Here is a 57,671-nt window from a genome sequence, read left to right as displayed (position 1 = left end):
AGACGCCGAACGCGAACACCGCGATCCCGAGGTCGCGGTGCGCGGGGAACTCGCGCCACAGCAGCGCGAGTACCGTCGTCGCCACCAGCCCGTTCCCGCAACTCTGCACGCACCGGGCCACGGCCAGCGGGTCGGTGCCGGGGGCCAGGGAGGCCGCGGCGCTCCCGGCCGTGTACAGCAGCAGTCCGAGCAGGTAGCTGCGCCGCAGCCCGATGTGACTGGCCAGCCACCCCACGCCGGCGATACCGATAACGCCGCCCACCAGCGTCGCCCCGGTGACCCACTGGAACCGGTAGCGGTCGGACGCCAGTTCGCTGACGACGAAGATGCGGGGCAGTTCGGTGAGGGTGGCGGTGATCCCGGCCAGGAGCATGGCCGGGACGATGGCCAGCACCACACCGACGTGGCCCAGGAAGTCGCGCTCGGGCGAGCGGGGCGGGGTCACGGTCCGCCCCCCGCTCCCACCGCCGGCAGCGGCCCCTGCCCGCGCTCGCCCCGCGCCCGCAGCCGTTCTGCCTGCGCTGCCGCCCACTCCCGGTCGCCCGGCCCGTGGTCGATGACTACGGATACGGACAGCCCCGGTCGGAGGTCGCCCCAGCGTTCGTCCCGGTCGGGGAGGATGCGGACCGGCACCCGTTGCGGCACCTTGGTGAATTCCCCGGAGCTCACGTCCCGGGGCACGAGCGCGAAGTTGGCCCCGGTCGCCTGTCCGACCCAGACCACCCGGCCGGCGAGCGGCTGCCGGAAGGCGTCCAGCTTCAGCACCGCCGCATTGCCCGGAGACACGCCGGCCAGCCGGTCTTCTTCCAGGTACGCGGTGACGTACACGAGGTCCGGGTCGTAGAGGCTGAGCACCGGGGAGCCGAGCGGGGCGTGGTCGCCGGGGTTGCGGTACCGCTTCACGACGATCCCGTCGAACGGGGCGACGATGCGGCAGTACTCGAGCTGGGTCCGCACCGACGCTTCGTTGCGCTTGGCCTGATCAACCTCGCGCTCCAGCACCTTCACCTTGAGCCCGGCTTCCTCCACGGTCAGCCGACCCAACTCTGTGAGCCGCAGCTCTTCGGCCGCCTTGTCCCGGCGGCTGCTCGCAACCGCCACCGCCTGTTCGGCGATCGCCACCTTGCGGCGGTTCGAGGTGGCGCGGTCGAGTTTGGCTTCGGCCGTTTGCACGTCGGCGTCGGCGGCCGCGCGGGCTTTGACCGCGTCCTCCCATTTCACCTTCGGAACCGACGCCTCCTTGAACAGCCGCTCGTACCGGGTCGCATCCTCGTCCGCCTTGACCAGCGACGCCTTGGCGGACGCGACCGCCGCCTCGGCCTCCCGAACGGCCTTGTCCACATCGACCCGGACCACTTCCAGTTCCGTCTTCGCCTGGGACACCCCGGCCTCGGCGAACGCGAGATCGGCCTTGGCCGCCGCGACGCGGCGCGGGTGCTCTTTCTCGAGCCGCTCCCAGGTGGACCGCTCGAGCGTCAGTTCGCCCTCCGCTTTGGCGCGTTTGGCGGCCGCCAGATCGACCGCCCGCCGGTGCGGTTCGGGGTCGATTTCGGCGAGCAGCTGGCCGGCCTTCACCGCGTCCCGCTCCTCGACCAGAACCCGGGTGATGAGCCCCGGGGTCTGTGCCCCGAGGTGCGTGAGGTGGGACTCGACGAAGGCGTCGTCGGTGAGGGAGTGGGTCAGACGGTAGTGAACGTAGGGGGCCACCCCGAGCGCAGCGACCAGCGCCGCGGCGATCACCAGGGCGGTCGTCCACGTGGCCCGCGACCGCCAGCGCCGGGGCGGATCAGGTAAGGCGGGAGGAACTGGCGGGGGCATGTTCGTATCCAGTCGTGATACAAAATGGATACACGACGACGCGCCACGCATTACACGCGCCGCGACTCAGCCGGCGCTGGTGGCGACCGTGTCGAGATGTTCCACGAAACCGGCTCCGCATTTCAAGGCCTCTGATGCCTGGGCGGGAGGACGCCGCTCCCTTCGATTTGAAGACGAACCAGGGGTGGTTCTTCGGACCGTGCCGGTCTTGCGATCCGGCATCGATGGCCGCGCGGCTGTGGCTCTTCGCTGTGGTTCTTCATCGCGGTGCGGCTGTGGCGCGGTACGACCGCCCAGATATCTCTTGGCCCGAAGCTCGTCCGCGCCGGTTGCAACGCCCGACATCCGGGCGCGAGCCTCACACGACCGTCACCGCCACCTCCGACCCGAACGCGGCGGCCCACCGGGCTATCAGCTCGAACCGGCCCCGCGCCCCTTCCGCCTGTCGCGGCACCAGGGTCGCGCGAACGCCGTTCGCGTCGCGTGCCCGGTGCGCCAGCTCGAGGCCGCTGCCGCCGAGTTTAGTCTCCTGCTCCGACAGCACGCTCACCAGCGCCGCGAGCCGCGCCTCGGGGGCGCGCACGGCCAGCGCCGGGAGCGGCCCCTCGATCGCGAACTCCTGTTCCGGCCGCTGCCCGACGCCGACCGGCCACGCGCGCTGCTCGTCGGTCAGGTAGCGGCCCACGTCGACCTCGACGATCTCGAAATCCTCGTCGGGGCGCTGCCCCTCGGCCGGTTCGCCGGTCATGCGGTGTCCTCCAGACGAATTTCGTCACACCCGGCGTTGTTCCCGCACCGGATGCGGAACTCGTAAATGCCCGGTTCGGGAAACGGCACGAGGGCCAACCGGTAGCCGCGGTTCAGCACAAAAAAGCGGCCGCGGGTCATGTGGACCGGCGGCAGATCGAACGCCACGACCGGGTCTTCCGTTTCGAGCCGCTGGCGGACCAATTCGAACCGCACCGGGTGGGTGCCTTGACCGTCCGCGTACTGGACGAACAGCCATAACTCCTGCTCCGCATACGGGAACGCCCCGCCCACCGGCGGGCGGATCGTCGTTTCGATGCCGCGCGCCGTGTACGGGAGCCCCAGTGGCCCGCTCGCGGCCTCGACCTTTCGGCATACCGTCACCCGGCGGACCAGGGGGGCGACGCTCATTCGCGGTCCTCTCGGGTTGTTTCATAACTCTAGCAGCGCCGCCGGAGGCGCGGAAGTCACAGCACCCGCCGGACGGTCAGTGCGGCGCCGGGGCGCCAGGTGAAGAGCATCAGGTCCGCCGGGTGCCCGGGTTCGAGTTTCGTCACCGGCAGGCCCAGCAACTCGCGCGGCCGGGCCGAGGCGAGGTCGAGCACAGTTTTTAACCCGAGGTCCGGCATGACATCGAGCAGGTGCGACACGCAGGTGTCGGTGAAGTGCCCGCTGCCGGCGAGGAACGGCGTCCCGGCGACCACGATCTTCCCGGAGGGGAGCACCTCCAGTTCGGTCCCCCACTCGGAGTACGTTCCCGGCGGCAGCCCGGCTAGGCTCCCCGCGTCGCACGTCAGCAGCAGCCGGGCCGTTCCCTTCGCGCGGACGATGCACTTGATGAGGGTGGCCGGCAGGTGGTGGCCGTCGGTGATGATGCTGGCCCGCAGGTCGTCGCACGCGAGCTGCTCCCAGACGTAGTTGTCGTGCCGCGGGAGCGTGGCGTGGCACCCGTTGCCCAGGTGGGTGCTGGTGCGCGCGCCGGCCGCCACCGCGTCGCGGATCTGTTGCCCCGTGGCGGCGGTGTGACCGATCGCGGCGACCACGCCGGCCGCGGTCAGCTCCTCAATAAAGGGCAGGGCGCCGGGCCGCTCCGGGGCGAGCGTTACCATCCGAATGCGCCCGCCGGCGGCGTCCTGGAGCCGCCGGAACTCGTCCGGGTCCGGGTCGCGGGTGTGCTGCCGCGGGTGCGCGCCGCGGGGGCCGTCGTCCCCGGACAGGTACGGCCCTTCCAGGTGGAAGCACGGCACCCGTCGCGCCAGTTCGGCGTCCGAGTCGAGCGCCCGGGCGAGCGTCGCGAACCCGTGACGCAGCGCCCCGAAGCTGTTGGTCACGAGGGTGGCGGCGAACGCGCCGATCCCGTGCGCCGAACACACACCGGCGACGGCACGCACGCCGTCGGGCGTGAGGGCGGTGCCGTTAAAGCTGATGCCGAGGCAGCCGTTGATTTGCGGGTCGAAGAGCGCCGGGGCGATCCACTCTTCGGGCTCCCGGTCCGAGGCCGTCACCGCGGCGATGCGGTCGCCCTCGACCGTCACCGCGACGGGCCGGCCGGTGGCGTAATGGCGTGCGTGGAGGATCATTTGGGTGTTGGTGGCGCGGGCCGGTCTGGTAAGCGGGTGCCGTACACGTCACCACACATTCTGGGCGAATGCCCGTGCTCTGGTCAGCCCCCGTTGCGATCTCGGTCGTCGGCGGCGCCGCCAGCGGTGCGGCAGCCCTTTCGCTCGTGCGGGCGTTTTCGGTATGGCGGCAGCGGGCGGGTGAGCTATACTCCCCCTGCTCGCATCGCGTGCCCCGCGGCGCCCCGTTACCCGCCGCGGCACTGCGACCGACCCTCCAAATGGACCGACCGCGCGCGCATGACCGCGTACGATCAGGCCGAACTCGCCCAGGCCCTCCTCTCGGAAATCGGCGACGCCCTGTTTTTCCTCGACCCGGACACGGACCGGCTGCTCGAGGCGAACCCCGTCGCCCTGCGCCTCACCGGCTTCTCCCGGGCCGAGGTGCTGGAGCTCCCCGCCACCCACCTGTTCCGGTTCGAGTCCAGCGGCGGCGCCCAGCGCCTCAAAGGCGCGTTCACCAAGACGATGGTGTTCCACGGGCAGGACGGGTTCCTGCTCCGCACGAAGGACGACAGCTGGCTCCCGGTCGGCCTGACCGTGTCGCGGCTGCACCTGCCGCCCAAGCCGTTGGGCCTGATCATCGCCCGCGACGACCGCGACCGCCGGGCCGCCCTGGCCCAGGCGCGGCGGGTCGAGGCGGAGCTGCGCACCGTGCTCAGCAGCGCGCCCGGTGCCCTCTGGAGCGCCGAACGGACCCCGGGGCCGGACGTGTTTTCGGGCTGGCAGTTCCGGTACGTGTCGCCCCAGATGGCGGACCTCGCCGGGCGGCCGGGCGAGTTCTTCGACCACCCGTTCAAGTGGGCCGAGGCCGTTCACCCGGCCGAACGGGAGGGGTACCGCGGGGCCGTGCGGCGCCTGCTCGCCTCCGGCGAGGACCTTGAACAGCTGTACCGCGTCCAGCAGCCGGGCGGCGCGGTGCGGTGGGTGCAGGACCGGCTCCGGCTGGTGCGGGACGGGAGCGGCCGGCCGGTCCGGCTCGACGGGTGCCTGACCGACGTGACCGCGCGCCGGGACGCCGAGGAGGCGGTGCGGCAGAGCGAGCAGCGGTTCCGCGCCCTCGTCGAGAAGAGCCGCGACGGGATCCTGCTGCTCGACGCGGGGGCGGCGATCCGGTACGCCACCCCGGCCGCCAAATTCGTCCTCGGGTTCGCCCCGGAGGACGTCCTCGGGGTGGACCTGCTGTCCCTGATCCACCCGGACGACGTGCCCGGCGCCACCCGGCGCCTGGGGGCCAGCATCAGCCGCCCGGGCGAGGACGTCCCGGCCACGCTCCGCATGCTCGGCGCGCAGGGCGGCACCCGGCTCGTCGAGATGAACGCGGTGAACCGGCTCGACGACCCGAGCGTGTGCGCGGTGGTCGTGAACTACCGCGACGTGACCGAGCGCGACGCCGCCGTGCGCGAGGTGGCCAAACAGCACTCGCTGCTGGAGGGGCTGTTCGCGTCGGTGCCGGACGTGGTGTGCTACCAGGACCGCGACGGCCGGCTCCTGGGGTGCAACCCGGCGTTCGAGGCGTTCGCCGGGCGCCCCGCCGCCGCCCTCGTCGGCACGCGGTGCGAGGACGCGTTCGCGGGGGAGTGGGTGCCGCGGGTCGTCGCGGCGCAACAAGTGGTGCTGGCCACGGGGCGCACCGAGCGGGGCAAGGAGTGGGTGACGTACCCGACCGGCCGCAAGGCGCTGCTCGACTTCGCCATCGCCCCGCTCCGCGACGACTCGGGCGCCACGGTCGGGCTGATCGTGCTGGGCCGCGACGTGACCGAGCAGAACCGGCTCGAGGAGGAGCTGCGGCAGTCGCACAAGCTGGAGGCGGTGGGGCGGCTCGCGGGCGGCATCGCCCACGACTTCAACAACCTGCTCACGGTGGTGCTCGGGAACCTGGAGCTGATCCGGTGCGGGGCCGCCACCGGGGCCGACGCCGAGGAGCTGCTCGCGGGCACCGAGCGGGCCGCGAAGCAGGCGGCCGAGCTCACCAAACAGATGCTCGGGTTCGCCCGGCGGCAGCCGCTGCGCACCGCGTCGGTCGACCTGAACCAGTTGGTCCGGGACTCGCTGGTGCTGCTCCGCCGCACGATCGACGCGCGGATCGTGGTGCGGTTCGAGCCGGCGCCGCACCTGCGCCCCGTGGCCGCGGACCCGGTTCAGCTCCAGCAGGTGCTGATGAACCTGTGCCTGAACGCCCGCGACGCGATGCCCGAGGGCGGCACCCTGACCGTCGGCACCGCGGACGCGGACCCGACGGACGGCCCCGAGGGCAAGCGGTTCGTGCGGCTGAGCGTGTCCGACACCGGGGTGGGGATGACCGACGAGGTGCGGGCGAAGATCTTCGACCCGTTCTTCACCACCAAGGGGGTGGGGCAGGGGACCGGCCTGGGGCTGGCCGTGGTGTACGGGGTGGCGACCGCGCACGGCGGGTCGGTCGAGGTGTCGTCGACCCCGGGCGCCGGGAGCCGGTTCGATGTGTACTTGCCCCGCGGGGCCGTGTCCGACGACGACCGGACCCCGACCCGGGCCGAGGGCGCAACCGATTTCCCGCGCGGCCGCGGCGAAACGATACTGGTCGCCGACGACGAGATCGGGGTGCGCGACCTCGCGAAGGTCGCGCTGGAGATGTCCGGGTACACGGTACTGGTCGCGGCCGACGGGGCCGAAGCGCTCGACGTGTTCCACCGGGCCGGGGGGAAGGTGCGGCTCGCGGTGCTCGACGCCAGCATGCCGAAGCTGTCCGGGCGCCAGGTGTTCGAGGCGCTGCGCCGGGTCGATCCGGGGCTGAAGGTGCTGTTCGCGAGCGGCTACCACGGCGGCGGGCTGCTCCCGGCCGACGACCTGCCCGGCACCCGGCGGCTGAACAAGCCCTACGTGCCGACCCAACTGGCCGCCGCCGTTCGCGAGATGCTCGCGGAGTAAAGGCGAAGGCAGGTTGGCCACAAAAAAGCACAAAGGGCACAAAGGAAACCAAAACGAAGACAGAAGAGCGAGTTCAAAACTCTCCTTGGTCTTCGTTTTTGGTTTCCTTTTGTGCCCTTTGTGCTTTTTTGTGGCCAACCTGCCTTCGTGACCGCGCCACACATTTGTGGCCGATCTCTTCGCAACCGCGATCAGATGTTCATGCCGTCGCTGAGCTTCGCCAGCGCTTCGTTCTCGATTTGGCGCACCCGCTCGCGGGTGAGGCCGAGGCACTCGCCGATCTCCTTGAGGGTCCGGGGCTCTTCGTCGTTGAGCCCGAACCGCATCCGCAGCACGGTCGCCTCGCGCTGGTCCATCCGGTCGAGCAGGTGCAGCACCTGCTTGAGGTCGTCCGACTTGCCCAGCTCGGTGTCCGGTGCGTCGCCGCGCGAGTCCATCAGCGTCTCTTCGATGCTCCAGCCGGCGTCCGTTTGGTCGGACTGGGTGCCGGCGTTCGCGACGCGGATGGCCTTCTTGATGATCGCGAGCTTCTTCTTCGACAGCCCCAGGAACTTGGCGATCTCGTCGTGGGTGGGCGGGCGGCCCAGCTCGTCGGAGAGCTGGTTCGTGGCCCGGCGCCACTTGGTGAGCAACTCGGCCATGTAGGCCGGGATGCGGATCGTCTTCGCGGTGTTCACGATCGCCCGCTTGATGCTCTGCTTGATCCAGTAGCTGGCGTAGGTGCTGAACCGCGTGTTCATCGACGGCTCGAACCCCTCCACCGCCCGCAGCAGCCCCATGTTGCCTTCGGACACGAGGTCGTCGAGGGCCAGCCCCTTTCCCGTGTAGCCGCGGGCGATGTTCACCACCAGGCGGAGGTTCGCGCGGACCATCCGGTCGCGGGCCTGCGGGTCACCGGTCAGGACGCGGGCGCCCAGGTCGCGCTCCTCGGCGGCGGACAGCAGCGGCGTGTGGTCGATCTCACTCAGGTACGTCGAAAATGACGTGCGGGCGGGGTGTTCGTTCCTCACGGTGTCTCTCTGCTGAAGCGGGGGGGCGCGAATGTTATCGTCGTTGATGCCGGTTCGGAACCGGGGAGACGCGTTAACTTGCGACAAGAAAGTGAACTGGTCAAATCGGAATATCCGATACAACCGTCACAATCTATGGCTTATTGGGCTGGCCCGATTTTTCAGAAGTGGGTGACCGGCTCGCCGTTCTATATTTGCCTGAAATTTCAGGTGCCGATGGGTGTGTCGGCCGCGCGTTTCCGGCTCTGCTTGTTAGCGCCGGACACGCGCGGTTGGCCGGTGCTTGTGGCGCACCGGTGAGTTGCGAACGGTCGCTTCACAGGCGGCCAGATTTTTCCGGGTTCGCCGTCACGTCCGGCGGTGCGGATCAGTTCGTCCTGGCGGGGATTACGTCCAGTTCCACGCGCGACGGGAACGCGGGCGTGTGGTAGACCTTTTGGGTGGCTTTTTGAAAGTCGGCGTCTTCGGCCTCAAAGATGTTGGGCACGAACTTCTGCGGGTTCCGGTCGATGACCGGGAACCAACTGCTGCTCACCTGCACCATGATCCGGTGTCCTTTCCGGAACCGGTGGTGCCCCTGGACCAAGTCAACGAGGTACTCTTCTACGGCGCCGGGCTTCACGGGCTCGGGCTTCTCCAGACTCTTGCGGAACCGCGCGCGGGCCGGCTCGCCGGCGATCAAGAGCTGGTAGCCGGCCAACTCCGGGGGCTTCTTGTAGTCCTCGGGGTACACGTCGATGAGGCGCACCACCCAGTCGCAGTCGGTGCCCGTGGTCGCGCCGAACAGTTTCACCTTCATGGCGCCGGCGACGGTAACGTCTTCGGCGAGCGGTTCGGTTTCGAACGAGAGCACGTCGGGCCGACCGTGCGTGAACCGCTGGTCCTGCACCATCCACTCGGGCCACTCGGGACCGGGGTAGGTGGGCCTCACCGGCCGGGGGCGGTACGGGACGGGGTTTGCGGGGTCCGATACGTACTCGCTCGCCTCCGCCGCGCGCTCCGGCGGGGGATCGAAACTCAGCTTCCCTTTCGGGTGGAAGTACAGCTTCCGCGCCGTGGCGCCTTTTGGCGGCCAGGAGTCGTAGGTCGCCCAGGTGTTGGCCCCCGTCAGGAACATCCGCGCTTCGGGGGGCGCTTTCCCCGCGTCTTTGAGGTAGTGAGCAAAGAACGGCGCTTGAACTTCTTTCCGGAAGTGTCCTCCGGTGTCGGAATCGAACGGGACACGTCCGAGCCGGTCGGCCTTGCCCGAGGCCCAACCGCCGTGGTTCCACGGGCCGACCGCCAGGAAGTTTTGGCCCTTCTTGTCGTGCTTCTCGAGCAGCTCGTACATCTTCAGCGGGCCGCGGAAGTCCTCCTGATCGTACCACCCGCCCACGGTGAGCGTCGGGACCGTCACGCGCGTCAGGCGCGGTTCGAGCGATTGCGTTTTCCAGAACGTGTCGTAGTTCGGGTGCGCGACGAAGTCGTTCCACGTCGGCAGGGCGTTCTTGAAGTGTTTGCGGTTCACGTTCGAGAGGGCGCCGAGTTTGAGGTACCAGTCGTAGGTGTCGTGGCGGTCGAAGTGGAACGAGAAGTTGGTCTTGTCGGTCTCCATCATCGCGACGTACTCGAACCCGTAACTGAGTCGGAACGCGCCGCTGTGGTGGAAGTCGTCGCCCAGGAACATGTCGATCGGCGAGGCCTGGGGCGAGACCGCCTTGAGCGCGGGGTGCGGGTCGAGCATCGCGACCGCGGCGAGCCAGCCCGGGTAGCTGATGCCGAGCATCCCGACCCGCCCGTTGTTGCCCTTCACCTCCTTCAGCAGCCACTCGATGGTGTCGTAGGTGTCGGACGCTTCATCAACGGCCTTCGGGTCGTTCGGGTCGCGGGCGGGGCGCGTCATCACGAACGTGCCCTCCGACTTGAACCGCCCGCGGATGTCCTGAAGAACGAACGCGTAGCCGTCATCAATCATGTCTTTGAAGTAGTTCCGCAGCAGCCGTTCGGCGCGCCCGTCGATGCCGTAGGGGGTGCGCAGGAGGATGATCGGTACCGGCCCTTTGGGCTCCTTCGGGACGTGCAGCGTCGTGAACAGCTTTTTCCCGTCGCGCATCGGGACCATTGCTTCGGTGCGCTCGAAACGTGAATCGGCGTCGGGCGCCTGGGACGGCGCGTTCGCGACGGTGAGGCAAAGCGCGACCAGCGCGCCGGCCCCGATCCTGAGTTGGTGTCGCATAAGGTACCCGTGGGTGTGCGGAGAGGGTGGGCGTCATTGTTCGTGTTGTGCGGCGCGTGTCAATGGCACGGGCTGTACGCCCGAGACACTTGCCGCGCCGGTTCCTGGAGGGCGGCGGCCGAGCGCGGCGCGCGGAGTGGGTGAGATAATTGTGGGGGAGGCTCCCATGTCCGACGTGCCGTTTCGCCTGTCCGACCGCGCCGCCCGGGTTCGCACGGCGGCGCGCGAACTTTTGAACGCGCACGGGCTGTTGACCTGGGAGTTCGGGTTCAACTCGAACGTGCGCCGGGCCGGCGTGTGCTTCTACCCGTACCGCGGCGAACCCGGGCGGATCGAGCTGTCGGTTCACTTCGCCGAGAGGAACAGCGACGCCGAGGTGTGGGGGACGCTGTTGCACGAACTGGCGCACGCGCTGGTCGGCCCCGGGCACGGGCACGACGCCGTGTGGCGTGCGAAGTGTCGCGAACTGGGCACCTCGACCGACGCTTGTTACGGGGACGAGGTGCAGATGCCGCGAGGGCGGTGGCGGGCGGTGTGCGCCGGCTGTGCGTTCGAGTACGACCGCCACCGGCGGCCGGCGCGGGCCGCCGGGTGGTACTGCCGCCCGTGCGGGTCCGACCGCGGGAAGTTAGAATGGCGCGACGCCACAACGGGGTGAACGTGCCTCCGCAGGGCCTCCCGACGAGGTCGAACATATCTGAAGGACGAGACAACCGGGACCAAACAGACCCGATCCGACGGCCGCGAAAAACCGGCGATCACTTCCTCGCGCCGCGGTCGAAGCACCACGCGAACAACAGATCCCATTCGAGCCGCTGCACGCGCTGGGCGGTTTGCTCGTCGGCGCTGCCGGTGCCGCGCGCCTTCTCGCAGAAGTCCACGAAGTCGAACGGGGTGGTGTACTTGTAGCCCACCGCCGGCGCCTGTTCGGCGAGCTGGGCCAGCACCGGGTGGGCGCCGACCCGGCGCCACCAGTACTTCGAGTTCCAGGCGTCCGGCTCGCGCCGGTGCATGATGGCGTGCCAGAAGTTCCGGTTCGGGCACGACTCGTCCGCCTGACTGATCGTGTGCGACTCGTCGAGGTAATCGAACAGCAGCCACAGCCCCGCGCCGCAAGCGGGCGGCAGTGACGCCACCGCCGTCCGGATTTGTGCGCGTCGCTCGGCCGCCGGTGTTCCCGGCCCCAGATCCGTCGGCGGTGCGGCGGCGATCAGTTCGGTCACGGCGGTCGGGAAGTCGCGCATCAGTCGGCCTCATTATGGACACTGTTGTTGTACTTGGCCCCGCACGTGTCCGCGAGTGCCGGCCCTGTGACAGTGCCCCGGCTAACGCGATACCTCCGATCTACCCGGAAGGGCACCCGGTTACTGACGCCGGGGGCGAGAAGTGACGGTCGGACCCCGGTGTCAGCGGGGTGATTGGTGTGACAGGAGCTGGTTCAGTTGGTTTGTTTGGTACTGGTGCGGTACTGCTCCGTGTCCCACACCCGCACCGTCTTGTCGCCCGACGCCGACACCAGCCGGGTGCCGGTGCGGTCGAACGCGACGGAGTGAACGTACATCTTGTGACCGCTCAACTCGGCGATCTCGCGGTGCGTGTCCACGTGCCACAGGCGAATGAGGTTGTCCGCGGCGCCGGTCGCGAGCAACTTGCCGTCCGGGCTGAACGCCAGCCCGTACACATCGCTCCCGTGCTTCAACTCGCCGAGCAGCTTTTCGGTCGCCACGTCCCAGATTCGCACCGAGCCGTCCGACGAACCCGCCGCGAGCGACTTTCCGTTCGGGTGCCACGCGAGCGCGAGTACGCCGTCACGGAAGTCCGCGCCCGGCTTGAGGACCGCCAGGGGCTTGCCGGTCGCCACGTCCCAGACTCGCACCGAACCATCGCGGTGGTGCCCGGCCGATGCGAGCTGTTTGCCGTCCGGGCTGAACGCCACGTCACAGACCGCGAAGGCGTGCCCCTCCAGAACGGCCGCCGCGCGGCGGGTGGTCACGTCCCAAAGCCGCACCCGACCGTCCGGGGTGCCGGCCGCGAGCAGCGTTCCGTCGGGGCTGAACGTGACCCGGCTGTCGCGGAAGTCGGCGTTCGAGAGCGGCCACACGTGCAGCAGCTTGCCGGTGCCGGCGTCCCAGAGCCGCACCCCGCCCACCGCGCTCGGATCGTTGTGCTTTCGGCCCAGCGTCGCGATCAGTTGGCCTTTCGGGTGTACCGCCACCGACGACACAATGCCGATGTTCCCGTGCTCCAGCTTCAGCACCTCTTTGCCGGTACGTGCGTCCCACACGCGCGCGGTGTCGTCCCAGCCGGCCGACGCGATCCGGTCCCCGTCCGGGAAGAAGGCGGCGCTGTAGACGTAGGACCCGTGCCCGCGCAGCGCGTAATCGTTCTCGGCCGACCACACGTCCCATAACCGCACCGTGTCGTCGCTGGCGTGCGACGCGATCAGCGCCGTGCCCGTGCCCGGGTCAATGTGGAACGCGCCGCTGTTCACCTCCGACGAGTGGCCCCGGAGCACCGCCACGAGTTTTCCCCGTTTCACGTCCCAGTACCGCAGCGTGCGGTCGTCGGACGCCGAGAGCAGCCGGGTGCCGTCCGGGTTGAACGCGACCCGCTGGATCCAGCCGGTGTGCCCCTCGAGCACGTGGACGGCCTCCCGCTTCTCCCCGCGCGCGTCGGGGCCGATGTCCCAGACGCGCACGGTGCGGTCCATCGAGCACGACGCGAGCAACCGGCCGTCCGGGCTGAACGCCGTGTCGCTCACCTGGTTCTCGTGCCCCTCCAGCCGTGCCACCCGCTGCCCGGTGGCCACCTCCCATACGTCCATCGCGGTCTGCGGGTGCCACCCGCTCGACACGATCCGCTTACCGTCTGGACTGAACCGGTACGCGAACATGGGCTCGGCGCGCGGGTCGATCCGGCCCACCGGCCGGCCGGAGCGCACGCCCCAGAAGGTCGGCGGGTCGGAGCTCGCCCAGCGCGCCCCGGCCACCTCACCGTCCGGGCTGAACACCAGCGGCAGTGCGGTCCCGTCGGGCACCCGCAGCCGGTGCGTCTCCCGCCCGGTCTCGACGTTCCAGATGCGCGCGGTTCGGTCTTCCGAACCGGTGACCAGCTCGCTGCCGTTCGCGATGAACTGGATGACGTGGATCTTGGCGGTGTGCCCGCTCAGCACCCGCACCCGCCCGGTGCGCGGGTCGAGCAGGGCGAGGCCGTGGTCGTTGGTCGCGTACGCGACCATCGCGCCGCTGTCCGCGACCAGTGCGTGGTGCGGCGCGGCGGGGCCGGGGAACGGTCCCCGCCGTTCCCGGGTTGTGAGGTCCCAGACGGTCAACTGGCGGTTCGGGTCCGTGGCCAGTAGCCAGCGCCCGTTGGCACTGAACTGGGCGTAACATATCGGGGCGTCGGGGCCTCCGAGCACGTGCCGCGAGCGGTCGAGCTGGGCCACCAGCACGTTCCACACCCAGTCGCGGTGATCGGGCGGGGCCTCGTCCAGCGCCCAGCGGGCCGTCCGCACGTCGTGCAGCCGCAGCCCGCCGGACGCGGCCATCAGGCTGACCCGGTACCGCTCCCAGCGCTCCTTGGCGGCGGCCTCGAGGTTCTTGGCCGCTTCCGCTTGTGCGCGCCGTGCGTGCTCGGCCGCCCACAACTCGTTCGTGCGGGCGATCTCCATGTGGTCCTTGGCCTGTTTCTCGTTCCACCGGGCGTCGTCCCAGCTCCACATGACCCCGGCCAGTGCCGCGACCGCGACCAGCACGGTCACGACCGACAGCGCGGCGAGCGCCGGGTTCCGCCGCCCCCACCGGGCCGTGCGCCCCAGCGGTCCGAGCCGACGGGCGAGGATCGGTCGGCCGTCGAGCCACCGCTCCAGATCGTCGGCCAGGGCCGCGGCCGTCGGGTATCGCTTGTCGGGCTGCTTCTCCAGGCACTTCAGGCAAACGGTCTCGAGGTCCCGGGGCACCCCCGGCTGGAGCCGGCGCGGCAGGACCGGCTCCTGGTGCAGCGCCAGCCGTAGGGTGTCGGCGAACGCGGCCCCCTTGAACGGCACCACACCGGTGAGCAACTGGTACAGGATCACGCCGAGCGCGTAGATGTCCGCCGCCGGCGCCGCTTCGCCCTCGAACTGCTCCGGCGACATGTACTCGGGGGTGCCGAGCACGACCCCAGTCTGGGTGCGTGGCTGCGGGCCGGAGGCGGGGGCGATCTGCTTGGCGATCCCAAAGTCGGCGATTTTCGGCTCGCCGTCGTGCCCGAGCAGCACGTTCGCCGGCTTCAGGTCGCGGTGAATCACCCCGATCTGGTGGGCCGCGTGGACGGCCCGTGCGAGTGTGGTCACCGTGCGCGCCGCGTAGTCCGGCGCCTGAGGGGACCGCGTTTTGCTCGCCAAACTCCCCCCGTCCACGAACTCCAGTGCGATGAACGGGATCGGGTGCAACTCGCCGGCCGCCGGTTCGACGGTGCCCACCTCGAACACCTGGATCACGTTGGGGTGTTGCAGCTTCGCGATGGTCTCGGCCTCGGCCCGGAACCGTTCGCGGAACTCCGGCGCCAGCGACTCGCCCCGGAGCATTTTGATCGCGACCCGGCGGTTCAGCTCGCGGTGCCGGGCCTCGTACACGATGCCCATGCCGCCGGTACCGACGACCGACAGGATGTCGTACCCTCGCACCCGTGGGTGCTCGCCCGCGGGCGGTTCCGGCGGAAGGGGGATGGTGGCGACGCGGGGCGCCTTCGGTGGGCCGCCGGTGGGCTGGTCGCGTGCGATCACGAGGGGCACCGTGCGCTCGGGCGGGTGGGGCAGCGAGGCGGGCGTGCGCACGGAAGCTCCTCCGGACGGTCAACGTGATCCTCGTGCAAAAGATGTGACACCGCGAACCAAATGCAACTCACTCGATTCAGATGCGAAGGGAACTTTGTGCGCGAGTTGAAACGGGCGCGAATGTTCTGTTCAGACCGGAAGATTGGAGTGCAAAAATTGGGCGGCAGTTCGTCAGGCGCCGCACGGTCACGTGACCGCGGCCCGCAAAATCTGCGTCACTTTTTGGGCGGCGCGGTGACGGTGAGCCACAGATCGGCCAACGGCTCGTCGAACTCGGGCGCCGCGAACCGCGCGTATCGCGTGAGCGCCGGCTGATCCTTCACCGTGCCGATCAACCGGAACGGCACCGAGAGAAGTTCGTTCGCGGTGACGGAAAGTGTGACGGCGTTGGGATCGGGTTTCGCGGGTTGTACGATCGCGACCTTTACACCCGGCGGTAGCCCCTCTGCGCTCACTTCGACCGGTTTCGCGAACCCGAGTTTGCGGTTCACTTTCACCGCAATCGTTGTGGGCGTACCGGGCGTGACGGTGAAGCGGTCGGTGGGAACCGTCAGGTCGTAATCCGGTTCGGAGAGGACACGCAGCAGGAATGCGTGACGCGGGCCGGCGCCCGCGTACTGGTCGCCGACGGTGACGGTGTACGCGCCGTCCGCGGGCGGGGTGAAGGCGAGCGCGGTGTCGGCGTTGATCTTCGGTGGCTCGGCGCGAGCGAGCGGCTTCTTCTCGGCGTCGAGTACACGCACGACCGGGTTGACCGCGAGGCCAACCGTTCGGCTCTCCACCTGAATCGTGAGCGGTTGCCCCTTCTTCGCATTCATTACGAAGCTGGTGTCCGTGCCGGCCTTTTCGATGCGGCCGGTGACGGAGAACGGCGGCTTGAGCGGTTCGCTGACCGCCGGCCCGAAGGTCGGGTGCGGTTCGACACGCACGCGGAGGGAATTCGCCCGTCTCGCTGCGCGTGCAAACGAGGCGTCCGGCAAACCATAAGTGAGCGCGAGCGTGCGTGTTTCAGGGGACAGGTTCCACCCTTCGGTTTCAACCGCTGCGGTGCCGTTTTGCACCGCGAGCGGGGTGGTGTGATCTCCAAACGGTCCCGTGGTGAGCGTGAGACGGTACACGCTCGCGTCAGAACCGAAGTAACGAATGGTGGAATCCGGCGTTGCCGGGAAGGCGTACACGCGAACGACGTGAACCCCGTCCTTCTTCGCCGTGAACGCGATTTGCGGATCGAGGCCGTGGAAGTCGTTGTTCTCGTCGAGGACGAACCCGTCGGCCGAAAGCACCTGCATCATCGCATCGATCGGCGACCGCAGGGCGTTGTGCGCCTCGAGCGACGCGACCAACGTTTGCCCCTTCTTGAGCCGCACCGCAAAACAGTCCACGTCGCCGTTCTTTTCCAGCTTCCCGTTCACAACGACGGACGTGAATTCAATGAGTTGCGCCTTCTTGAACTCGTCGTTAGGTTCTTTCTCTGCTACCTCCGGCAGCGCACCCACGATGAACGGCCGCAACCCGCTGGCCCCTTCGTTGCTGTGGGCGCGGACCCAGTACACGTCCGGTACAGCGTCCTTCGCGACGGTGACTTTCAGTTTGCCCTTCACGTTTTCGGCCGAGACGCCCTTTCCGCTGACCCAGACCCGTGCCGTCGGCTCGGTGAGACCCGCAGCGGTGACTTCGACCGTTGTGCCTTGCTGCGCCCCGGCGGGAGAGAGGTACGTGATTGCCGGCGGCGCCGAGAAGAGCTTTGCACCGCAGAGCGCGCAAAGGGCAAAGAGAGAGAAAGCAGAGAGATGAAAACTCCGGATGGTACTTGCGCTCATGTTTCTCTCTGCGCCCTTTGCGCCCTCTGCGGTGAATATTCTTAGTCTCTCACATCAGCTCTTTGATCGGCGTTGGGTCGCTGACGAGGTGGGCCGGGCGACCGTTCGGGTTGTACAGGATCTTGTTCGGGTCGATCCCGAGTTTGGTGTACACGGTCGATACGAAGTTCTCGGGCGCGAGCACCCGCTCGACCGCCGCGAACCCCTTGCGGTCGGTGGCGCCGACGACCGTGCCGCCCGGGGTGCCGCCGCCCGCGAAGAGGACGCTCATCGCGTTGGCCCAGTGGTCGCGGCCGGGCTTGGTTTGTCCTTGGAGGGTAGAGATCTTCGGCGTCCGCCCGAACTCGCCGAGGGCGATCACGAGCGTGCTGTCGAGCATCCCGCGCTCTTCGAGGTCGGTGATGAGGGCCGAAACCGACTGGTCCCAGCTCGGGAGCCGCTTCCGGAGCGCGCCGAACAGGTCGGAGTGGTGGTCCCAGCCGCCGTCGTTGACGGTCACGAACGGCACCCCGGCTTCGACGAGCCGCCGGGCCAGGAGCAGGCGCTGGCCGAACCCGTTGCGGCCGTAAGTGTCGCGCACCTTCGTGGGCTCGCGGGCGATGTCGAACGCCGCCTGCGCGGGCTTCGAGTTCATCAGGTCGTAGGCCTGCTTGTAGTGCTCGTCGAGCGCCAGCGCCGGGTCGCCCGCGGCCTTGTCCATGAACCGCTTCAGGCTGTCGACATCGCTGCGGACGCCGGTGCGGTCGTCGAACCGCTCGCCGGTGAGCCCCTCGGGGAGGGCCACGTCACGAACTTTGAAGTTACGGCCGCTCGGGTCCTCGGCGACCACGAACGGGGCGTACTTCGCGCCGAGGAAGTTCGGCCCGCCGGACCGCGTCATGGAGGGGAGCGAGAAGTACGCCGGTATGCCCCCGCCGGCGGGCTTCTCGTGCGCGACCACCGACCCCATGCTGGGGTGGAAGCTGACGAACGCGCCGCACCCGACGGGGATGCGCGGTGGCGCGCCGGTCATCATGTAGTGGTTGCCGGCCCCGTGGTTGCCCTGCTCGTGGCGGATCGAGCGGATCATCGCGAACTTGCTCAGCCCCTTCGCGAGCCGGGTCATGTGCTCGGAGAAGTGGACCCCGGGCACGGCGGTCGGGATGGCCTTGAACTCGCCGCGGTACTCTTCGGGCGCGTCCGGCTTGGGGTCGAACGTCTCGAAGTGCGTCGGCCCGCCGTCCATCCAAATGAGGATGCAAGACTTCGCCCTGGCCGCGGGCGCGTTGACCGCTTCGGCCGCGAGCCCCCGCGCGCGGAACGCGGTGAGCAACCCGCCGCCGAGGAACGCGCCGAGGCCGAGTTGCAGGCTGTCGCGGCGGGAGTACCCAGCGCAGTTGGTGTTGGTGGGCATGACGCACGACCTCGTTCAAGAATCGGTTTCCGCAAGACGCCCTTCAACGAACTTCCAGGCGGCTTCCAATCTTCGAAAGTAAACCGTTTCACCACGATCAACGTATTCGTTCGTCGCGAGCAGGGACCACAGATGCGGCATCCCCGGCTCGCAACCCGGCCCGATGACAATAGCAACGGGAACAGGCGGTGGCTCGATATCAACGTTCGGAAATGCCTGATTGATGTTGTTGCCCCACCGGTAGCTCAACTCAGTTGCATCGTAAATCACACAACACGCATTGAGTGCCGTCATTCCGGCCTTTGCCATCGCCTGCATGTAGGTCGCGTCGGGCCACCCTTCAGAACCCCAGCGATACGTACCGGCATATTTGATGACCAAGGGTTCAAAGAAACCCGGCTCCCAGTCGCGACTGGTAAAAAAGCGAACCGTGATCTGACTCCAAGACCGGAGATCGTGTTCGGCAAGCTGCATGTTCGCCTCAGTCGTTGAACACGAATTCCGGTGTGTTGATGAGCGCCCACAGCAGGTCTTCGGTCGCGCTGCGCCGGGTCGCGCCGGGCTTCTCAAACCGCTTCACGGCCTTCGTGCGCTCGCTTTCTGTTGGCAGGCGACTGTACGCGAGTAGGTAAAGTTCGTCGGCAATCTCGCCGGGCGTCTTCTTGCCCTTCGCCAGTTCGGCGCAGCGGCCCTCGTCGCTCGTGACCTTGCGGTACAGGTTCGGGCTGTTCATCAGGTGCAGCGCCTGAACCACGGTCGTGTCGGCGGTGCGCTCGCACGGCGGGTCCTGGTTCGGGTCCGGGCGGCCGAAGCTGTCCAGGAACACCGACTGCGAGCGCGCCGTCCAGACCTCGACCGCCCGCGACCCGGCCGGCATCGCCTCGAACCGCTCCGGCACCCCGGTGACATCGCTCACCATGTCGAGCAGCACCTCGGCCCGCAACCGCTGCCGGTAGTGGCGCGAGTAGTTGCGCAGGTCGCTCGCGTTGCGGTCGTTGGGTGTGGTGGAGAGCTGGTACGCGTGGCTCAGGCAGATCGTGCGGACGAGCGACTTCAGGTCGCACTTGTTCTTGCGGAAGTCCGTCGCGAGTGCGTCGAGCAGTTCCGGGTTGCTCGCCGGGTTGGTGGCGCGCAGGTCGTCCACCGGGTCAACGATCCCGCGGCCCATCAGGTCGGCCCACACGCGGTTCGCGATCACCTTGGCGAAGAACGGGTTCTCGGGCGCGGTCACCCACTCCGCCAGCGCCTCGCGGGGGTCGCGGTCCGGTGACAGGTCGAGCGGTTTGCCCAGCAGGGGCGTCGGCGTCATCTCCTTGCCGGTCAGCGGGTGCCTGACGGTGCTGCCGCCGCGCCGGCCCGTGCCGCTCCCGAGGAACACCGCTTCTTCGCTGCCGCTGATCGGCGCCGAGATGCCGATCCCGCTCCGCCCGATCCGCCCGAAGAACGCCGCGAAGCTGTAAAAGTCGTCCTGCCCCCACACCTCGAACGGGTGGTGGTGGCACTTCGCGCAGTCGAGCCGCACCCCCAGGAACAACTGGCTCACCATCGTGGTCAACTCGTCCGGCTCGCGCCGGTTCCGGTAGAAAACGGCGGCCCCGTTCGTGAACGTGCTCCCGTTCGCAGTGATGATCTCGCGCACGAACCGGTCGTAGGGCTTGTTCTCGCGGAAGCTCTTGCGAATCCACTGGTCGAAGTTGTACGTCGCCTTCATGCCCGTGTGGTACGGGTTCGGGCGCAACAGGTCGGTCCACTTGTTGGCCCAGAAGTCGGCGTACTCGGGCCGCTCCAGCAGCGCGTCGAGGAGCCGTTCGCGCTTCTTCGGTTCCCGGTCGGCGAGAAACGCCCGCACCTCATCCGGAGTCGGGAGGCGGCCGATCACGTCGAGGTACGCCCGGCGGTGGAACTGCGCGTCGGTGGCGAGTTCCGACGGCGTGATGTTCAACTGTTGCAGCTTCTTCCACACCAACCCGTCGATGAAGTTGTTCCGCGGGAGCTTCTCGTACACCGCGGCGTCGACACTCTTCGGCAAGGGGATGAGTACGCGGCACACCGCGAATTTCTCGGCGAACCGGGCCATGACCGCCGCCTCGCCCGGGATCGGGCCGGCGCGGACCTCGCCCGCCGCACCGACCGCGGCGTACACACTCTCGCTCGACGAGAACTGGGCGAGGTTCGTCACGTCCTGAGTGCGGCCATCGGAATAGTGTGCGGTGACCGCGAGTTGCTGGGGTGCTTTCAGGGCGAGGAGCCGGCTCTCGGGAAACACCGTAACCTTTTCGAGTCGCGGGGCGTTGGCGGGCGTACGCGGCGTGCCGTTGGCGATCCACGTTGCGAGTGCGCGGTACTCGGGACTGCCCTCGGTGAGTTTTTTACCGCCGCCGTGCGGCGCCTGCCCGGTCGCTTTGCGCAACAGCAGGCTGAACGCCGGGTTCGCCGGGAACACGCGCCGGCCGCGGGCCTCGGCGGTGATCGCCTGAAAGTCGAAGTCGTTGTCGTAGGCCAGCAGTGAGAGTTGGAACCCGTTCTGGCCGCGGGCTTTACCGTGACAGGGGCCGGCGTTGCACCCGTACCGGGTGAGGATCGGTTGTACGTCACGCTCGAAGGTCACGGGCGCGGCCGCGCCGGCGTTCCGGACCTTCACCGGAACTGTTGCGCTCGCCCCGCGCGCGGTAGCGGTGATAACGGCGTCGCCGTCACCGACCGGGGTGACGAGCCCGCTCGGGCTGACCACGACCACCCCGGGCGCGCTGCTCCGGTAGCCGGCCTCGCCGGTGCGGTCCGTGAGCGCTGTGCCGTTCGTCTCCGTGACGATCAGTTGTTGCCGGGCGCCTGTTCCGTCGAGCGTCACCGCGGACGGGAACACGCTCAGCCCGTCGGCGGCGCGAGCTTGTGCCGCGCAAACGAACGGGAGCACCGCGAGAGTGAAGAGGAGGGACCGCATGGTTCGGAGCGAGGGCGGAAGGTAGGCGCGGGCGGCGGGAAGGAGGTTGAGCATACCCGGGCGCCGCGGCCGACGCCAGTGAAACCTCGATATTCTGGCGCGCACGATCCGCGCACCGCCCCGGCTCCGCGAGCGGAGAGGCGCTTGGTCGTTAGCCGCGTGCGTCGAGTACCGCTCGCACCTTGCGGGCCAGCCCGATCGGCGAGAACGGCTTCTGGATGAACGCCTCGCCCGACCCGAACGCCCCGTCCGGCACCACCGCCTCGTCGGTGTACCCGCTCATGAACAGGATCTTCACGTTCGGGCGGGCCGCGCGGAGCGCGTCGCCGAGCTCCCGGCCGCCCGCGTTCGGCATCACCACGTCGGTCACCAGCAGGTCGATGCGACCCGGGTGCGCGGCGGCCACGTTCAGGGCGTCTGCCGCGCACCCGGCGGTCAGCACCGTGTACCCCTGCACGTCCAGCGCGATGCGGGCGATGTTGCGCACCGGCTCCTCGTCCTCGACCAGCAGGATCGTTTCGGTCCCGCCGGTCGGGACCGGGGCGGGAGCGGGTGCGGGCGCGTCCGGTGCCGCGCACGCGGGGAACAGCATGACGAACGTCGTGCCCGCCCCGTGGGGGCACTCCACCGTGATGTGCCCGCCCGCCTGCTTGACCACGCCGTGAACCACGGCGAGCCCCAGCCCGGTGCCCTTACCCACTCCTTTGGTGGTGAAGAACGGCTCGAAGATGTGCGGGCGCACGTCCTCCGGGATCCCGGCGCCGGTGTCCGCCACGGCGAGCCGGACGTACCGCCCCGGCCGCAGGTCCGGCTGCGACGCCGTGTCGGCCGGGCGCAGCTCCACGTTGCGCGTTTCCAGGGTCAGCCGCCCGCCCCCCGGCATCGCGTCCCGGGCGTTCACCGCGAGGTTGATGATCACCTGCTCGATCTGCCCCAGGTCCGCGGTCACCGGCGCCAGGTACGGGTCCAGCGCGAGCGCCAGGGTGATGTGCTCGCCGATCAGCCGGCGCAGCAGCTTGCCGATGTGCGTGGCCACCGCGTTCAGGTCCAGCACCTTCGGCTCGACCATCGACCGGCGGCTGAACGCGAGCAACTGCTGGGTGAGCCGCGCGGCCCGCTCCCCGGCGTCCTGGATGGCCGCCAGCGGCTCCCACAGCGGCCCCCGCTCGGTGAGCCCGGCCAGCAGCAGGTCCGCGTACCCGTTGATGACGGTGAGCAGGTTGTTGAAGTCGTGCGCCACCCCGCCCGCCAGCCGCCCGATGGCCTCCAGCTTGGTGCCCTCTCGCAGCTTCTCGTCGAGCCGGGCCTTTTCGTCCTCCTGGCGGCGCCGGGCGGTGATGTCGCGGAACACCAGCACCGCGCCGTCCACCGCCCCGCGGTCGTCGAGGATCGGGGCGGCGCAGTCGTCGATCGGGCACTCGCCGCCGGTGCGGGCGGTGAGCACCGTGTGGTTCGCCAGCCCCACCACCCGGCCCTCGCGCAGCACCCGGTCGACGGGGTTCTCGACGGGCAGCCGGGTGGCCTCGTTGGAGATCACGAACACGTCGTGCAGCGAGCGGCCGGCGGCCTCCGCCAGCGGCCACCCGGTGAGCCGTTCGGCCACCGGGTTGAGGAACGTGACCGCGCCGGCCCGGTCGGTCGCGATGACCCCGTCGCCGATGCTGGCGAGCGTGGTGGCGTACCGGCGCTCGCTGGCCCGCAGCCGGCGCTCGGCCGCGTGCTTGTACAGGGCCATCTCGATGACGGTCCGCAGCTCGCGCTCCTGGAACGGCTTGAGCAGGTACCCGTACGGCTCGGCCACCCGCGCCCGGGTCAGGGTCTCGTCGTCCGAGTGGGCGGTCAGGAACACGACCGGGACGAAGTGCTCGGCGCGGACCCGGTCGGCGGCGTCGATCCCGTCGAGGTCGCCCCGCAGCCGGATGTCCATGAGGACCAGGTCGGGCGCCCGCTCGCCGGCCAGCCGCAGCGCGTCGGCGCCGGTGGCGACCGACCCGACGACCTCGTACCCGAGGGCCGTGAGCCGCAGCTCCAGGTCCGCCGCGGGGATCCGCTCGTCTTCGACAATCAGTATCCGGTGGGGCATGAGTGACCCGGGGCGTTACGCGAAGGAGATCAGGAACGCGGTCCCCCCGGACCGCTCGACGGACAGGTGCCCGCCCAACTGCTCGGTCAGGATGCCGACCAGCCGCAGCCCGAGGGACGGCGCGCGGTCGATCGCGAAGTCGGGCGGCAGCCCCACCCCGTCGTCCGACAGGGCCAGCGCGAACCGGCCGCCGGCCGTGCGGAGGGCCACGCGGACGGTGCCGCCGCGGCCGTCCGGGAACGCGTACTTGAGCGCGTTGGACACCACCTCGTTGACGATCAGCCCGCACGGGACGGTCTTGTCCAGCGGCAGCGGGTCCGGGCCGATGTCCAGCTCGAGCCGCACCCGCGCTGCGTCCACCCCGTACACCCGGAACAGGTACGAGCACAGCTCCCCGAAGTACCGCCCGGGGTTCACGCGGGCCAGGTCGTCGGACCGGTACAGGGCCTCGTGGACGAGGGCCATCGCGCGGACCCGGTTCTGGCTCTCCGCCAGCACCGCCGCGGCAGCCGGGTGGGTGACCCGGGCCGCTTGCAGGTGCAGCAAACTGGAGACCACTTGCAGGTTGTTCTTCACCCGGTGGTGGATCTCCTTGAGCATCGCCTCCTTCTCGCGGAGCGACGCGAGCGTCCGCTCGTCGGCCCGTTTGCGGGCAGTGATGTCGTAGCTGACGCCGGCGAGCCGGGCCGGCCGGTCGCCGCCCGCGGGCACCGGCGCGCCGGTGCCGCGGACCCAGCGCTCGCCGCCGTCGGGCCGGCAGATCCGGAACTCGATGTCAACGTCCGCTCCGGCCCGCGCGCCGGCGAGCGCCTGCTGGACGCCGGCCCGGTCGTCCGGGTGGACGCGGTACAAGAAGGTCTCCAGCCGGCCGTCGAACTCGCCCGGGGCGAACCCGAACAGGGCCTGCTCGCGCTCGTCCCAGGTGAGCCGGGGCGGCTCCAGCTCCCACTCCCAGGTGCCCATCCGCCCGGCGTCCAGGGCGAGCCGCAGCGACTGCTCCTTGAGCCGCAGGGCCTCCTGGGTCCGGACCTGCTCGGTCACGTCCTGCGCCATCGACAGGATGCCGAGGAACGTGCCGTCGGGCCGGCGGAGCGGGGTGTTGTACCACTCGCACAGGATGACCGCGCCGGACCGGGTCACGTTGCGGTTGATGCTCCGCGCGGCCAGGTCCCCGGCGAGCAGCCGGTCCCGGACCGCGGCCACCTGGGCGTGGGCGTCGGGCGGCACCAGGTCCATGAGCGGGCGGCCGAGGATCTCGTCGCGGGTGTACCCGAAGATCGCTTCGGCGGCCGGGTTCCAGTCGGCGTACCGCAGCTCGGCGTCGTACAGCACGTAGGCCAGCGGCAGCCGCTCGATGTGGAGCCGGAGCCGGGCCAGCGACTCGTCCCGCTCGGCCTCGGCCCGCTTGCGGGCGGTGACATCGGTGTTGGTGCCGCTCAGCCGCAGCGGCGCCCCGTTCGGGTCCCGCTCGACCACCGCGCCGCGGCTCAGCACCCACACCCACGAGCCGTCCGCGTGCCGCATCCGGAACTCGACCGCGTACCCGCTCGATTCGGGGGCGTGCAGCGCGGCGCGGATGCCCGCGAGGGCGGGGGCGAAATCGTCGGGGTGGCACAGTTCCTCCCACTGCTCGCGGGTCATCGGCACCGGCGCCCGGCCGAGCATCTCGTACCACCGGGGGCTGTAGTAAGACTCGCCCGTTCGGTAGTTCCGCTCCCACACGGCGTCGCTGGTGGCGCTGATGGCCAGGGCCAGCCGGCGCTCGCTCTCCCGCAGCGCGTCCTCGGCCCGCTTCCGGTCGGTGATGTCGAGCACCGAGCCGATGTACCCGAGGAACTCGCCGCCCGCGCTGCGGCGCGGGGCCGCCGAGTCGAGCACCCACCGGTACGCCCCGCCCCGGTCCCGCAGCCGGTAATCGGCGGCGAACCGCGCGCCAGTCGCGTTCGCCGCCACGAACGCCCGCTCCACGGCCCCGCGGTCGTCCGGGTGGACGGCGTCGAGCCAGCCGAACCCGTGCCCCGCGCCGGCCCCCTGCCCGGTGAACTCGTGCCACGACTGGCTCAGGAAGGTGCACCGCCCGTCGGCCTCGGTCACCCACACCATGACCGGGGCGTGGTCGGCCATGTTGCGGAACCGCTCCTCGCTCTCCCGCAGCGCGTCCTCGGCCCGCTTCCGATCGGTGATGTCCAGCGCGGTGCCCACCATGCGGACCGCGGTCCCGTCCGCCGCGTACCGGAACTCGCCGCTCCCGAGCACCCACCGCACCGACCCGTCCGGGAGCACCACCCGGGTCTCGCTCGTGAACGGGCGGCGGGCCTCCTGCGCCGCCCTCATGAGGGCCTCGACGTGCCCCCGGTCGGCCGGGTGGAGCCGGTCCGTGAAGTGGTTGAACCGCACGGGGAAGTGGTCCCCGGGCGGGTACCCGAACAGCTCGTAGTGGGTGCCCGACCACACCCCCCGGCCGGTCCGCAGGTCCCAGTCGAACGTGCCCATCCGGGCCGCCGCCAGCGCGAGCCGGAGCCGCTCCTCGCTGGCCCGTAGCGCGTCCTCCGCCTCGTGGGCCTCGGTCACATCCAGAACGGCCCCGATGGTGCGGTCCGGCCGGCTGCCGGGGCCGGTCCCGACGAAGGTGGTCTGCGCGCTCCCCCGGACCCAGCGGACTCGGCCGTCGGGGCGAACGATCCGGTACTCGCACGAGAACATTCCGCTCCCGGCCGGGTCGTGCGCGCGGGCGGTTGCCGCGAGGAGCGCGGCCCGGTCGTCCGGGTGGACCTGCTCCCGGGCGACCTCCAGGTCCGGTTCCCGGTCCGCCGGCCAGTCGTGGATCTCGCACACCCGCGGGGACCAGTAGAGCGCCCCGGTCCGGTGGTCGTGGTCGAACACCCCGAACCCGGTCAGCCGCGCCGCCTGCCGGAGCCGCTCTTCGTTTTGCCGCAGGGCGTCCTCGGCCCGCTTCCGGTCGGTGACATCTTGGAGAAACCCTTCGAGGTAACAAACGGCCCCGTCCGGGCCGCACACCGCCCGCGCGTCCAACCGCACCCAGATCGGGGCTCCGTCCCGGCGCCGCCCCTCGCACTCGAAGCCCGACACCTCGCCGCTCGCGCTCAGCCGCCGGAGGAACTCGGCCCGGTCCCGCGGGTCCGCGTACAACTGTGTGCTGATGTCGGTCACGCCGGCGATCAGGTCCGCGGCCGAGGCGTACCCGAAGGTGCGAGCGAGGGCCGCGTTCGCCGCCAGGTACAGGCCCTCGCGGGTGGACCGGAACACGCCGATCACGGCCCGCTCGAACAGGTTGGTGTACTCCTCGGCGATGCGCCGCCGCTCGTCCTCGGCGCGCTTGCGGTCCGTCACGTCGAACGCGGCCAGCGCGACCCGCTCGACCGGGGCGCCGGGCCGCACCGCCACGGGCGAGAGCGTCGCGGTGTAGGTGCGCGGGGTCCCGTGACCGTCCGGCGCGGTGAAGTGGAGGGCGGTGGCCGCGCGGCCGGTTGCGAGCACGTTCGCCGTGGCCGCCGCGATCGGCCCCCGGTCCGATTCGGCCAGGAAGTCGGTGAGCCGGCGGCCCAGGACATCCGCGGGGGCGCGCCCGGCCGACGTGCGGGTCACGTACTGAATGACCCCGTCGCGGTCCAACTCCACGATGTGAACGTGGGCGTTGGCCGTCAGCGCCTCCAGCCGGGCCGCCTGCGCCCGCACCTGCTCCTCGACGCGCTTCTCGGCCGTCACGTCGGTCAGGAGCCCGTTCCACACGACCCCCCCGGTGCCGTCGGCCGGCGCCGGAACCGCGCGCCCGCGGACCCACTTCACGGCGCCGTCCCGGGCGGTCACGCGGAACTCCGCGGCCCACGGGGCGCCGGCCTTCTGGGCGGCCGTGAAGGACGCCGGTATCACCGACCGGTCGTCCGGGTGGACCGCGCCCCAGAGGAGTTGCGGGTCGGCCTCGACTTCGGCCGGTTTGGCCCCGATTAGGTCACGCACCCCGGCGCTCACGAACGCGAACCGTTCGGTTCCGCCGGACGTCTGGACGTACTGGAACACGACACCGGGCACCACATCGGCGACCTGATCGAACCGCCGCCGGGCATGCACCAGCGCGGACTCGGCCCGGTGCCGCTTGGCCCGCTCGTGGGCCAGGGCCAGAACGGCGCGGGCGTCGCCGGGGGCGTCGCCGCGGAGCCAGGACGCGAGCCAGGTGAACGCGAACCGGAACGGCCGGCGCCGGGGAAGGCCGATCCGGAACGCCGCGCCCGTTTCCGAGGGCTCTCGCTCCACCCGGGCCGCCGCCAGCCCGAAATAGACCGGCAGCGCGGCGAGCGCCCGCCCGACCACGTCCCAAAACTGGCCCGGCGGGCGCTTGCGGCCCGTGCGCGGGGTGATCGTGAGAAGGAGCTCGCGCGCCCCGATTCGCGTCAGGTGTGCGTCGAGGCACGGGAACAGGTGCTTCGCGGCCCCGTCGCGCGGGTCGGCGAGCCACTCGTAGTAACGGGCCGGGTTCGCCCGCCGCCCGGCGGTCAGCAGCAGCGGACGCAGGTACGGCGAGTCGCCGAGCGCCGCGCCCAACTCTGCGGCCTGTTCGGAAGTGAGTTCGGCCGCACAGTTCCGGACGAACGCCAGGAACTCGCCCCACGAAATCATGCCGGCCGGGTCGAGCAGGTCGCTGAGCGTGCGGTTGAGTCCGCGGGTGAGTGGCTCCGTGGACCGCCCCGCGCGCCGGACGTGAGCGAGCACGCCGCCCACCACCCGGCACGACACGTCCTCCGGCGCGTGGACAGGGGTGGGCATTGAGACTTTAAAACATCAATGAGCCGGTTCGCACGGCACCGGCGGCTATGTGCGTTGCGGGCGTGACCGCACCTATTGTAGCAGTCGAGCCGCAGGCACATGGAACAGAAACGTGCGAGGCCGGCTTCGTAATCGCCGACGCCCGCACGGACCCGCCGGAATGCGCGTTTCGCGCGGGGGCTATTTGGTTCCGATCGCCCAGAGGTGTCCGTACCCGCGGAAGTAGATCCGCCCGTCGGCGACCGCCGGGCCGGCGAAGATCTTGTCCGGGAGGGTGTTGGTCGCCAGCTTCTTGAAGTCCTTGCCGGCCGCGATCACGTCCGTGGCTCCTCCCTCGGACGTGACGTAGATCTTGCCGTCCCCGGCAACCATGTTGGCCCAGTGCGAGCCCCTCGACAGGTTTTCCTTGTAAAGGACCTTGCCGGTTTTGGCATCCAGCGCCCAGAACGGGCCGTGCCCGGTGATGTACACGATGTCGTCGATCCGCACCGGGGCCACCACGTCCGGCGTGCGGAAGTTGGTGCTCGCCGGGACCCGCCACAGCTCCGCGCTGTTGTCGGGGCTGATTTCACCCTTCGCCCCGACCGGGTTGATGCCCACCGTCGGCCCCTCCTTGCACGACGGCACCACGATCAGGTCCGGGGTAATCAGCGGGTTGGACACGAACCGCCAAGCGCGGTGCGTGGTCGGGTTCAGCCCGCTGACGCGCCACACCTCCGTGCCGTCGTCGAGCTTGTGCGCGGTACAGAAATCGTTGCCGTGCGCGATCAGGAGCGGTCCGCCTTCACCCTCCCAGATGAACGCCGAGGCGTACACGTCGGGGCTCTCGCCCTTGCTGTAACCCGGGCGGTCCTTTTTCCACACTTCCTTGCCGGTGACGGCGTCGAGCGCGACGACCAGTTGCGCGCCGCGGTGCATCACCTGCAGGTACAACTTCCCCTTGTACTGCGCGGGGGTCCAGTGGACGCCGAACTGGATGTTGAACTTGCCGTACTTCTGGAGGTCTTCTTTCCAGACTTCCTTGCCGTCGGTGGTGAAGCAGGCGAGCGAGCCGTTGCCGGCGAACGCCCACACGTGCTTGCCATCTGTCGAGCAGGAGGCGGACGCGTCCGACACGTCGGCGCCGGACGGGTTTCGGTACCGGGTCTTGCCCGTCGCGGAGACCGGCTGCCGCCACTTCTCCTTACCGTCGGTGCCGACGCAGAGCAGGACGATGTCGTCGCCCGCGACGGACGTGAGGAAGATCTGGTTGGCCCACACGACTGGGGTGCTGGCGCCCATACCGGGCATCGGCAGCTTCCACACGACGTTCTTGTCGGCGCCCCATTCGGTCGGCAGGTTCGTCTCGGCGGAGCGGCCGTCGTTCTTCGGCCCGCGCCACTGGGGCCAGTTGTCGGCGCTGGCACCCGCCGCGCACGCCGCGGCAAGGAACGTGGAAAGGAGTAAGCGGTGGTTCACGGTGGGGGTACCTCGGCGCGGAAGTTTGCGGCAGGCTTGGAAAAAGCGTACCGAAATCGCCCCGGCGCCGCAACGCGCCCGCGTCCAAGAGCCGCAAACGTTGGAGGTCGGTTGGCGATGCGGCCTCGACCTGGGCCGTTCGCGCCGGGCGCGTGCCCGCTCCCCGGCGCTGTAACGGGGGTTACAGTGCCGACTGGCGGACTCCGACTGGCCTGCGGCGGGACATCTGCTGGTGCGAGAGCTGGTCACGGACTGGCGATTCGCTGGGTGATCGCTACCACCGAATCACGCGCTCCGAGCCCCAGCTTGCCCCGCCGGAGCGAGCCGAGGCGGCTCTGGCGGTGTTCGGGTGATGGGATGTAACATTTTGTGGTGAATTTGATTGCGGCCGATTGGCTTGACGTAATGAGCGTCGCGTCGGACACGGGATCGCGGTTCCGATTCGTTTCGTAGACCACGATTCGGACTTATTGGAAGTGCCGCGAGACGGAAATTGGGGTTGGAAAGGCGTGTTGCGGAAGCCGAATGCAAGCGGCGCCCGGCCCGCCGGCGTGGTATACAACAGCCCGTGAAGTTCAGGCTCAACCGAGTGGGGGCGTACCGTGGGCGTCGTGGTTCAGAAGTTCGGCGGTTCGAGTGTTAAGGACGCCGAGAGCGTGATGGAAGCGGCGCGCAAGGCGATCCGGGCCAAACACGCTGGCAACAGCGTCATTGTGGTGGTGTCCGCGCAGGGCAGCACCACCGACGACCTGATCGCGAAGGCCGCGGAGATCACCTCCGAGCCGTCGGCCCGCGAGATGGACATGCTGCTCGCCACGGGGGAGCAGATCAGCATCGCCCTCACCGCGATGGCGATTCAGGAACTCGGCGAGCGGGCGGTCAGCTTCACCGGCCCGCAGGTGGGCATCGTCACGGACAGCACCCACCGCAAGGCCCGCATCAAGAAGATCGACACGCAGCGGCTCTGCGAGGCGCTCGACAGCGGGCACATCGTCGTGCTGGCCGGGTTCCAGGGGATCGACGAGCAGGGCGACATCTCCACCCTGGGCCGCGGCGGCAGCGACACCACCGCCGTGGCGGTGGCGGCGGCGGTCAAGCTCGCGGGTTATGAGGTGGAGTGCGAGATCTACACCGACGTGGACGGCGTGTACACCACCGACCCGCGGATCGTGCCCGACGCCCGCAAGATGGACGCCATCAGCTACGACGAGATGCTGGAGATGGCCAGCATGGGCGCCGGGGTGATGCACTCGCGGTCCATCGAGTTCGCGAAGAAGTTCGACGTGCCGCTGATGGTGCGGAACGCGAAGTCCGACGCCGTCGGCACCTGGATCATGCCCGAGGCGCCGTGGATGAGCGAGATCCCGGCCTGCGGGGTCGCTCTGGCGGCCGACGAGTCGCGCCTGCTGCTCGAAGGCGTGCCCGACCGGCCCGGGGTGAGCCACCGCATCTTCGCCGCGCTGGCGGACGCCAACATCGCGGTGGACATGATCGCACAGAGCGTCGGGATCGGGGGCAAGGCGACCATCGGGTTCACCGTGCTGAACACCGAGCTGGACCGCACGAAGAAGATCCTGGGGCCGATCGTGGGCGAACTCGGGGCGACGCTCAACGAGACCGGCAAGGTGAGTAAGGTGTCGGTGGTGGGGGCCGGGATGCGGGCGATTTCGGGCGTCGCCGAGCGCATGTTTCAGGCGCTGGCGGCCGAGGGCGTGAACCTCAAGATGATCACCACCGGCGACATCAAGATCAGCGTGCTGGTGGAGGAGGACGGCGCGGCCGAGTCGGCGGTGATCGAACCGGGTCCGGCCGAGCCGATCAAGAAGGCGCACCTGGAGAGCAAGAAGGCGGTCCGCGGGCGCCGGGCCTTGCGGGCGGTCCACGCGGCGTTCGCGCTGGCCCAGCCGCGCAAAGGCGCGGGGGCGCAGCCGGCGGCGCACGGCGAGTTCAGGCCGCGGCCCGCCCCGCTCGTGCTGCCCGCGAAGACCGAGCGCGAGGCGGCCATCGCCCGGCTCGCCGGGATGGAAGACGTGCTCGTCAGCGGCGTGCAACTCAACAACGAGCAGAGCCGCGTCACCATCTACGACCTGCCGGACCAACCCGGGAACTGCTCGAAGGTGTTCAACGCGGTCGCGACCGGCGGCATCCTGGTGGACATGATCGTCCAGAACCAGAGCGGCCCGGCGAAGGCGGAACTGTCGTTCACCGTGCCGCGCGCGGACCTGACCCGAGCCCTGAAGCGCACGCAGGACGTGGTGCGCGAGATCGACCCCGGGTGCCGGGTGGTGGGCGACGGCGACATCTCGGTGCTGTTCGTGCTCGGGGTCGGGATGCGCACCCACACCGGGGTGGCGAAGACGATGTTCGGGGCCCTGGCCGCGAAGGGCATCAACATCGCGATGATCAACACCAGCGAGGTGTGCGTCGGGGTGGTGGTGGAACGCGCCCGTGGCGAGGAGGCGCTCGCGTGCCTGACCGAGGCGTTCAAGCTGGGGTGATGCATTCCCACTGAAGGCGCCCGCCATTTTTGACCCGGCGCGAGTCCTGTTCTAGTTCTTCCAACACTGTCGCGGAGGGTCGCACTTGCTTGCGATACCGCGACGCGGGAGCATGCGACGCCCGCCCCGCATCTTCTCTCACCGAGCCGCCCGATGGCCGCACCCAGCTACCGGTTCATGTTTTTCGCCGCGTGCGTGCTCGCCGCGACCGCCGGGGCTCTGGCCGTGGTGTACCACGGGCGGTGGCAGGACGCCAGCGCCGAGGTGGAGAAGCGGAGCGAGGTGAACCCGTTCGCTATCTCGCTCACGAAGGCCAGGGACCGCGAGTACACGTTCACGGTCGAGAATTACGGGTACACCTACCGCGGCACCTCGGGGAACTTGATCGACGACGCGGTGCTGGCGTTCGGCGCGTGGGAGAAGCACATCCTGTTTTTCCTTGACGATTACGTCAACGCCACCGGGACGCGGGACCGGGTGTTCGTGGACGTCGGGGCAAACACCGGACAGTACGTGCTGTTCATGGCCCCGCGGGTGAAGGCGGTCCACGCGATCGAGCCGTTCCCGCCGGTGCTCAAGGCGCTGCACGCGAACCTCAAACTCAACCCGTTCACCAACGTGACCGTCCACGAGGTCGGGCTCGGGGAGCGGGAAGCGACCATCCCATTTTTCGAACCGGCCGACGACGCGCATCAGGCCGGCGGCTCGTTCCGCGGTGAGGGGCACGAGGGGCACGGGCAGAAGCGCGGTGCCGACCTGCGGGTGGTGCCCGGCGACGCGCTGCTCGCGGGTACGGGGCCGATCGGGGTCATGAAGATCGACATCGAGGGGTACGAGGAAGCCGCCCTGAAGGGGCTGCGAAAGACCCTGGAAACGCACCGCCCGCTGGTCGTGCTCGAGGTGTCCACCGCGCCGGCCGGGACCATCGGATCGCTCGAACAACTGAAGGCCCTGTTTCCGGACCGGTACGAGTGCTTCGTGCTGGCGGAGAGCGAAAAGCAGTTCGTGAACGGGCGGTACGAGGTGAACGAGTTCGCTCCAACGGCGGCCGCGTTCTTCAAGGCCGGCGGGCAGCGGAACTTGGTTATCGTACCGGCCGAGCACGCCGCCAAGATGCCGCGCCGTCGCTCCAACTGACGGACGGCGCACCCGAACGGTCCTGGTCACTCCCCGCCCTTGGGCTTGGGGGGGGGCGCAGTCATCGAGCGGCGGCGGAGCGGTTGCCCTCGCGCAGTCACCCCTTGTTCTTCGCGTCGGGCACGACGGTCGGCAGTTGATCGGCCGGCAGGTCCTTGAATTCGATCTTGATGCCGCTGACCGGGTACACCTTGCCCTGTTTGTCCTTTCGCCCGATCAACCGGATGCGGGTGTCGCCCGCCTTTTCCGCGATGTACCCGTCGGTCTGCCAGCCGCCCACGACCGCCTTGACCTTCGTCGGGTCGTACCGTCCGCCGTAGCAGATCGGGAAGGCATTAGGTTGTAGTCCCCCCGAAGGTGACGGTGTAGGTGATGGTAAAGTTGTCGCCCTCGGGCGGGTTCGGCGGCCCGCGCAGGTCGAGGACCAAGCCCGAGGGCTTGGGATCGTCGGCGCGCACCGAGGTCGTCACGCTGAGCGCGAACCGCAGCAAAAAAGGAATCGTGAGGGCTCGCATTGAAGAACGCCACTGCGGTTGTAGGGTCGAGCGTCAGAGTCGGTCAACGTGAACGCCGGTAGCGCGCGGAGACTGCTGCCCGGCCCCGTGACATTGAACAGGAAGCGGCCGCGCCGACGAGCGATTCGCGCCAGCGCGGTCGGAAGTGTCGAAGCTTACTAGTTGACCGTTTCGGTTTGGAAGTTGGGGACCGAAGAACCGGTTGCCCCGCGATACCTGTTAACTTTGGGCACGTAGGAGATTAACGGTGATGTAAAAAAGGCGAGCGGCGCGCCGCTCTTTCGGTGTTTGGATGCGGGATCGGTCGGTTAGCTCAGATCGAACAGGATCACCTCACCGTTGCCGGTCACGGCCACGTCGCGCTCGTTTTCAATTGCCACGGCGTCGCCCGCGACGAGTTCGGCCCCGTTGACGGTCGCCGTCCCGGTGGCGACGTGGACGAACGCGGCGCGGCCGGTGGCCAACTCGTGACGCACACCCTCCCCGCGCAGCTTGGTCTGGTACACGCGGGCGTTCTGGTGAATCGTCAGCGAGCCGTTCGCCCCGTCCGGGGACGCCACCAGCGCCCATTTGCCGCTCTTATCGGCGTCGGTGAACACCTTCTGCTGGTACCCGGGCTTGTGCCCGCGGCGGTCCGGCAACAGCCAGATCTGAAGCAGGTGGACGGGCTCCTCGTCGGACGGGTTGAACTCGCTGTGCGTTAACCCGGTGCCGGCCGTCATCGCCTGCCACTCGTTGGCCCGGATCACTTCGCCGTTGCCCATGCTGTCGGCGTGCTCGAGCGCGCCCGACAGCACACAGGTCAGGATCTCCATGTCGCGGTGCGGGTGCGTGGGGAACCCGCCGCCCGGCGCGACCCGGTCGTCGTTGATGACCCGCAGCGCGCGGAACTGGTGGTGCTTCGGGTCCTGGTAGTCGCCGAACGAGAACGTGTGCCGGCTGTCGAGCCAGCCGCCGTAGCGCGTGACCCCGCGGTCGGTCCCTTTACGAATCGTGAGCATTGGTGAACCCAGTGGCGCCCCGAGGTCAGGTGGGGCACCAGGGGATACCGCGGGCCGAGGTGCGACTTTCAGACCGGCGCCGGACCGCTCACGGCCCGTGTGCCCCGTGGGAGGGGTATTACGGGTGCCGTGTGCACGGCGACGGCTACTTCGTGACCTTGAACAATTGGGTGCCGGTACGGATGTAGAACGCGCCGTCAGCCGCCGCGACCCCGTACACGATCGGGTCGCCGTACTCGCTGCCGGGCGCGTCTTTCTTGCCACCGGCCGGCGCCGGCTTGGGCTTCGTTTCCCACAGCTTGTTCGACGCGACCTGATCGAACTCCTTGCCGGCTTTCAGCACGCTAGTAGTGCCGTCCTTGCCGAAGAAGTACACGTGCCCGCCCGCGCCGACCGGCGAGGCCCAGCACGCGCCGTCGGTGCGCTCGGCGAACAGCTCCTTGCCGGTCGCGAGGTCGTGCGCGTACACCACGCCCACCTGGTTCACAAAGTACGCGACGCCTTCGTACCCCAGCGGGGTGGCGTAGTTCGAGACGCCCGCCTTTGCGGCCCACGCGGGTTCAAACGTCGGCTTGCCGTCCTTCGAGACCAGTTTCAGGCACCCGTTGCTCTTCGCCCCGGCCGGCGATTCCTCCTTCGACCGGCTCGTGCCGCCGCCGAACAGCACCCGGTCGCCAATCACCGACGCCGACGGGATCGTGTTCCCGACCACGTTGTCGAGCTTCCACAGTTCCTTGCCGGTGTCGGCGGCGTAGCCGATCACCGTGCCCGCGCTGCTGGCGATCAACTCGGGGCTCCCGTTCCGGGTGGCGACGACGGGAGACGCCCAGCCGCCCTTCTGCTCGCGCCCCACCTTCCATTTGTTTTCGCCGTTCGCCTTTTGGGCCGCCAGCAGGTACGACGGCCCGCGGTGGTCGATGAGAACGAACACGGCGTCCTCGGTCTGTGCCAGCGAGCTGCCGATCCCGTGACCGCCCTGGAACTCGCCGTACTCCTTCACGAGGTCGCGCGCCCAGCGCATCTTACCGGCGTGGGTCAGCGCGATCAGGTTCCCGCCCTCGAAGAAGCAGTACACGCCGCCCGCGTCGACGCACGGCGTCGGGGCCGCACGGCTGATCGTGTACCCCCACTTTGCTTTCTGGGTGGGCTCGAACGTGTGCCGCCACTTTTCCTTGCCGGTCTTGGCGTCGAGCGCGACCACGTACCCCTTGTCGCGGTTCTCCCCTTCCACGGCGGTCAGGTAGACGGTGCCGTCCCACACCACCGGAGAGGACTGACCGTAGCCGGGCAGGTCTGCGGTCCACGCGATCCCGCCTTTGGGACCCCACGTGGTGGGGTACGCGCCGTTGGCGATGGATTCGCCGGTGCCACGGAAGCCGGGCCAAGCATCGGCCGCCGGGGCGGACAGTACGGTCGAGAGTGAGAGCGTGAGTACGAGTGCGGCGCGCATGAGCGCCCTCCGATGAACGTTTCGCTGCGGTCGGCGCAGCGCGGCGGTAGGATAGTAGCTGTCTGGATAACTTGGTTATGCTAAATTGGACGAGTTGAGCGTCGTGCTGCGGCGGAAATGTGGATGCCAGAGGCGCGGGGCTCAAACTGATCGCCCCGCGACACGCACAAAAGCCGGCCGCGCGATCTGGCGTCATCGCGCGGTCATCAGGTCGTGCATTCCGAACCCGAGCGCGAGCGCGACACAGGCGCCGAACAACACCAGGGCGAACCCGAGCTTTCGTGTGGCCTTCAGTTGCCACCACATGAACACGCCCGAGACGCCCCAGAAGACCATCACGAACGCCATCACGTCCACGATCACGGCCCAGAACCACCGCGCGTTCGTGCTACCCGGGAACCCGTGAGCGGTGTGCAGTCGGGTGAGGAACCGGCGCGTGGAGAGTTCCACCGGTGGGGCCGCGTCCGTGTCGGCCGGTGTGCCTCCCACCGTACCGGTTTGGGCGTTGTAACTGACGGTCCACACTTTCTCGCCCTCCGCCATCCGGAACGTCAGGTTCGGCACAGTGACAGAGAACGTTCCGCCAGGGAACCCCGTGCGTTCGAGCACGACTGGCACCGCTGATTTAATGCGCTCCGCGAGCGAATCGGGGAGTTGTAAACTGTTCGCCGATTCTGCTGCACCTGAAAGGATCGCGGTGGCGGCGTCCGCGAACGTCCGGAGCGGCCGGAAGGTGCTCGGGGTGAGTGCCGCCGCAGGCGCTTCGCTCATGGCCCCGCCCCGGTCCCCCCGGCCACCCTTTTCTCCGCCGCCCCGTTCCCCGCGAGCACCGCCTTTTTCGTTGCGGCCGCTGCCTTTCTCGCCGCGTCCGGCCTTGGAATCGCTGCTGGTCCCCGCGAGCGCGAACGGTGCCTTCTCCTTCTCTTCGCCTTTGGGCGCTGCGGCGGGAACGGGACGCGACCGGACGGTGCCGCCGGGACTGTTCAGATCGAACAGGAGGCTCACCTCCACCCCGTCGGTTTTCACCGTGGCGAACGCCAAGTCGTTCGCGTACTTCGCTTTCTCAGGCTCGACGAGGGCGTAGGTGTGCTTGCCGTCCGCCCGCTCGTTAAGGGCCGCGACCACCTGCACCGCGACGGCCGCGGGCTTCTCCGGCGGCGTTTCCATCGGCGTGCCCGCCAGCTCGGTCGCACCGAACGAGACCGACGGCGCGTCGCTGAACGCGGTCGGGTGGTTGAACAGGAACCCGGTGAGGCCGTACAGCACGGCCCAGGGCAGCAGGAACAGCCCGAGGTACAGGTGCGCCCGGCGGATGACGTGCATCACCCGCTTGCCCAGCGGGCGGCGCTTGACCTGCGGGGCCGGGCGGTCGTACCCGGCGCCCGCGTCGGGCGCGGGCGGTTCGGCAACACTCATCGTTTTGCGCTCCGAAGGTTAATAGTCGTTGCCGATCACTTCGCCGCCGTTGCGGCTGCCGAGCGCCCGGTAGGTGGCCGTTGAAACGCTCTCGCGCACGAACTTCACCGACCCGTCCCCGAACACGAAGTTGCAACCGCCGGTGTGGCTGCTGCGGAACCCGCCGAGGGCGGTGTTCTTGTACCACGCGCTGTCCGCGTTCGTGTTGAGCGCCGACGGGGCGGCGGCCGTGCAGGTCACGGTGCCGGCTTTCATGTTCAGCGTGGCCGCGGGGCCGACCAGCGTCTTGAAGTTCATCGGCGTGTGCGTCGCGCCCTCGTTCGCGTCCGCCCCCGGGTGCGGGAACACGTAGTTCGTGTTCCCGGTGAACGGCCCGGTCAGCGCCGCGCCGGTGTGGATGTTCGTGCCGCTCACCCAGGTGCTGCCCTGAATGGTGTAGTGCTTTTCGCCCGCAAGGAACGTGTTCGACAGCCCGTCGGTGACGCTGCCGAGCGTGAGGTAGCGCAAACTGCCCGCGGCCGTCGTGTTGGTCGCCGGCGGGGGCACGAACGCGGAGACGAACATTCCGTCGTCCTCGGTCCAGCGCTGCTTCGTGCCGGTCCCGGTCTGGATGACCGCGCCCGAGCCGTCGGTCATGTAGCTGAAGTTCCCCCGGGACGCGACGTAGCTGCTGTACGAGTTGTACCCGGCGTTCTGCGGCACCGGCATCGAGGGACAGAGGTAGGTCGGTATCGGGTTGCTGGTGAGGGTCCGGTTCGAGGTCACCCCGTCGGCCCCGACGGTGGCGTCGCTGTAGCCCTTGGTGCGGTCGTACTTGCTGGCGTAGGCGTCCTGCTCGATGTACGGCAGGATCAGGAGGAACCCGCTGAAGTGCTTCGAGGTGATCCCGTCCGGCAGGACGGACGGCGCGTACGAGCCGCCTTCGGAGTGCCCGTTCGGGGCGAAACTGAACACCGGCAGCTTCTGCACCGAATCGTGATAGTTGTGGACCGCTAGGCCGAGCTGCTTGAGGTTGTTGGCGCACTTCATCCGGGCCGCCGCTTCGCGGACCTTTTGCACCGCCGGGAGCAGCAGGCCGATCAGGACCGCGATGATCGCGATCACAACCAGCAGTTCTATCAGCGTAAAGCCCTTCTTCGCGCGCATGGGCGCTTCTCCTTTTGGGGAGTGAGAGCGGAGCTGCGTCACTGCGGGTTGGTGAGCGGGCGGCTGGTGGGGGCCGGTCGCGTCCCTGAAGCGGTGCCTCGGCGAGCTCGCCGACGCGGATCAGCCGCGTCGATACGGTCTGTTTGCGTGGCTCTTGTTGAGACAAATTCTCAACTAGCTGGCTTTACATTATCTGCGGTTTAAATACTGTCAACATCCGAGCCTGAAACATCGCACTGAAAAGCTCCGGGTTCGGTGGACCGGAGTGCAGGGTGCGGAGTGGCGCGTGAAATTGCGTCTCAGTTCTGTGTGGTGAGAGACTGCCGATGAGCGACCAAGAACCCGGGGACGACCGCGACGAGCCCGGCGCGGCGGGCGAGCCCGAGCGGACCATTCAGGCCAATGAATTGTTCGCGGGCAAACGCGAGGTGTGGATCGAGCTGGAAGGCGTGCGCTACCGGTTACGGATCACACGCCGCGGCAAGCTGATTTTGCAGAAGTGAGGGTCGCCCTGTCCGCGTGGGGGCCTCGAACCGCGGACAGTGTGACCCTCACTTCTTCTTCGCGGTCACGACGCGGGGGGTCTTCCCCATGTCTTTGATCGTCGGCCCGAGTTCGAGTTCCGGCTGTTCGGCCACGAGCGCCCGCACGGCGGCGTCCTGCTTCCAGCCGATTTCGAGCAGAAGCGACCCGCCCGGTTTGAGAAACGGGCCGACGGCCGCGGCGATCCGCCGGTAGAACGCGAGCCCGTCCGGCCCGCCGTCGAGGGCGGTCCGCGGCTCGTGGTCACGGACATCCGGCGCCAGGTCCGCGAACTCCGATTGCGCGATGTACGGCGGGTTGCTCACGATCATGTCGAACGTCGCCCCGGCGGGCAGCGGCGCGAAGAGGTCGCCCTGAAGGAACGTCATCCGGCCCGCCACGTTGTTCTTGGTGGCGTTGTGCTTCGCCACTGCGAGGGCGTCTGGTGAAACGTCGGTCGCGGTGACGTGGCTGTCCTTCTTTTGGTGCGCGAGGCTCACCGCGATGCACCCCGAACCCGTGCCGATGTCGAGAACGGCCGGGGCCGTGAGCGGCTTGAGGCGCGTGAGCGCCTCACCCACAAGGGTTTCGGTGTCCGAACGCGGGATCAGAACCGCCGGGTTCACATCGAAGTTGAGGAGATAGAACCCGCGCGAGCCGACGAGGTACGCGACCGGCCAGCCGGTCAGCCGCCGGGTGATCAGCTCTTTGTATTTCGCGCGTTCGGCGTCGGTCGGCTCCTCGTCGAACCGCATGGTGAGGTAGGTGCGGTCCGTTTGCAGGACGTGCGCGAGGAGCAGTTCCGCTTCGAGTTTGGCCGCTTCAACGCCTTTCGTTTTGAGAAACTCCGTGGTCCACACGAGCAGGGCGCGGACGGTCCATACGGTCGGCGTTGGCGGGGGCATGAGTCCGTTCTCGGCGAGATTGAGGGCGTCCAGGGCATTATTGCGAATGCCGCGCCGCCGTGACAGACCGGTTCGGTGAACGGTTGTTGCGTTCGGCGCCGGGGCGGAGTAGAACGGGCGTGCTGGCCGTGCCTGCGTTTAGCTCGCTGTGTTGCAGCAGGCCGATGTTGCGTCGGCCGAGTGGGTACCGTCACACTCCTCGCGGGGATCGCTGTTCCAGCACCGCTATCCGACCGCGGTCACCGCGGTGCGGTACGGTCTGGAGCAACCCCGCAAGACGCGGTCCCGTACCGCACCGCGGTGACCGCGGTCGGGCGGTGCCGTGAGCGCTCCGCGCCCCAGGACGAGAAGTAGACGCGAGACGGCCAGCGAGCGCAGGCCCCGGTACAACCCGGGGCCTGCGGCTTTTCCAGCGGGCGCGCCGTCACGGACGAGGAGGTCGTACTCCGGTTCTGCGGCGGGCGCGGGCCGGGAAGGGTGACGAGCGTGGCCGTCCGCGCGAGCGGCGGGAGCAGGAGGAAGGGGCTTCACGTGCGCCTCGGGTTCTGGTGGCGAGATGCACGAACGCTGTCCGAGAGGCACGCCGTTCGCTATGGGCTGGTTCGCACACCGAGGGCTTGCGATGTCCACGACCACCGGTCCGCTGGGGTTTCTTGACCGCGAACGTAGTATCGCCCCATCGGGTTTCAACCGGTGGCTGGTGCCGCCGGCGGCGCTCGCGATCCACCTCGCCATCGGCGAGGCGTACGCGTTCAGCGTGTTCAACATCCCCCTGGAACACGTGATCGGGATCACGGAGCGCGCGGCGGACGACTGGACCCGCAGCCAAATAAGCTGGGTGTTCAGCATCGCGATCGTGTTCCTCGGGGTGTCCGCGGCGGTGTTCGGGACCTGGCTGGAGCGGGCCGGACCGCGGAAGGCCATGTTCGCGTCGGCCGTGTGCTTTGGCGGCGGGTTTCTGGTGTCCGCGGCCGGTGTGTGGCTCCACCAGCTCTGGCTCCTGTATCTCGGCTACGGCGTGCTAGGCGGGATCGGGCTGGGGCTGGGGTACATCTCACCGGTTTCCACTTTGATCAAGTGGTTTCCAGACCGGCCCGGGATGGCGACCGGGTTGGCCATCATGGGGTTCGGCGGCGGCGCGATGCTGGGCTCCCCGCTGTCGCAGTTCCTCATGCACCACTACGGCTCCGCGACCTCGACCGGCGTGCTGGAAACGTTCCTCACGCTCGGGGCTCTCTATTTCGGCTTCATGATGTTCGGGGTGGTAACGGTGCGCCTCCCGGCGCCGGGGTGGGGGCCGCCCGGTGCGGTGAAAGCGGCCGTTTCGGGTGTAGCCACCGTTACAGCGAGCGGCGCCCTCCGCACCGCCTCGTTCTGGTTGCTCTGGGCCGTACTGCTCCTGAACGTGACCGCGGGCATCGGCGTGCTGGGGCAGGCGTCGCCGATGATCCAGGAGATGTTCCCGGCGCGCGTGTCGGCGGAAGCCGCCGCGGGGTTCGTGGGGCTCCTGAGCCTGTTCAACATGGCCGGCCGTTTCGTTTGGTCGTCCGCGTCTGATCGGCTCGGCCGGAAGCCGACCTACATGATTTTCTTCGCGCTCGGCGCGGTGCTCTACGCCGCCATTCCGCAAACCGGGAAGTTCGGCAGTGTGGTGCTGTTCGTGTTGGGCTACGCGATCATTATGAGCATGTACGGCGGCGGGTTCGCAACGATTCCGGCCTACCTGCGTGACCAGTTCGGGACCGGGCAGGTGGGCGCGATTCACGGGCGGCTGCTGACCGCGTGGTCGCTGGCGGGCGTCGCGGGACCGTACCTCATCACGCACCTTCGCGACGCCCAGATCGGGAGCGGGGTGCCGAAGGCCGACGCCTACACGCTCACGATGTACCTGATGGCGGGGTTGCTGGTCATCGGGTTCGTGTGCAACCTGCTCGTCCGGCGCGTGAAACTGGCACCGCCGGCCCCGAACCCCACAACCGTGGCCGCGGGGGGATACGCGGGGCAATCGGCTGTGCTCGACTGGCCGACGCTCGTCTTCCGATGGGGGTGGGTGGGTGTTCCGCTGCTGTGGGGCGTGTCGCAAACGGTGTGGCACTCTCTCGCTCTGTTTCGGTAGGGCTCTTCGGGCGGCAGTCCCGTCTGTGCGTTCGGACTACCGGCGTACCAAAGCCTTGGTAGCCCGGCCTTTGCGCGCCGAGCACGCTGGGGGCACAAATCGGTGAATCTTTTTTCCGGGGTCGGCACTCAGATTCGGTGACCGGGGGCGACACCCCGAGACAACTCCAACAACAGACGAGGAGAGCGACACATGACCCGTAACCGTCAGCACCCGTTCGGCTCGCTGTGGAGCGAACTGACGCAGGCGCAGGACGAGTTCGCCCGGTGGGTGAACCGCCTCAGCAACTCGCACCTGGTGACCGGCCCGGAACTGAACGTGTGGGAGGACGAGCACGCGGTGTACGCGGAAGCGGACTTGCCCGGCATCGACGCCGCGAAGCTCGAAATTACCGTCACCGGTGGCAACCAACTGACCGTGCAGGGCGAGCGAGCCGTGCCGAAGCTCGAGGGGGCGTCCTGGCTCCGGCAGGAGCGCCCGTTCGGCAAGTTCGCGCGAACGGTGACCTTGCCGACCTTGGTCGATGCCGACAAGGTCGATGCGAAGTACGAGTCCGGGGTGCTGCGTCTCACCTTACCCAAGCACGAAGCTGCGAAGCCGCGCAAGATTCAGGTGAAGGGCGCCTGAGCGCGAAACCGGAACCTGTACCCACACCCTTAAAATCGCCGAGGAGGTCTCAACGATGTCGAATTTGGTACAAGCGCCGGCCGCCCCGGCGGCGGCAGAAGCGTCGCGTGCGGCAACCGTGTCCCCGCGCGTGGACATTCTGGAAACCGAGCACGAGTTCTTGGTCCTTGCAGACGTGCCCGGACTGAACCCCGACGACGTGGACATCCGCTTTGAGCACGGGGAGATGATGATCCACGGGCGCCGGCAAGCGCCTCGTGACGCGGCCCCGACCGCGTACTCCCGATCGTTTGCGGTGGCGGACACGATCGCGGCGGACAAGATCAGTGCCGAACTCAAGGACGGCGTGCTCACCGTCAAACTGCCGAAGACCGAGGCCATCAAGCCGAAACGAATAGCGGTCCGTGGATAAGAATGCGTGATATGCGGGCGACCGGATCGTATGGTCCGGCCGCCTGCCTGTCGATAATGGCGTGTTGGTGTGCCGTGGGAATTGCGATCCCAGTCGTTTCAAGTTCGGGCCGTACCGCGGTTCTGCCTGGAGTGTGGTCCGCTCACTCCGTGAGCGGTCGCTCCGCGGATCCGATCCGCTCCGTCGTTGTGCGCAACGCGCATCCGAGACGCCGAGCCACCTCTCACTCCGTGAGCGGACCACACTCCGACCCAACGCACCGTTCCGAGGTGCGAACTCGAAGCGACTGGATTCGGTATGAGAAATTCTAACGGGTCGCGCTTGCGCCACAGCGATACGGGCAAGCAAGCCGGCCGAACGCTACTTCTTTAGGCCCGGCGGACCTGCGCACTCGACTTTGCACCCGGGTAAGGCCAAACGGAAGTCTTCTACTCCCGTTTGGGTGACGGGAGTGCCCCGCAGATCGAGGTCCGTCAGCGGGATGGGTTTAAGAAGACTGAGCCCGTCGTCGGTGATTTTGGTGTCCGAGAGCCCCAGACGACGGAGGCCCGATAGGCCCTTCAGGTGGGGTAGGCCGGCGTCTGTGATCGCGGACCCGCCGAGATCGAGTTGCGCCAACCCGCTAAGGTACTTGAGGGCCGAAAGCTCGCTGTCGGTCACCGCGAGTCCATTGAGCCCTAGGGCCACCACGACGAATTTACGTTTCGGTAGCTCGTTCGCGGCTAAGATCTCCTCAGGCACCCCGCCGACTCGCACCCGTCCGCCCACCGCCAGCGCCCACCGCGCTGCCGACCGGTCTGCTTCGGTGGGGCCGATTTGCCCGCCGCTCCAAATGATCGTGCGCCACGGGCCGGTCGCATGAAGCGCGTGCAACCCGCGCGGCGTCACTTTGGTGTTGCGTACCGTGAGCTGCGTCGGCCCCTGACTGTCGGCGAGTTGCAGCAGGCCGGCGTCCCCGATCCGGGTGCCGCTCACGTTCAACGCGATCAGGCCGGTGAGCTTGCGAAGGTGAGCCATACCTTCGTCCGTGAGGCCCGTACCGTCGGCGCCAAGGTGCCGAAGGGTGAGGTGCTGTGACAGATGGGCGAACGCCTCGTCGGTCGCGCCGGTTTCATTGAGGTAGATCGCGTCCAACCGCTTCATGCCCCGGGTGTAAGCCAAACCCGGCCCGATCACGCGGGTCTGAGACAACCCCAGCGTTTTAAGGTCTGTGAGCCCTTTCAGGTGCGCGAGTCCCGCGTCCGACACCACCGTTCCGTCGAGGTGAATGTGTCCCAAGGTTGTGAGGTTCGCTAGGTGAGCCAACCCAGCGTCCGTCACTTTCGTGTTGCTGAGATGCAGGATCGTCAGGGATTTGTGCTCCCTGAGACGGGCCAGTCCGGCGTCCGTCACTTCTGTGCCGGTGAGGCTCAGGAATTGGAGCCGCGTGAGGTTCTTTAAGTACCCCAACCCGGCGTCGGTTACGCCGGTTTCATGGAGTATGAGGTCGGTCAGCCCGGTGCAACCGGCCAAGCGCGCGAGGTCGTCGTCCTTAACGGGGCGATCGGATAAGTTCGCGCGTGTGAGTGTGATCGGTCCTTGTGGTAAGTCTTGCGCGTTCCTGATGTTGCGGCGCTCGCCGTTCACGTCCACCATGCCGCCGACCGAGAGCGCCCATTCGGCCGCTAGTCGGTTTACGTCGAACGGCTCGACGTGTCCCCCGTCGTGCTGAATTCGGCACCCCGGCATTGACTTGTGTAATGCCATCAGCGCGGCCGGCGTGGCTCGCGTCTTGCGCACGTCTAGCGCCCCCAGCGCTTTGAGGTCGCGGAGGAGCGGTAGCCCCATGTCCGTTAGCGGCGTGTCGATCAGCGACAGCTCGACCAGCCCGGTCACATCCCGCAGGTACGACAGGTTCGTGTCCGTCAACGCGGTACCGTCGAGCCGCAGCGTGAGCCCCTTCAGCCCTTTCAGGTGACACAATCCGGTGCCGGTTACCTTGGTGCCGGCCAGGTCGAGGTGCGTGAGCGCGGGGAACTCCCGCGCGACGGCCAGTCCGGCGTCGGACACCGCGGTGCCTTGGACCCCGAGCGAGGTGAGCAGCGGGAACGCCTGGACCTCGGCCAGCCCGATGTCCGTGATGCCGGTGCGCGCGAGGCTCAGGTGGGTTAAATTCGACAGGCCTTTCAGGCCGCTGAGACCGGCGTCGGTCACGTTCGTGCCGTTGAGGGCCACGTGCGTGAGGGCCTGACAGCCCTTGAGGCGGGCGAGGTCGACATCCGCAACCGAGCGGTCGCTGAGATCGACCCCCGTCAGCACGAACCGGTCCTTTGGCAGATCGGCGGGGGAGCGGATCTCGCGCTCGTCCTCGTTCACCCGGACCGTCCCGTTGAGCGACAGCACCCACTCGGCCGCGGATCGGTCCTGATCGGCCGTGGCCGTTGCGCGCGGCTTGCCCTTCGGGACCGCGGCCCCCGAAATCGGGTCCGGGGGCGCGGCTTTTGTCTCCGGGCCGCTCCCGCGCGGGCCGAGGCGAACGGCTCCGGCGCCCACGAGCGCCAGCAACGCCGCAACACCCACCGCCGCCCACACCGGCGGCCGGACCTTTCGAACGGGCTGTCGTGGCTCGGTCGGGGGCGGGGCGAGGCTCTCGGCCGCGGTCTCGCCCAGGTCCGCGAACGGGTTCGTTTCGGGCGCCGCGGTTACCGACACCGGCACACACACGACTCGGGGGGGCTGGGTGACCACGACCTGCGACGCCCCGGTGCTGCTCGCGATTGCGAGCAGCCGCCGCACCACCTCTTCGGCCGACTGCGGGCGCTCGTCGGGCTCCTTGGCGAGTAACTGGTGGATCAAGGCCGCGAGCGGATCGGGCACCTGCGGGTTCAGCTCGCGCACCGGCGCCGGGTCGTCGGTTCCGAGGGCCATCAGCACGGCCATTGTCGTCGGCCCGTCGAACGGCAACCGGTTGGCGCAAAGCCGGTACAGCACCGTTCCGAGGCTGAACAGGTCGCTCCGCGCGTCCACCCGCGCCCCCCGCGCCTGCTCGGGCGACATGTAGGCCGGGGTGCCCACCACCATGCCGCTCTGGGTCAGCTCGGCGTCCGCGTGGAGCGGCTTTGCCAAGCCGAAGTCGAGCACCTTGACGCGCCCGTGGGGGGCTTCGAGCCACAGGTTCCCGGGCTTGATGTCGCGGTGGACGAGCCCGATCCGGTGCGCCGCCGCGAGCCCCGCCGCGGCCTCGCGGGCCAGGCGCAGGGTCTGCGGGAGGGTGGGCGTTCCTTTCTTCTTCAGGAACGAGTCGAGCGGGTAGCCCTGAAGGAGCTGCATCGCGATGTAGGGGATCCCGTTCCGCTCGTCCGCCTCGTACACGGTGACCACGTTGTCGTGCTCGACCTGCGCTGCCGCCCGCGCTTCTCGCAGGAACCGCTCCTTGGCGTCGGCATCCGCCGCCGCCTCCGCGAGCATCACTTTGAGCGCCAGTTTGCGGTCGAGGCGGCTGTCGACGGCCGCGTACACGGCCCCCATGCCGCCCTTGCCGAGCTGTTTGAGCACCCGGTACGGCCCGAGTGAGCCGAGATCGCCCTTTTCGGTTGGAGGTCCGAACCCGTACCAGTGCCCCCCGTCTTTCGGGCCGCTCAGCACCGTCTGGTCGGCGCTGCCGAGCGAGTTCTGCGTGCGTTCGGGGTCGGTGACGGGGTGAGCATTGGCGGGCACGGCCATGCGCAAGCTCCGGGTCCAGCGGCAGGTTCCAAACAAACGTTAGCACCGATCTTGGGGGGGGGCTTCGATCCGGACCGGCCGGTTGCCGCTCCGTTCCGCTGTGAACCGCATGTCCCTTCTGACCGCACCTGAAAACCGCAACTCGGCCTGAAGTGGCCCGGACCTGACTTCTGCGGGCTCCGGCTGTACCCTATCATTCGGCACAGACCGCCGACGACACACAGGGACCCCGTATGTTCGCGCGCCGCGACTACATTCGCGATTACATGATGATCCCACCCGGGACCGGCGAGGCCGCGGTCGTGAACGTGATCGTCGAGATCCCCAAGGGCAAGCGGAACAAGTACGAGGTCGATAAGGTGACCGGGCTCATCAAGCTCGACCGCTACCTCTACAGCTCCGCGGTGTACCCGGGCGATTACGGGTTCATCCCGCAGACGCTCGCCGAGGACGGCGACCCGCTCGACGCGCTAGTCATGGTGAACGAGGCGACGTTTTCCGGGTGCCTGATCGAGGCCCGGGTGGTCGGCATTTTCCGCATGAAGGACAAGGGCTCGAACGACTTCAAGGTGCTGGCGGTGCCGCACAAGGACCCGCTGTTCGCCCACATCCGGAAGCTCGAAGACGTGCCGGCCCACTTCGCCCGCGAGGTGGAGTTCTTCTTCACCACCTACAAGCACCTGGAAGGAGTGTCCGTGGAAGCGCTCGGGTGGGCGTCCGGGGAAGAAGGGACCGCGGAGGTGCGGTTGTCGGTGGACCGGTTCCGGTCGTCCCTCGGAAGCGTCCACGACTGACCGCGCGGAACGTCATAGCCGCCCCCAGGCCGCCGTATGTTGCTGCGGCCTGGGGGCGGCTATGACGCTGGAAGACGTGCGATTCGGTGACTGCGACTCGATCCGTTTTGCAGCGCCCGCGGCCTCGAACGGTGTTGTTCGAGGCCGCAAGCTTTTGCATTAACGGGTGCCGGCGATGAACGAGTCGTGCAGGGTGTAATTCGGGCCGGTGAACACCTTCACATGCGAACTGCCCCGGGTCTCGTCGACCACAATGATCTCGGCCGTTGGGTCGCCGGTGTAGCGCGCCCCTTGCACCGTGATGCGGTCCTGTGAGAGCGGGTCGAACGCCAAGAAGTCGGCCCGGACGGCCCGGGTGCGGGCATCCAGAACCCGGACCTGCGGCCCTTGCGACACCAGCAACTCGGGGATGCCGTCGTAGTCCATGTCGGCAGCCGCGAGGCTGAAGCTGGACCACGACGTGTTGGGTTTGGTGGCCAGGAAGGAGTCCCGCAGCACCATCGTCCCGGCCGTGGCCCCCGCGCGGTACGACTTGATGTGGACGCCCTGCGCGCCGTTGGCGGCGGCGAGCAGTTCGTTGATCCCGTCGCCGTCGGTGTCGGCCACGGTCACCGACACCGAGCCCGCATAACCCTGGTAGAGGAGTTGGCTGAACGTTTGGGCGCCGGTCTTGCCGTCGAACACCTTGACGTGCCCGTTCAGGTTGGCCGACACAATGATGTCGCCGATCCCGTCGCCGTTCACGTCACCGATCGCGAGGCTGACCGGACCCTGGTACCCCTGGAAGGCGTAGAAGCTCCGCAGTTGGGCGTTGGTCTTGCCGTCGAACACCTTGACGTGCCCGCCGAACGTGGCCGCGGTGACGACATCGGCCACCCCGTCGTTGTTGATGTCGCCGGCCGCGGCCACGACCCCGCCCAGGAACCCCGGGTGCGGGGTCAGGGACTGCTGGGTGGTGCCGCCCGGGGCCAGCACCCGAACCACATCGCTGCCGGCCGCCGCGCCGATCACGACGGGCGGGATGGTCGGCTCGCTGAACATCTTCGCGACGTTCAGCCGCCCGCCGGTGGACACGTACCCGGCCAGTTGCGGGAGCTTATCCACCGAGCTCTTGAGCTTGTTGATGACCTGCTGGTACGTGAGGGTCGGGTTGGCTCCCCAGTACAGCGCGATGGCCCCGGCCACGTGCGGGGTCGCCATCGACGTGCCGTTGTAGGTGTCGTACCCATCCACGACGCCGTCGCCATCGACGCTCTGCGGTACCGTGCTCAAGATCGCGACGCCCGGCGCGCTGAGCATGACCGTGCGGGCGCCGTAGTTCGAGAAGCTGGCGAGTTGGTCGTCGACGTCCGTCGCCGCGACCGTGACCACGTTGTTGAAGTTGGCCGAGTATGCGGCCGGGTAACTCGCAAAGACCCCGTCGTTGTTCAGGCCATCGTTCCCGGCCGCGGCAACGTAGATCTGGCCGGCGAACATCGTTTCGGCGATGGCCCGCGCCTCCGCGCGGTTCGTGCCGAACCCGCCGTAACTGTTGTTGGTGACCTTGACGCCCATCATGACCGAGTAGTGGATCGCTTCAACTTCGGCGCTGATCGATCCGCTGTACAGCCCCGGCCCGAGGAAGTTCAGGGCCATGATCTTGACGTTCCAGTTGATCCCGGCCGTCCCGATCCCGTTGTTCCCGACCGCGCCGATGGTGCCGGCCACGTGGGTGCCGTGGCCTTCCAGGTCCATCGGGTCGTTGTCGTTGTTCGCGAAGTCCCACCCGTGGATGTCGTCGATGTAGCCGTTGCCGTCGTCGTCGATCCCGTTATCGGGCACCTCGCCCGGGTTGGTCCAGATGTTCGCCGCTAGGTCCGGGTGCGTGTAATCGACCCCGCTGTCGATCACCCCGACCACGAAGTTCGGGTTACCGGTGGTTCTGTCCCAAACGGTTTCGGCCCCGATCTTCTGCGGGCCGTAAAACGAGGTGTCGTACCGCTCGTCGTTGGGCGTGCGCCGGGCCTGGACGATCTGGTCCAGTTCGGCCGCTTCAACCCCCGGCAGCGCGCTGAAGTAGGAGATCGCCCCGTTGAGGTCAGTACCGGCGGCGAGCTGGACGCTGTAGATGTCGAACCCGATGTGCCGGGCACTCCGAACGAAAGGGGCGGCTGAAACGCCGGCCGCACTCGCGCCGCGGTTCATGACCACGAGCACGCGGTCGGCCGCGTACTGGTTGCCGTTGATCGCCACGAGCGGGGCGGTGATGTGCTGGAGCGTGTCTCCTGAGGGCGTGAGCCGATCTTCCAGGGGCTCCATGTGCAGAAACGCCCGACCGGCGCGCGGGCCACGCGAAGAAGCCATAAAGAACCCCTGTCGGTACAACAGTGATGGATGGTTGGGTTTCGGTAGGTCAGTTCAAACGGTTTCAAGTCGCGGATTGCCAATTGATTAAGGACGAACGCCGCCGGTCGGTTGTGTGGCGGTGCAATCAACAGAAACCCGGACCAGAAACTTGCGAATCCGATTAGTACGCAGTCTATCGCCGCAAAACAGCGGGTTCTAGAGCGATTTGGGAAAAACGCACCGGGCTGGGGGCGTTACTTCGGTCCAGTTCCGCCACACTTGTCGTGCCTGCCGGTGGCGCCGTGCGGAACAATCGCGCCCTCCCGGCAGACCCCGCCCTGCGCCGCCGGTTCTAACGCGCGGCGGCACAGAAGCCGTGCCGCCATCACCGAATCTTAATTGTGGCGCGGGTTCCAAAAGGTAGACTCATAACATATCTCGCTACCTCGCTTGCGGACCCACAGAACCCCACGCGGCCGCGGCGGCTCTCACGGAGGAAGATATGTCGACCCCGTCCCGACCGCCCGGGTCCCGCCCGGCCCGGTTGTCGGTCGAGAACCTTGAGGACCGGACCACACCGACGTTCCTGGCCCGCCCCGGCGGGGTGGAACAACTCGCGGTGAACGGCGTGAGCGTGCCCACCGGCGGGCTGAGCATCGCCGTCGGCGACCTGATCCCGGACTTCTCGCCCAGCACTGTCTTTACCGCGCAGAACGAGTACGTGACCGGAACCGGGCCGGGCACGCTGGGGACGGTCCGGGTCTGGCGGCTCGACGGCACGGTCGTCGGGAACGCCGAACCGGTCGTCTCGTTCGTCCCGTTCGCCGGGTTCACCGGCGGGATCAACGTGGCAGTCGGGGACGTGACCGGTGACGGTGAGCTGGAGATCATTGCCGCGGTCGCGGGCAACGGCCCGCCGCACGTGAAAGTGTTTTCCGCCAACGGAACCGAGCTGGGCAGCTTCTATGCGTTCGACCCGGGGTTCCGCGGCGGCGTTAACATCGCAGTCGGTAACGTACTCGGCGGGATCGCGGCCGGCGGGTACCCGGGCGGCACGGTGAGCCAGAACTTCAAGCAAGAGATCATCGTCGGCGCCGCGTCAGGCGGCAGCCCGCACGTGGTCGTGACCGACGCCGCTGGCACCATCCTCCGCAGCTTCTTGGCGTTCGATCTGGGGTACCGGGGCGGGGTGACGGTGGCGGCGGGCAGCATCGACACCACCCAGTCGGCGAACTTCGCGACGACCGGCGTGGATACGAACGCCTACGACGAAATCATCGTCGGCTCGGCGACCAGCAGCGCGCACGTCAAAGCGTTCAACGTCTCCACCGGGGCGATCGTGCAGCGGCTCTCGTTCTTCGCGTTCGATCCGGCCACATCACAGGGCGTGACCCTCGCCGCTGGGAGCACGGACGGGGTGCGCGGGGCCGAAATTTACGTGGGCCAGATCACGCCGAACCTCGGCACCGCGCCGCAGGTGAAGGTGTTCGATGGCCGCGGGCTCCCCGAGCTCACGTTCACCCCATACCCGGCCGGGTATACGCGGGTGGTGAACATGGTCACCGGGTACCTCACGCCCCAGAGCCGCGGCCTGGCCTACTACGACTCGGAAGACGACGACACCGCCACCTTCGCGTTCCTGCCGAACGGCAACCCGGACTTCGTTCTGCAAGACCTCGCACTCGTGACGGGTGACGGGGCGTTCTTCCAGGAGCCGCGGTTCTACATCGGGCTCGGGTTTAACGGCACGCCCGCCGGCGGGTTCGGTCCCTGATTCGCTTTCCAACGTGTCGCCGGCCGCGGCTGCCGCGGCCGGCGATGCTGTTCGACTTACGTTTGCTCGGCCCGCAGTTCCTCGCGGAGCCGCATCAGAAGTTGGCCGAGTCGGTTCTTGCCGCTCCCGTCGCCGCCGTCTCCCCAGTACGAATCGTTGGCCGTCTGCTCCACCAGGATCGCGTTGCCGGTTCCGAGCAACACCGCCTTGAGCTCCTCGTGCTGGGTGAACTTGGCACGCAATGCGTCCAGCATGATTCGTTCCTTCACACGTTCCCAGTCGCGCCGGAGCGGGCGCTTCCGGTCCCGTCCCATGTTGGCGGCGTCCATCGGCCGCTTGGCGAGCCGCACTCGCTCCTCGTGCTCGGTGCCCTCGAACTTCATCGCTTGGAAAAAGTGTTCGCTGGTCGGCCACCGCTTCCCCCGCACGAAGACCGGGTGGCGGGAGAAGTTCGAGAAGCAACCGTACTCACCGGTGGTGGAGTAGAAGTTGATGACCGGGGGAGCGGGGGCGGACATCGGTGGGCCTCGGGGCGTTTGGGGTGTTGTGCAAGAGGCGCGGCGGCGCACGGTGGTTCGCGCCCCGTGACCGATCGGGGCGACGCGGCGGCCCGGGCGCGGCCGAATGACAGCGGGGCGTTGTCGTCTCTTGGTTTCTGAACCTGCCCCCGTGTTATCGAACACGCGGCCCGTTCCTCGTGCGCGAGCTTTTGTCGGATTGGTGGTTGTTGTTGACGGTTTCGGCGCCGGGGTGTGAAGAAGACGCTTTGACCTCACACCCCAGTTACGACCGGTTATCGATCGTCCACTCCCATTTTTTCAGTTGCGCCATCCGGACGTGATCGGTGAGGTCGAACTGGAGCGGCGTGACCGTGATGTAGCTCTCGCGCAGCGCATCGACATCGGTGTCCGGGTGCGGCTCCGGGCAGGTGAACTCCGGGCTGGCCCAAAAGTACGTCCGCCCGCGCGGGTTCACCCGCCGGTCGAACTTCTCCACATACGGCGACACGTTCTGTGGCAGCACCTTCACCCCGCGGACCGGGCCGCGCTCCAGTACCGGAATGTTAACGTTGAACAGGCTCCCGGCGCCGGGGGCCTGCGCCAGGATCTGCTCGATCACCTGGCGGGCGTAACGCGCCCCCGCCTGGTAGTCGTAAATCTTCTTGTCGTACTCCAGCGACACCGCGATTGCGGTCTGCTTGTAGAACGCCCCCTCGATGGCCGCCGCGACGGTGCCCGAGTACAGCACGTTGATGCCGGCGTTGCTGCCCGCGTTCATCCCGCTGATGATGACGTCCGGGGGCTGCGGGAGCAGTTCCAGCAGCGCGAGCTTGACGCAGTCGGCGGGGCGCCCCTCGACCGCCCACCCCACGAACGTCTTAGCGTCGTCCTCGAACACCTCGTTGACGAGGAGCGGCGTGAGGAGCGTCACCGAGTGGCCGGCGGCGCTCTGCTCGGTTGCCGGGGCCACCACCGTGACCGTTCCGAGTTTCATCAGCTCCGAGCGGAGCGCGCGCAAGCCAGGGGCGTAAATGCCATCGTCGTTGGTGAGCAGGATCCGCATTGCGTTCAACCTTCGCGAAGTGCTGGCGCCGGTTCAGGAAGAGATTCTACGCCGCGGACCGCCCGGGCGGGGTGGTTGTATCGAACTTGCTGGGTGCCACGGGTGCGGCGATTCGGCGGGTCGCGCGGGTCGGTTGACGGGTACTCGCGGAGTGCGTATCAACTAACTGTTCGGCGCGCTGCCCGCATCGCGACTCGATAACCGTCCGACCGGGATTTGATGCCGTGGAAGCGTCCATATTTCTCGACTTCCGACTCCCCAACGCCGCGACGTGGTTCTACTTCTCGCTGTTCCTTACCGTCGCGCTGTTTTTCCAGTTCAACCGCCTGCTGTCGGTCCGGAACCTGGACCTGCTGATGCTGTTCTTGCTGGTCCCGGGGTTCTTGATTTTGCGGGAGGCCGCCGACCTCGACACGGCCGTGCGGGAGGGCGGCGACCCCGGCGGCGGGCTGGCCCAGCGCGCCGGCCGCGAGCGCACCCTGGGTTACGTCTGGGTGCTGGCCGGGTCGCTGTTCTGGTTCCTGCGCGCCATACTCGATTCGGCGCTCGTGAGGCGCCCGCCGCTCACCACGAATCTGAACACGCCCGGGCTCGCGTGGCTCGGGGTGGCGCTGTTCGTGGGCCTCACCGCGGTGGCGACGCGCCCGACCCCCGATCAGGCGAACCAGCAACCGGTGGGTAAGAAGTCCGCGACCATCGACCAGGTGCAGGACACCGCGACCGCGGTCGTCCAGCAGGCCCAGGACACCAACGGCGGGCACGCGTCGCGCGAGGCGGTGCGCTTCTGGGCCGAGCGCAGCCTCGCGATGCTCGGCCACGCCGCCGTGCTGGTCGGGCTGCTGATGATCGGCTGGCGCCACTTCGGGGACATTACCACCGGCGTCGCCGCCGCCGCGCTGTACACGCTGGTGCCGTACACCGCGTACAACGTGGGACAGTTCCACCACGTTCTGCCCACCGCGTTTTTGGTGTGGGCGATCTTCTGTTACCGCCGGCCGACGCTCGCCGGGGCGCTCCTCGGGTTGGCGGTGGGGTGCGGGGTGTTCCCGGCGCTACTGTTTCCGTTGTGGTTCGGCTTCTTCAGCCGGCGCGGCGCGATGCGGTTCGGGTTCGCATTTTTGACGGCCAGCGCCGTCAGCATCGGGATAACGGCACTTGTGCTGTGGCTCGCCGGCCCGACGGGGCGCGGGGCGGTGGAGGCGCTGAACCTCGCGTACTGGAAGCCGTGGGCGCCGCCGACAACCGAGAGCGTCTGGAGCGGGACGCACTGGGCGTACCGCCTGCCGCTGTTCGTGCTGTTCGTGGGCTTCGTGGTCAGCACGATCATTTGGCCGGCGCGAAAGAACCTGTCGCATCTGGTGGCGCAGTCCGCTGCCATCTTGATCGGGGTCCAGTTCTGGCACGCGGACCACGGCGGGCTGTACGTGCTGTGGTATTTGCCGCTGGTGCTGCTCATGGTGTTGCGACCGAACCTGACGGCTGCGGAGCCGCCCCCGCTCGCGTCGGGGCGCGTGCTGACCCGGCTGGCGGGAGCGGCGTGGCGGCGGGTGCGGCCGGGTGCGGCGAACGAAAAGCCGCTGGCCGTGTGATCCGCCTTTCACAAATCCCGTCCGACTGATAATCTCCCCGTCCGGTGCACGGCGGGAGGGACTCATGCGGGCTCGATTGCGGTTCGTTCTCGGCGTAACGGCGGCGGCCTTGGTCGTCGCCGCCCCGCTGGTCTATGCAACTCACGAGAACACGCACCGTCGGAACTTCCGCGTGGTGGAGGAGGGGGTCCTGTACCGGAGCGGGCAGCTCACGCCCGCTGGGCTGGACGGCGTCATCCGCGACCACGGCATCCGAACGGTGGTGTCGCTTCGCACCTCTCGCACGGCCGCCCCACCGCCCGACAGTTGGGAACAGGGGGTGTGCGCGGCCAAAGGGCTGAAGCACGTGCGTATCGTGCCCCGGGTGTGGGGAGCGAACGAGAAGGGCGAGATCCCGGCGGAGCAGGCGGTGCGGGAGTTTCTGGCGGTCGTGGGAGCGAAAGAGAACCATCCCGTTCTGGTTCACTGCTTCGCGGGCATTCATCGCACCGGAACCATGTGCGCCATCTTCCGCATGGAGCACCACGGGTGGAGCGCCGACCGGGCGATGGCCGAGATGCAGCTCTACGGGTTCGATCCCGAGGACATGCACGAACACATTTCTGTGTACCTGCGCGAGTACAAACCGCGCGGGAAGGCGACCAAATAGGGACGGCGGTACCCGCCCGTCACGCGGGAATCGCCCGGCGGCCACCACGACTTATCGAGGCGCACGACAGGGGCTGTTCGTAACGTTTGCTGACGAGCCGCAGGCAGGTTCGTGTATTACGAGCCGGTCGGGAACCACACCTTGCTGACCCACAGCAGGACGCCGAGCAGCAGGACGCCGAGGGCGAGGCTCCCGCCGATCAGCCACTTCTCGGCCGGCAGCAGCGGCTCCGCTTCCACCTTCGCCAGTTCGCGAGCGGTGTCGTCGTCGGACGGACGGTTCTCCATCTCACTTCCCCCCCGCCGGGACCCCGTGGAAGAACAGCCACGAAATCGCCAGCCCGACCCAGATGACGAACCCGAACAGGCTGACCACGTACACCAGTGCCAGCCGCCCCAGCCCTTCCGCCCACAGCCGCCGCACGTTCGTCGCCAGCCCGATGCTGAAGAACGTGAGTACGAAGAACAGCCGCCGGAACACGTCCGCTTGGTCGGTCCCCTGCTTCAGGGCCGGGATGACGTGCGGGGCGATCAGGCCGGTCGCGAAGAACCCGCCGAACGTCAGGGCGTACCCGAACACGAACTTCGGGAACCGCTCCCAGATCTCCCGCAACGGGAGCCCGCGGTTCTCCTCCCGCTTGTCGATCTTCCACGCCCAGACCACCGACAGCACGACCGCCCACACGCCGATGAACACGTCGATGAACACCTTGACCGTCGTCGTGGTCAGGGCCATCCACTTCCGCGCCGGGTCGTTCGGGTCCGGGAAGTACAGCCCGGCGGTCATCTCCCCGCTGGAGAACGCCGCCCCGTCCGTTTTCACCGCCAGCCCCATCCACCCGGCCGCCACCATCGGGTCGTCCGGCAGCAGCACGCGGGCCAGACCCGGCAGAACGAGCATCTCGATGACCGCGAACACCACCACCAGGGACGACACCATCACCGGCACGATCGGCCGGGCGCGGATGGCCGCCCCGGTGGTGATCGCCGCCGTCACCCCGCAAATGGAGATGCCGGAGGCGAGCGGGGCGGCCCACTCCCGGCTAAACCCGAAGACCTTTCGCGCGAGGAGGTAGACCACCGCCCAGTAGATCAGGTACGCCTCGACGATCGCCGCCAGCCCGCGGAACAGGATCGCGGTCGCCCGCCCGGACTCCTCGGCGGCCTTCGCCCCGAGCACCGCACCGTAGATCACGATCCCGGCCTTGATGAACAGCTCCGGCCGGGCCGCGTCCTTGAACCACGCCGCGGTCCGCGGCGCCAAGTTCCCGATGAGCAGGCCGCCGATGAGGGCGAGCAGGTACCCGGCTTCGCCGGTCAGCCCGAGAGACCACGACACGCCGGGCGGCAGCTTGTTCGGGTTGGCCGCGATGTAGGCGTTATGGCCCGCCGCCCAGCAGGCGAACGCCAGCACGAACAGCACGGCGAACCGCACGGCGAAGCGGCCGGGGGACGCCCGGAGGAATGCCGCACCCGCGGACAGCACCCCGAGCAGAAACGCGAACGTGGCGGCCAGCGCGCCCGGGCCGGTCAGGGCCGTGAACGCCCGAGAAGACGGGGCGACCGCCTGCGCGGGGGCGACCCATTCGTTGACCTTCACCGACCAGCCGAGCAGGTTCCACCCGGTGAGAGTGGCTAGGCTGAGTCCGATGACCGCGACGCCGATCAGGACGGAGAGCACGTCCTCGGAGCGGAACCAGGATTTCATGCCGTAGAAGGTGTCGTAGGAAGGGGGCACGGTGTCCGGGCGGGAATAGCGACGATAGTTCTATCCCCGGTGTCGCGCGCCGTCCACGCACCGGCTCGGCGGGACCGGGCGGACCGATGACCCGAGACGGCGGAGGGGCTATGCACACGGTTCCCGCGGCATCGGCAGACAAAAACGTCCTCTACGCTCGACGGGTGCCGATTCTCATACATGA

Annotated in this window: 41 protein-coding genes (1 of these 41 running past the window's edge); 12 read left to right on the top strand and 29 right to left on the bottom strand. The window is 68.5% G+C overall.

The annotated features are described in order from the left end of the window. From R5W23_RS16635 to R5W23_RS16615, 5 genes are all read right to left on the bottom strand, one after another. On the bottom strand, positions 1 to 445 hold the 5' portion of the coding sequence (locus tag R5W23_RS16635; RefSeq protein WP_320687265.1) for an MFS transporter. It extends 1,121 nt beyond the left edge of the window; 445 of the gene's 1,566 nt are visible here — the first part of the coding sequence; its start codon is at positions 443 to 445; its stop codon lies off the left edge, out of view. Next, positions 442 to 1,818: an HlyD family secretion protein gene (locus R5W23_RS16630; RefSeq protein ID WP_320687264.1), complete on the bottom strand. Its 1,377-nt coding sequence runs from the start codon at positions 1,816 to 1,818 to the stop codon at positions 442 to 444. The genes R5W23_RS16635 and R5W23_RS16630 overlap by 4 nt, the downstream gene beginning before the upstream one ends. Positions 1,819 to 2,176: 358 nt before the next feature. Continuing rightward, positions 2,177 to 2,566, bottom strand: coding sequence for a hypothetical protein (locus R5W23_RS16625; RefSeq protein WP_261188355.1), 390 nt, complete (start codon positions 2,564 to 2,566; stop codon positions 2,177 to 2,179). Beyond that, a complete protein-coding gene (locus R5W23_RS16620; RefSeq protein ID WP_261188356.1) occupies positions 2,563 to 2,976 on the bottom strand; it encodes a hypothetical protein in 414 nt (137 codons plus the stop codon). Before R5W23_RS16620 ends, R5W23_RS16625 begins: the two co-directional genes overlap by 4 nt. A gap of 56 nt (positions 2,977 to 3,032) precedes the next feature. Then, positions 3,033 to 4,145, bottom strand: coding sequence for an N-acetylglucosamine-6-phosphate deacetylase (locus R5W23_RS16615; RefSeq protein ID WP_261188357.1), 1,113 nt, complete (start codon positions 4,143 to 4,145; stop codon positions 3,033 to 3,035). A gap of 279 nt (positions 4,146 to 4,424) precedes the next feature. Between R5W23_RS16615 and R5W23_RS16610 the strand changes: the two genes are divergently transcribed. Beyond that, complete coding sequence (locus tag R5W23_RS16610; protein ID WP_320687263.1) at positions 4,425 to 7,091, top strand: hybrid sensor histidine kinase/response regulator; 2,667 nt, start codon at positions 4,425 to 4,427, stop codon at positions 7,089 to 7,091. Positions 7,092 to 7,282: 191 nt separating this feature from the next. On the opposite strand, the gene R5W23_RS16605 is transcribed toward R5W23_RS16610, so the two are convergent. Together R5W23_RS16605 and R5W23_RS16600 are read right to left on the bottom strand one after the other, a co-directional pair. Beyond that, positions 7,283 to 8,101, bottom strand: coding sequence for a sigma-70 family RNA polymerase sigma factor (locus R5W23_RS16605; RefSeq protein ID WP_261188359.1), 819 nt, complete (start codon positions 8,099 to 8,101; stop codon positions 7,283 to 7,285). Positions 8,102 to 8,468: 367 nt separating this feature from the next. Beyond that, complete coding sequence (locus R5W23_RS16600) at positions 8,469 to 10,316, bottom strand: CocE/NonD family hydrolase (protein ID WP_320687262.1); 1,848 nt, start codon at positions 10,314 to 10,316, stop codon at positions 8,469 to 8,471. A gap of 166 nt (positions 10,317 to 10,482) precedes the next feature. Between R5W23_RS16600 and R5W23_RS16595 the strand changes: the two genes are divergently transcribed. Further along, on the top strand, positions 10,483 to 10,974 hold the full coding sequence (locus R5W23_RS16595) for a SprT family zinc-dependent metalloprotease (protein ID WP_261188361.1): 492 nt from the start codon (positions 10,483 to 10,485) through the stop codon (positions 10,972 to 10,974). 100 nt (positions 10,975 to 11,074) lie between these two features. Here the strand turns inward: R5W23_RS16595 and R5W23_RS16590 are convergent, their stop codons facing one another. The 9 genes from R5W23_RS16590 to R5W23_RS16550 all read right to left on the bottom strand — a co-directional run bounded on the left by R5W23_RS16590 (position 11,075) and on the right by R5W23_RS16550 (position 29,609). Next, complete coding sequence (locus R5W23_RS16590; protein WP_320687261.1) at positions 11,075 to 11,560, bottom strand: hypothetical protein; 486 nt, start codon at positions 11,558 to 11,560, stop codon at positions 11,075 to 11,077. 194 nt (positions 11,561 to 11,754) lie between these two features. Then, complete coding sequence (locus tag R5W23_RS16585; RefSeq protein ID WP_320687260.1) at positions 11,755 to 15,132, bottom strand: WD40 repeat domain-containing serine/threonine protein kinase; 3,378 nt, start codon at positions 15,130 to 15,132, stop codon at positions 11,755 to 11,757. A 215-nt stretch (positions 15,133 to 15,347) separates the two neighbouring features. Continuing rightward, positions 15,348 to 16,952: a PPC domain-containing protein gene (locus R5W23_RS16580; protein ID WP_320687259.1), complete on the bottom strand. Its 1,605-nt coding sequence runs from the start codon at positions 16,950 to 16,952 to the stop codon at positions 15,348 to 15,350. A 49-nt stretch (positions 16,953 to 17,001) separates the two neighbouring features. Beyond that, entirely contained in the window at positions 17,002 to 18,345 is a 1,344-nt protein-coding gene (locus tag R5W23_RS16575) for a DUF1501 domain-containing protein (protein ID WP_320687258.1), read from the bottom strand. Between the two features lie 15 nt (positions 18,346 to 18,360). Beyond that, on the bottom strand, positions 18,361 to 18,819 hold the full coding sequence (locus R5W23_RS16570) for a hypothetical protein (RefSeq protein WP_320687257.1): 459 nt from the start codon (positions 18,817 to 18,819) through the stop codon (positions 18,361 to 18,363). 7 nt (positions 18,820 to 18,826) lie between these two features. Then, the gene (locus R5W23_RS16565) at positions 18,827 to 21,340 is read right to left on the bottom strand and encodes a DUF1549 domain-containing protein (protein WP_320687256.1); all 2,514 of its coding nucleotides are present in this window, start codon (positions 21,338 to 21,340) and stop codon (positions 18,827 to 18,829) included. A gap of 97 nt (positions 21,341 to 21,437) precedes the next feature. Beyond that, positions 21,438 to 23,369: an ATP-binding response regulator gene (locus tag R5W23_RS16560; RefSeq protein ID WP_320687255.1), complete on the bottom strand. Its 1,932-nt coding sequence runs from the start codon at positions 23,367 to 23,369 to the stop codon at positions 21,438 to 21,440. Between the two features lie 15 nt (positions 23,370 to 23,384). Further along, positions 23,385 to 28,151 (bottom strand): PAS domain-containing protein, encoded by a 4,767-nt coding sequence (locus tag R5W23_RS16555; RefSeq protein WP_320687254.1) that lies wholly within the window; start codon positions 28,149 to 28,151, stop codon positions 23,385 to 23,387. Between the two features lie 180 nt (positions 28,152 to 28,331). After that, the gene (locus R5W23_RS16550; RefSeq protein ID WP_320687253.1) at positions 28,332 to 29,609 is read right to left on the bottom strand and encodes an outer membrane protein assembly factor BamB family protein; all 1,278 of its coding nucleotides are present in this window, start codon (positions 29,607 to 29,609) and stop codon (positions 28,332 to 28,334) included. 602 nt (positions 29,610 to 30,211) lie between these two features. On the opposite strand from R5W23_RS16550, the gene R5W23_RS16545 reads away from it, so the two are divergent. Then, positions 30,212 to 32,107, top strand: coding sequence for an aspartate kinase (locus R5W23_RS16545; protein WP_320687252.1), 1,896 nt, complete (start codon positions 30,212 to 30,214; stop codon positions 32,105 to 32,107). 153 nt (positions 32,108 to 32,260) lie between these two features. Continuing rightward, positions 32,261 to 33,244, top strand: coding sequence for an FkbM family methyltransferase (locus R5W23_RS16540; protein WP_320687251.1), 984 nt, complete (start codon positions 32,261 to 32,263; stop codon positions 33,242 to 33,244). Positions 33,245 to 33,341: 97 nt separating this feature from the next. Here R5W23_RS16540 and R5W23_RS16535 read toward each other — a convergent pair whose 3' ends face one another. From R5W23_RS16535 to R5W23_RS16510, 6 genes are all read right to left on the bottom strand, one after another. Next, entirely contained in the window at positions 33,342 to 33,524 is a 183-nt protein-coding gene (locus R5W23_RS16535) for a hypothetical protein (RefSeq protein WP_320687250.1), read from the bottom strand. A gap of 55 nt (positions 33,525 to 33,579) precedes the next feature. Next, a complete protein-coding gene (locus R5W23_RS16530; RefSeq protein WP_320687249.1) occupies positions 33,580 to 33,759 on the bottom strand; it encodes a hypothetical protein in 180 nt (59 codons plus the stop codon). 308 nt (positions 33,760 to 34,067) lie between these two features. Continuing rightward, entirely contained in the window at positions 34,068 to 34,760 is a 693-nt protein-coding gene (locus R5W23_RS16525) for a pirin family protein (protein ID WP_320687248.1), read from the bottom strand. A 145-nt stretch (positions 34,761 to 34,905) separates the two neighbouring features. Beyond that, a complete protein-coding gene (locus tag R5W23_RS16520; RefSeq protein ID WP_320687247.1) occupies positions 34,906 to 36,210 on the bottom strand; it encodes an outer membrane protein assembly factor BamB family protein in 1,305 nt (434 codons plus the stop codon). Positions 36,211 to 36,402: 192 nt separating this feature from the next. Then, complete coding sequence (locus tag R5W23_RS16515; protein WP_320687246.1) at positions 36,403 to 37,626, bottom strand: PepSY domain-containing protein; 1,224 nt, start codon at positions 37,624 to 37,626, stop codon at positions 36,403 to 36,405. Positions 37,627 to 37,644: 18 nt separating this feature from the next. Next, a complete protein-coding gene (locus R5W23_RS16510) occupies positions 37,645 to 38,772 on the bottom strand; it encodes a DUF1559 domain-containing protein (protein ID WP_320687245.1) in 1,128 nt (375 codons plus the stop codon). Between the two features lie 326 nt (positions 38,773 to 39,098). On the opposite strand from R5W23_RS16510, the gene hemP reads away from it, so the two are divergent. After that, complete coding sequence (gene hemP / locus R5W23_RS16505) at positions 39,099 to 39,275, top strand: hemin uptake protein HemP (protein WP_261189779.1); 177 nt, start codon at positions 39,099 to 39,101, stop codon at positions 39,273 to 39,275. A 48-nt stretch (positions 39,276 to 39,323) separates the two neighbouring features. Here the strand turns inward: hemP and prmC are convergent, their stop codons facing one another. Further along, positions 39,324 to 40,199, bottom strand: a complete 876-nt coding sequence (prmC, locus tag R5W23_RS16500; RefSeq protein ID WP_320687244.1) for a peptide chain release factor N(5)-glutamine methyltransferase — start codon at positions 40,197 to 40,199, stop codon at positions 39,324 to 39,326. Positions 40,200 to 40,842: 643 nt separating this feature from the next. Between prmC and R5W23_RS16495 the strand changes: the two genes are divergently transcribed. From R5W23_RS16495 to R5W23_RS16485, 3 genes are all read left to right on the top strand, one after another. Continuing rightward, positions 40,843 to 42,315: an L-lactate MFS transporter gene (locus R5W23_RS16495; RefSeq protein ID WP_407936137.1), complete on the top strand. Its 1,473-nt coding sequence runs from the start codon at positions 40,843 to 40,845 to the stop codon at positions 42,313 to 42,315. A 192-nt stretch (positions 42,316 to 42,507) separates the two neighbouring features. Further along, complete coding sequence (locus R5W23_RS16490) at positions 42,508 to 42,942, top strand: Hsp20/alpha crystallin family protein (protein ID WP_320687242.1); 435 nt, start codon at positions 42,508 to 42,510, stop codon at positions 42,940 to 42,942. Positions 42,943 to 42,997: 55 nt separating this feature from the next. Continuing rightward, positions 42,998 to 43,354, top strand: coding sequence for an Hsp20/alpha crystallin family protein (locus R5W23_RS16485; RefSeq protein WP_261189775.1), 357 nt, complete (start codon positions 42,998 to 43,000; stop codon positions 43,352 to 43,354). A 360-nt stretch (positions 43,355 to 43,714) separates the two neighbouring features. On the opposite strand, the gene R5W23_RS16480 is transcribed toward R5W23_RS16485, so the two are convergent. Continuing rightward, the gene (locus R5W23_RS16480; protein ID WP_320687241.1) at positions 43,715 to 47,056 is read right to left on the bottom strand and encodes a protein kinase domain-containing protein; all 3,342 of its coding nucleotides are present in this window, start codon (positions 47,054 to 47,056) and stop codon (positions 43,715 to 43,717) included. 233 nt (positions 47,057 to 47,289) lie between these two features. Here R5W23_RS16480 and R5W23_RS16475 point away from each other — a divergent pair, with 233 nt between their 5' ends. Further along, positions 47,290 to 47,850 (top strand): inorganic diphosphatase, encoded by a 561-nt coding sequence (locus R5W23_RS16475; RefSeq protein ID WP_261189773.1) that lies wholly within the window; start codon positions 47,290 to 47,292, stop codon positions 47,848 to 47,850. Positions 47,851 to 48,009: 159 nt separating this feature from the next. On the opposite strand, the gene R5W23_RS16470 is transcribed toward R5W23_RS16475, so the two are convergent. Next, the gene (locus R5W23_RS16470) at positions 48,010 to 50,193 is read right to left on the bottom strand and encodes a S8 family serine peptidase (RefSeq protein WP_320687240.1); all 2,184 of its coding nucleotides are present in this window, start codon (positions 50,191 to 50,193) and stop codon (positions 48,010 to 48,012) included. 484 nt (positions 50,194 to 50,677) lie between these two features. On the opposite strand from R5W23_RS16470, the gene R5W23_RS16465 reads away from it, so the two are divergent. Next, positions 50,678 to 51,949, top strand: coding sequence for a hypothetical protein (locus R5W23_RS16465; RefSeq protein WP_320687239.1), 1,272 nt, complete (start codon positions 50,678 to 50,680; stop codon positions 51,947 to 51,949). Between the two features lie 56 nt (positions 51,950 to 52,005). On the opposite strand, the gene R5W23_RS16460 is transcribed toward R5W23_RS16465, so the two are convergent. Together R5W23_RS16460 and surE are read right to left on the bottom strand one after the other, a co-directional pair. Next, a complete protein-coding gene (locus tag R5W23_RS16460; protein ID WP_320687238.1) occupies positions 52,006 to 52,467 on the bottom strand; it encodes an NADAR family protein in 462 nt (153 codons plus the stop codon). Between the two features lie 265 nt (positions 52,468 to 52,732). Continuing rightward, positions 52,733 to 53,512, bottom strand: a complete 780-nt coding sequence (gene surE, locus R5W23_RS16455; RefSeq protein WP_320687237.1) for a 5'/3'-nucleotidase SurE — start codon at positions 53,510 to 53,512, stop codon at positions 52,733 to 52,735. A 224-nt stretch (positions 53,513 to 53,736) separates the two neighbouring features. Between surE and R5W23_RS16450 the strand changes: the two genes are divergently transcribed. Then, the gene (locus R5W23_RS16450; RefSeq protein WP_320687236.1) at positions 53,737 to 55,101 is read left to right on the top strand and encodes a hypothetical protein; all 1,365 of its coding nucleotides are present in this window, start codon (positions 53,737 to 53,739) and stop codon (positions 55,099 to 55,101) included. 64 nt (positions 55,102 to 55,165) lie between these two features. After that, positions 55,166 to 55,750 carry a dual specificity protein phosphatase family protein gene (locus R5W23_RS16445; RefSeq protein WP_261189767.1) on the top strand — a complete coding sequence of 195 codons (585 nt, stop codon included), beginning with the start codon at positions 55,166 to 55,168 and terminating at the stop codon, positions 55,748 to 55,750. Positions 55,751 to 55,866: 116 nt separating this feature from the next. Here the strand turns inward: R5W23_RS16445 and R5W23_RS16440 are convergent, their stop codons facing one another. Together R5W23_RS16440 and R5W23_RS16435 are read right to left on the bottom strand one after the other, a co-directional pair. Next, the gene (locus R5W23_RS16440) at positions 55,867 to 56,037 is read right to left on the bottom strand and encodes a hypothetical protein (RefSeq protein ID WP_320687235.1); all 171 of its coding nucleotides are present in this window, start codon (positions 56,035 to 56,037) and stop codon (positions 55,867 to 55,869) included. A gap of 1 nt (position 56,038) precedes the next feature. Beyond that, positions 56,039 to 57,457, bottom strand: coding sequence for a putative sulfate exporter family transporter (locus R5W23_RS16435; RefSeq protein ID WP_407936136.1), 1,419 nt, complete (start codon positions 57,455 to 57,457; stop codon positions 56,039 to 56,041). Positions 57,458 to 57,671: the final 214 nt, after the last annotated feature.

This window comes from Gemmata algarum (genome assembly GCF_034097035.1).
Taxonomy (GTDB): Bacteria; Planctomycetota; Planctomycetia; order Gemmatales; family Gemmataceae; genus Gemmata; species Gemmata algarum.
The sequence above is the reverse complement of the archived record's forward strand: the minus strand, read 5'-3'. Positions and strand labels throughout refer to the sequence as shown.

Excerpts from the sequence above, each read along its gene's own strand:
- R5W23_RS16580 (WP_320687259.1), bottom strand. The coding sequence starts at position 16,952 with ATGAGCGCAAGTACCATCCGGAGTTTTCATCTCTCTGCTTTCTCTCTC.
- R5W23_RS16515 (WP_320687246.1), bottom strand. The coding sequence starts at position 37,626 with ATGAGTGTTGCCGAACCGCCCGCGCCCGACGCGGGCGCCGGGTACGAC.
- R5W23_RS16440 (WP_320687235.1), bottom strand. The coding sequence starts at position 56,037 with ATGGAGAACCGTCCGTCCGACGACGACACCGCTCGCGAACTGGCGAAG.
- R5W23_RS16470 (WP_320687240.1), bottom strand. The coding sequence starts at position 50,193 with ATGGCTTCTTCGCGTGGCCCGCGCGCCGGTCGGGCGTTTCTGCACATG.
- R5W23_RS16525 (WP_320687248.1), bottom strand. The coding sequence starts at position 34,760 with ATGCTCACGATTCGTAAAGGGACCGACCGCGGGGTCACGCGCTACGGC.
- R5W23_RS16460 (WP_320687238.1), bottom strand. The coding sequence starts at position 52,467 with ATGTCCGCCCCCGCTCCCCCGGTCATCAACTTCTACTCCACCACCGGT.
- R5W23_RS16530 (WP_320687249.1), bottom strand. The coding sequence starts at position 33,759 with ATGCGAGCCCTCACGATTCCTTTTTTGCTGCGGTTCGCGCTCAGCGTG.
- R5W23_RS16630 (WP_320687264.1), bottom strand. The coding sequence starts at position 1,818 with ATGCCCCCGCCAGTTCCTCCCGCCTTACCTGATCCGCCCCGGCGCTGG.
- R5W23_RS16540 (WP_320687251.1), top strand. The coding sequence starts at position 32,261 with ATGGCCGCACCCAGCTACCGGTTCATGTTTTTCGCCGCGTGCGTGCTC.
- R5W23_RS16435 (WP_407936136.1), bottom strand. The coding sequence starts at position 57,457 with ATGAAATCCTGGTTCCGCTCCGAGGACGTGCTCTCCGTCCTGATCGGC.
- R5W23_RS16565 (WP_320687256.1), bottom strand. The coding sequence starts at position 21,340 with ATGCTCAACCTCCTTCCCGCCGCCCGCGCCTACCTTCCGCCCTCGCTC.
- hemP (WP_261189779.1), top strand. The coding sequence starts at position 39,099 with ATGAGCGACCAAGAACCCGGGGACGACCGCGACGAGCCCGGCGCGGCG.
- R5W23_RS16490 (WP_320687242.1), top strand. The coding sequence starts at position 42,508 with ATGACCCGTAACCGTCAGCACCCGTTCGGCTCGCTGTGGAGCGAACTG.
- R5W23_RS16615 (WP_261188357.1), bottom strand. The coding sequence starts at position 4,145 with ATGATCCTCCACGCACGCCATTACGCCACCGGCCGGCCCGTCGCGGTG.
- R5W23_RS16555 (WP_320687254.1), bottom strand. The coding sequence starts at position 28,151 with ATGCCCACCCCTGTCCACGCGCCGGAGGACGTGTCGTGCCGGGTGGTG.
- R5W23_RS16510 (WP_320687245.1), bottom strand. The coding sequence starts at position 38,772 with ATGCGCGCGAAGAAGGGCTTTACGCTGATAGAACTGCTGGTTGTGATC.
- R5W23_RS16575 (WP_320687258.1), bottom strand. The coding sequence starts at position 18,345 with ATGCCCACCAACACCAACTGCGCTGGGTACTCCCGCCGCGACAGCCTG.
- R5W23_RS16595 (WP_261188361.1), top strand. The coding sequence starts at position 10,483 with ATGTCCGACGTGCCGTTTCGCCTGTCCGACCGCGCCGCCCGGGTTCGC.
- R5W23_RS16480 (WP_320687241.1), bottom strand. The coding sequence starts at position 47,056 with ATGGCCGTGCCCGCCAATGCTCACCCCGTCACCGACCCCGAACGCACG.
- R5W23_RS16590 (WP_320687261.1), bottom strand. The coding sequence starts at position 11,560 with ATGCGCGACTTCCCGACCGCCGTGACCGAACTGATCGCCGCCGCACCG.
- R5W23_RS16600 (WP_320687262.1), bottom strand. The coding sequence starts at position 10,316 with ATGCGACACCAACTCAGGATCGGGGCCGGCGCGCTGGTCGCGCTTTGC.
- R5W23_RS16620 (WP_261188356.1), bottom strand. The coding sequence starts at position 2,976 with ATGAGCGTCGCCCCCCTGGTCCGCCGGGTGACGGTATGCCGAAAGGTC.
- R5W23_RS16465 (WP_320687239.1), top strand. The coding sequence starts at position 50,678 with ATGTCGACCCCGTCCCGACCGCCCGGGTCCCGCCCGGCCCGGTTGTCG.
- R5W23_RS16560 (WP_320687255.1), bottom strand. The coding sequence starts at position 23,369 with ATGCCCCACCGGATACTGATTGTCGAAGACGAGCGGATCCCCGCGGCG.
- R5W23_RS16625 (WP_261188355.1), bottom strand. The coding sequence starts at position 2,566 with ATGACCGGCGAACCGGCCGAGGGGCAGCGCCCCGACGAGGATTTCGAG.
- R5W23_RS16485 (WP_261189775.1), top strand. The coding sequence starts at position 42,998 with ATGTCGAATTTGGTACAAGCGCCGGCCGCCCCGGCGGCGGCAGAAGCG.
- R5W23_RS16610 (WP_320687263.1), top strand. The coding sequence starts at position 4,425 with ATGACCGCGTACGATCAGGCCGAACTCGCCCAGGCCCTCCTCTCGGAA.
- prmC (WP_320687244.1), bottom strand. The coding sequence starts at position 40,199 with ATGCCCCCGCCAACGCCGACCGTATGGACCGTCCGCGCCCTGCTCGTG.
- R5W23_RS16520 (WP_320687247.1), bottom strand. The coding sequence starts at position 36,210 with ATGCGCGCCGCACTCGTACTCACGCTCTCACTCTCGACCGTACTGTCC.
- R5W23_RS16570 (WP_320687257.1), bottom strand. The coding sequence starts at position 18,819 with ATGCAGCTTGCCGAACACGATCTCCGGTCTTGGAGTCAGATCACGGTT.
- R5W23_RS16475 (WP_261189773.1), top strand. The coding sequence starts at position 47,290 with ATGTTCGCGCGCCGCGACTACATTCGCGATTACATGATGATCCCACCC.
- surE (WP_320687237.1), bottom strand. The coding sequence starts at position 53,512 with ATGCGGATCCTGCTCACCAACGACGATGGCATTTACGCCCCTGGCTTG.
- R5W23_RS16445 (WP_261189767.1), top strand. The coding sequence starts at position 55,166 with ATGCGGGCTCGATTGCGGTTCGTTCTCGGCGTAACGGCGGCGGCCTTG.